The sequence below is a fragment of the Paracoccus seriniphilus genome (assembly GCF_028553745.1).
Lineage (GTDB): Bacteria > Pseudomonadota > Alphaproteobacteria > Rhodobacterales > Rhodobacteraceae > Paracoccus > Paracoccus seriniphilus.
In genome coordinates, this window is sequence record NZ_CP067132.1 from 288,357 (window position 1) to 346,027 (window position 57,671).

Annotated in this window: 50 protein-coding genes (1 of these 50 only partly in view); 21 read left to right on the plus strand and 29 right to left on the minus strand. The window is 61.2% G+C overall.

Features of this window, described 5'->3' with window-relative positions:
* The 4 genes from JHW44_RS19745 to JHW44_RS19760 form a co-directional block, all read right to left on the minus strand.
* Positions 1–1,064, minus strand: the beginning of a protein-coding gene (locus JHW44_RS19745; RefSeq protein ID WP_089345288.1) for an adenosylcobalamin-dependent ribonucleoside-diphosphate reductase. 1,204 nt of this gene lie to the left of the window's left edge; the window shows 1,064 of its 2,268 coding nt (coding positions 1–1,064); it begins with the start codon at positions 1,062–1,064; its stop codon lies beyond the left edge, outside the window.
* Between the two features lie 75 nt (positions 1,065–1,139).
* On the minus strand, positions 1,140–2,009 hold the full coding sequence (gene olsA / locus JHW44_RS19750; RefSeq protein WP_089345287.1) for a lyso-ornithine lipid O-acyltransferase: 870 nt from the start codon (positions 2,007–2,009) through the stop codon (positions 1,140–1,142).
* Positions 2,006–2,788, minus strand: a complete 783-nt coding sequence (gene olsB / locus JHW44_RS19755) for an L-ornithine N(alpha)-acyltransferase (protein ID WP_089345286.1) — start codon at positions 2,786–2,788, stop codon at positions 2,006–2,008. Before olsB ends, olsA begins: the two co-directional genes overlap by 4 nt.
* A gap of 154 nt (positions 2,789–2,942) precedes the next feature.
* Entirely contained in the window at positions 2,943–3,122 is a 180-nt protein-coding gene (locus JHW44_RS19760; protein ID WP_089345285.1) for a DUF3553 domain-containing protein, read from the minus strand.
* 38 nt (positions 3,123–3,160) lie between these two features.
* Here JHW44_RS19760 and JHW44_RS19765 point away from each other — a divergent pair, with 38 nt between their 5' ends.
* The 3 genes from JHW44_RS19765 (at position 3,161) to JHW44_RS19775 (ending at position 8,663) form a co-directional block, all read left to right on the plus strand.
* The gene (locus JHW44_RS19765) at positions 3,161–3,793 is read left to right on the plus strand and encodes a histidine phosphotransferase family protein (RefSeq protein ID WP_089345284.1); all 633 of its coding nucleotides are present in this window, start codon (positions 3,161–3,163) and stop codon (positions 3,791–3,793) included.
* Positions 3,794–3,975: 182 nt separating this feature from the next.
* Positions 3,976–5,214 carry a metallophosphoesterase family protein gene (locus JHW44_RS19770; RefSeq protein WP_089345283.1) on the plus strand — a complete coding sequence of 413 codons (1,239 nt, stop codon included), beginning with the start codon at positions 3,976–3,978 and terminating at the stop codon, positions 5,212–5,214.
* Positions 5,211–8,663, plus strand: coding sequence for an AAA family ATPase (locus JHW44_RS19775; RefSeq protein ID WP_089345282.1), 3,453 nt, complete (start codon positions 5,211–5,213; stop codon positions 8,661–8,663). The genes JHW44_RS19770 and JHW44_RS19775 overlap by 4 nt, the downstream gene beginning before the upstream one ends.
* A gap of 159 nt (positions 8,664–8,822) precedes the next feature.
* Here JHW44_RS19775 and JHW44_RS19780 read toward each other — a convergent pair whose 3' ends face one another.
* The 7 genes from JHW44_RS19780 to JHW44_RS19810 form a co-directional block, all read right to left on the minus strand.
* On the minus strand, positions 8,823–9,191 hold the full coding sequence (locus JHW44_RS19780; RefSeq protein WP_089345281.1) for a RidA family protein: 369 nt from the start codon (positions 9,189–9,191) through the stop codon (positions 8,823–8,825).
* Between the two features lie 90 nt (positions 9,192–9,281).
* Positions 9,282–10,190: a DMT family transporter gene (locus JHW44_RS19785; RefSeq protein ID WP_089345280.1), complete on the minus strand. Its 909-nt coding sequence runs from the start codon at positions 10,188–10,190 to the stop codon at positions 9,282–9,284.
* A complete protein-coding gene (locus JHW44_RS19790; protein ID WP_089345279.1) occupies positions 10,180–10,815 on the minus strand; it encodes a cysteine hydrolase family protein in 636 nt (211 codons plus the stop codon). The genes JHW44_RS19785 and JHW44_RS19790 overlap by 11 nt, the downstream gene beginning before the upstream one ends.
* 61 nt (positions 10,816–10,876) lie before the next feature.
* Positions 10,877–11,662, minus strand: coding sequence for an ABC transporter permease (locus JHW44_RS19795; RefSeq protein WP_179217760.1), 786 nt, complete (start codon positions 11,660–11,662; stop codon positions 10,877–10,879).
* Positions 11,663–11,664: 2 nt separating this feature from the next.
* Positions 11,665–12,354, minus strand: coding sequence for an ABC transporter permease (locus tag JHW44_RS19800; protein ID WP_089345278.1), 690 nt, complete (start codon positions 12,352–12,354; stop codon positions 11,665–11,667).
* A gap of 80 nt (positions 12,355–12,434) precedes the next feature.
* Positions 12,435–13,199 (minus strand): transporter substrate-binding domain-containing protein, encoded by a 765-nt coding sequence (locus tag JHW44_RS19805; RefSeq protein WP_089345277.1) that lies wholly within the window; start codon positions 13,197–13,199, stop codon positions 12,435–12,437.
* Positions 13,200–13,262: 63 nt separating this feature from the next.
* Positions 13,263–14,057, minus strand: a complete 795-nt coding sequence (locus tag JHW44_RS19810; RefSeq protein ID WP_089345276.1) for an ABC transporter ATP-binding protein — start codon at positions 14,055–14,057, stop codon at positions 13,263–13,265.
* Between the two features lie 116 nt (positions 14,058–14,173).
* Between JHW44_RS19810 and JHW44_RS19815 the strand changes: the two genes are divergently transcribed.
* Positions 14,174–15,067, plus strand: a complete 894-nt coding sequence (locus JHW44_RS19815) for a LysR family transcriptional regulator (protein WP_089345275.1) — start codon at positions 14,174–14,176, stop codon at positions 15,065–15,067.
* Positions 15,068–15,125: 58 nt separating this feature from the next.
* Here the strand turns inward: JHW44_RS19815 and JHW44_RS19820 are convergent, their stop codons facing one another.
* Positions 15,126–16,055: a LysR family transcriptional regulator gene (locus JHW44_RS19820; protein ID WP_089345274.1), complete on the minus strand. Its 930-nt coding sequence runs from the start codon at positions 16,053–16,055 to the stop codon at positions 15,126–15,128.
* Between the two features lie 117 nt (positions 16,056–16,172).
* On the opposite strand from JHW44_RS19820, the gene JHW44_RS19825 reads away from it, so the two are divergent.
* Genes JHW44_RS19825 through JHW44_RS19845 form a run of 5 tightly spaced genes read left to right on the plus strand, consistent with a single transcriptional unit; the run spans position 16,173 to position 22,002 of the window.
* Positions 16,173–17,114 (plus strand): tripartite tricarboxylate transporter substrate-binding protein, encoded by a 942-nt coding sequence (locus JHW44_RS19825; RefSeq protein ID WP_089345273.1) that lies wholly within the window; start codon positions 16,173–16,175, stop codon positions 17,112–17,114.
* Positions 17,115–17,138: 24 nt separating this feature from the next.
* On the plus strand, positions 17,139–17,699 hold the full coding sequence (locus JHW44_RS19830; RefSeq protein ID WP_143811470.1) for a hypothetical protein: 561 nt from the start codon (positions 17,139–17,141) through the stop codon (positions 17,697–17,699).
* On the plus strand, positions 17,699–19,279 hold the full coding sequence (locus tag JHW44_RS19835; RefSeq protein WP_089345271.1) for a tripartite tricarboxylate transporter permease: 1,581 nt from the start codon (positions 17,699–17,701) through the stop codon (positions 19,277–19,279). Before JHW44_RS19830 ends, JHW44_RS19835 begins: the two co-directional genes overlap by 1 nt.
* Positions 19,280–19,333: 54 nt before the next feature.
* Positions 19,334–20,860: a sulfatase-like hydrolase/transferase gene (locus JHW44_RS19840; RefSeq protein ID WP_089345270.1), complete on the plus strand. Its 1,527-nt coding sequence runs from the start codon at positions 19,334–19,336 to the stop codon at positions 20,858–20,860.
* An 11-nt stretch (positions 20,861–20,871) separates the two neighbouring features.
* On the plus strand, positions 20,872–22,002 hold the full coding sequence (locus JHW44_RS19845; protein WP_089345269.1) for an alpha-hydroxy acid oxidase: 1,131 nt from the start codon (positions 20,872–20,874) through the stop codon (positions 22,000–22,002).
* A 72-nt stretch (positions 22,003–22,074) separates the two neighbouring features.
* On the opposite strand, the gene JHW44_RS19850 is transcribed toward JHW44_RS19845, so the two are convergent.
* From JHW44_RS19850 to JHW44_RS19860, 3 genes are read right to left on the minus strand one after another with little or no spacing between them, the layout of a single operon-like run.
* Entirely contained in the window at positions 22,075–23,469 is a 1,395-nt protein-coding gene (locus tag JHW44_RS19850) for a bifunctional enoyl-CoA hydratase/phosphate acetyltransferase (RefSeq protein ID WP_089345268.1), read from the minus strand.
* A 19-nt stretch (positions 23,470–23,488) separates the two neighbouring features.
* Positions 23,489–24,253: an enoyl-ACP reductase FabI gene (gene fabI, locus JHW44_RS19855; protein WP_089345267.1), complete on the minus strand. Its 765-nt coding sequence runs from the start codon at positions 24,251–24,253 to the stop codon at positions 23,489–23,491.
* 29 nt (positions 24,254–24,282) lie between these two features.
* A complete protein-coding gene (locus tag JHW44_RS19860) occupies positions 24,283–25,995 on the minus strand; it encodes a PHA/PHB synthase family protein (protein ID WP_089345299.1) in 1,713 nt (570 codons plus the stop codon).
* A 397-nt stretch (positions 25,996–26,392) separates the two neighbouring features.
* Between JHW44_RS19860 and JHW44_RS19865 the strand changes: the two genes are divergently transcribed.
* The 3 genes from JHW44_RS19865 to JHW44_RS19875 are packed head-to-tail and all read left to right on the plus strand — an operon-like array spanning position 26,393 to position 31,225.
* Entirely contained in the window at positions 26,393–27,376 is a 984-nt protein-coding gene (locus tag JHW44_RS19865) for an HlyD family secretion protein (RefSeq protein WP_089345266.1), read from the plus strand.
* Positions 27,373–30,096, plus strand: a complete 2,724-nt coding sequence (gene rbbA, locus JHW44_RS19870) for a ribosome-associated ATPase/putative transporter RbbA (RefSeq protein ID WP_089345265.1) — start codon at positions 27,373–27,375, stop codon at positions 30,094–30,096. Before JHW44_RS19865 ends, rbbA begins: the two co-directional genes overlap by 4 nt.
* Position 30,097: 1 nt before the next feature.
* Complete coding sequence (locus JHW44_RS19875; protein WP_089345264.1) at positions 30,098–31,225, plus strand: ABC transporter permease; 1,128 nt, start codon at positions 30,098–30,100, stop codon at positions 31,223–31,225.
* 30 nt (positions 31,226–31,255) lie between these two features.
* Here JHW44_RS19875 and JHW44_RS19880 read toward each other — a convergent pair whose 3' ends face one another.
* Genes JHW44_RS19880 through JHW44_RS19895 form a run of 4 tightly spaced genes read right to left on the minus strand, consistent with a single transcriptional unit; the run spans position 31,256 to position 34,841 of the window.
* On the minus strand, positions 31,256–32,743 hold the full coding sequence (locus JHW44_RS19880; RefSeq protein ID WP_089345263.1) for a tripartite tricarboxylate transporter permease: 1,488 nt from the start codon (positions 32,741–32,743) through the stop codon (positions 31,256–31,258).
* 1 nt (position 32,744) lies between these two features.
* Positions 32,745–33,176, minus strand: coding sequence for a tripartite tricarboxylate transporter TctB family protein (locus tag JHW44_RS19885; protein ID WP_089345262.1), 432 nt, complete (start codon positions 33,174–33,176; stop codon positions 32,745–32,747).
* Positions 33,173–34,126 (minus strand): Bug family tripartite tricarboxylate transporter substrate binding protein, encoded by a 954-nt coding sequence (locus tag JHW44_RS19890; RefSeq protein ID WP_089345298.1) that lies wholly within the window; start codon positions 34,124–34,126, stop codon positions 33,173–33,175. Before JHW44_RS19890 ends, JHW44_RS19885 begins: the two co-directional genes overlap by 4 nt.
* Positions 34,127–34,160: 34 nt before the next feature.
* Positions 34,161–34,841: a GntR family transcriptional regulator gene (locus JHW44_RS19895; protein ID WP_179217759.1), complete on the minus strand. Its 681-nt coding sequence runs from the start codon at positions 34,839–34,841 to the stop codon at positions 34,161–34,163.
* A gap of 73 nt (positions 34,842–34,914) precedes the next feature.
* On the opposite strand from JHW44_RS19895, the gene JHW44_RS19900 reads away from it, so the two are divergent.
* The 8 genes from JHW44_RS19900 to JHW44_RS19935 all read left to right on the plus strand — a co-directional run bounded on the left by JHW44_RS19900 (position 34,915) and on the right by JHW44_RS19935 (position 43,800).
* On the plus strand, positions 34,915–35,868 hold the full coding sequence (locus JHW44_RS19900) for a hydroxymethylglutaryl-CoA lyase (RefSeq protein WP_089345260.1): 954 nt from the start codon (positions 34,915–34,917) through the stop codon (positions 35,866–35,868).
* On the plus strand, positions 35,861–37,063 hold the full coding sequence (locus JHW44_RS19905) for a CaiB/BaiF CoA transferase family protein (RefSeq protein ID WP_089345259.1): 1,203 nt from the start codon (positions 35,861–35,863) through the stop codon (positions 37,061–37,063). The genes JHW44_RS19900 and JHW44_RS19905 overlap by 8 nt, the downstream gene beginning before the upstream one ends.
* 97 nt (positions 37,064–37,160) lie before the next feature.
* Positions 37,161–38,357: a M24 family metallopeptidase gene (locus JHW44_RS19910; RefSeq protein WP_089345258.1), complete on the plus strand. Its 1,197-nt coding sequence runs from the start codon at positions 37,161–37,163 to the stop codon at positions 38,355–38,357.
* A gap of 172 nt (positions 38,358–38,529) precedes the next feature.
* On the plus strand, positions 38,530–40,131 hold the full coding sequence (locus tag JHW44_RS19915) for an ABC transporter substrate-binding protein (RefSeq protein WP_089345257.1): 1,602 nt from the start codon (positions 38,530–38,532) through the stop codon (positions 40,129–40,131).
* A gap of 74 nt (positions 40,132–40,205) precedes the next feature.
* Positions 40,206–41,213, plus strand: coding sequence for an ABC transporter permease subunit (locus JHW44_RS19920; RefSeq protein ID WP_089345256.1), 1,008 nt, complete (start codon positions 40,206–40,208; stop codon positions 41,211–41,213).
* Complete coding sequence (locus tag JHW44_RS19925) at positions 41,210–42,109, plus strand: ABC transporter permease subunit (RefSeq protein WP_089345255.1); 900 nt, start codon at positions 41,210–41,212, stop codon at positions 42,107–42,109. Before JHW44_RS19920 ends, JHW44_RS19925 begins: the two co-directional genes overlap by 4 nt.
* Positions 42,110–42,112: 3 nt before the next feature.
* On the plus strand, positions 42,113–42,952 hold the full coding sequence (locus tag JHW44_RS19930; protein ID WP_089345254.1) for an ABC transporter ATP-binding protein: 840 nt from the start codon (positions 42,113–42,115) through the stop codon (positions 42,950–42,952).
* Positions 42,949–43,800, plus strand: a complete 852-nt coding sequence (locus JHW44_RS19935; protein WP_089345253.1) for an ATP-binding cassette domain-containing protein — start codon at positions 42,949–42,951, stop codon at positions 43,798–43,800. Before JHW44_RS19930 ends, JHW44_RS19935 begins: the two co-directional genes overlap by 4 nt.
* Positions 43,801–43,940: 140 nt before the next feature.
* Here the strand turns inward: JHW44_RS19935 and JHW44_RS19940 are convergent, their stop codons facing one another.
* From JHW44_RS19940 to JHW44_RS19985, 10 genes are all read right to left on the minus strand, one after another.
* Positions 43,941–44,618: a type 1 glutamine amidotransferase domain-containing protein gene (locus tag JHW44_RS19940; RefSeq protein ID WP_089345252.1), complete on the minus strand. Its 678-nt coding sequence runs from the start codon at positions 44,616–44,618 to the stop codon at positions 43,941–43,943.
* Positions 44,619–44,647: 29 nt separating this feature from the next.
* Complete coding sequence (locus JHW44_RS19945; protein ID WP_089345251.1) at positions 44,648–45,679, minus strand: NADP-dependent oxidoreductase; 1,032 nt, start codon at positions 45,677–45,679, stop codon at positions 44,648–44,650.
* A gap of 164 nt (positions 45,680–45,843) precedes the next feature.
* Positions 45,844–46,494 (minus strand): CDP-alcohol phosphatidyltransferase family protein, encoded by a 651-nt coding sequence (locus JHW44_RS19950; RefSeq protein WP_089345250.1) that lies wholly within the window; start codon positions 46,492–46,494, stop codon positions 45,844–45,846.
* Entirely contained in the window at positions 46,494–47,444 is a 951-nt protein-coding gene (locus JHW44_RS19955; protein WP_089345297.1) for a phosphatidate cytidylyltransferase, read from the minus strand. Before JHW44_RS19955 ends, JHW44_RS19950 begins: the two co-directional genes overlap by 1 nt.
* Positions 47,444–48,136, minus strand: coding sequence for a lysophospholipid acyltransferase family protein (locus JHW44_RS19960; protein ID WP_089345249.1), 693 nt, complete (start codon positions 48,134–48,136; stop codon positions 47,444–47,446). The genes JHW44_RS19955 and JHW44_RS19960 overlap by 1 nt, the downstream gene beginning before the upstream one ends.
* Positions 48,137–48,278: 142 nt before the next feature.
* Positions 48,279–49,547, minus strand: a complete 1,269-nt coding sequence (locus JHW44_RS19965; RefSeq protein ID WP_089345248.1) for a c-type cytochrome — start codon at positions 49,545–49,547, stop codon at positions 48,279–48,281.
* Positions 49,544–50,125 carry a (2Fe-2S)-binding protein gene (locus tag JHW44_RS19970; RefSeq protein ID WP_089345247.1) on the minus strand — a complete coding sequence of 194 codons (582 nt, stop codon included), beginning with the start codon at positions 50,123–50,125 and terminating at the stop codon, positions 49,544–49,546. The genes JHW44_RS19965 and JHW44_RS19970 overlap by 4 nt, the downstream gene beginning before the upstream one ends.
* Positions 50,125–52,926, minus strand: a complete 2,802-nt coding sequence (locus JHW44_RS19975; protein ID WP_218822595.1) for a xanthine dehydrogenase family protein molybdopterin-binding subunit — start codon at positions 52,924–52,926, stop codon at positions 50,125–50,127. Before JHW44_RS19975 ends, JHW44_RS19970 begins: the two co-directional genes overlap by 1 nt.
* A 439-nt stretch (positions 52,927–53,365) precedes the next feature.
* Positions 53,366–54,475, minus strand: a complete 1,110-nt coding sequence (locus JHW44_RS19980; RefSeq protein ID WP_089345245.1) for a ParB/RepB/Spo0J family partition protein — start codon at positions 54,473–54,475, stop codon at positions 53,366–53,368.
* A complete protein-coding gene (locus tag JHW44_RS19985) occupies positions 54,468–55,868 on the minus strand; it encodes an AAA family ATPase (RefSeq protein WP_089345244.1) in 1,401 nt (466 codons plus the stop codon). The genes JHW44_RS19980 and JHW44_RS19985 overlap by 8 nt, the downstream gene beginning before the upstream one ends.
* Positions 55,869–56,388: 520 nt before the next feature.
* Between JHW44_RS19985 and JHW44_RS19990 the strand changes: the two genes are divergently transcribed.
* Positions 56,389–57,582 carry a replication initiation protein gene (locus JHW44_RS19990; protein ID WP_089345243.1) on the plus strand — a complete coding sequence of 398 codons (1,194 nt, stop codon included), beginning with the start codon at positions 56,389–56,391 and terminating at the stop codon, positions 57,580–57,582.
* Positions 57,583–57,671: the final 89 nt, after the last annotated feature.

Genomic DNA, 57,671 nt, shown 5'->3' on the forward strand with positions numbered 1-57,671 from the left:
CCCAGCATCAGCAGCGCATCGGCCAGACCGGTCACACCCAGACCGATGCGGCGCTTGGCCTGCGCCTCGGCCGCCTGGGCTTCCAGCGGGAATTTCGAGGCATCGACGACATTGTCCATCATCCGCACGGCCGTACGCACCAGATCATCAAGAGCGGCCTCATCCAGCCGGGCAGAACCGGTAAAGGGTTCGGTGACCAGCCGCGCCAGATTGATCGAGCCCAGAAGACATGCGCCATATGGTGGCAGCGGCTGTTCCCCGCAGGGATTGGTCGCGGCGATGGTCTCGACATAGTTCAGATTGTTGGCTTTGTTGATCCGGTCGATGAAAATGACGCCCGGCTCTGCGTAATCATAGGTGGCCCGCATGATCCGGTTCCACAGATCGCGCGCCTGAACGGTCTGATAGACCCTGTCCTTGAATTTCAGATCCCACGGGCCGTCCGCCTTGACCGCATCCATGAAGTCATCGGTGACCAGAACCGACAGGTTGAACATGCGCAGCCGTGCGCTGTCCTGCTTGGCCTCGATGAACTGCTCGATATCGGGATGGTCGCAGCGCATGGTCGCCATCATCGCGCCACGGCGCGAGCCGGCCGACATGATCGTGCGGCACATCGCGTCCCAGACATCCATGAAGGACAACGGCCCCGAAGCATCGGCAGCAACGCCTTTGACTTCGGCGCCACGCGGGCGGATGGTGGAAAAATCGTAACCGATGCCGCCGCCCTGCTGCATGGTCAGCGCCGCTTCCTTGAGCATGTCGAAGATGCCCGCCATGCTGTCGGGAATGGTGCCCATGACAAAGCAGTTGAACAGCGTCACCGAGCGCCCGGTGCCCGCCCCCGCCAGAATCCGGCCTGCGGGCAGGAACTTGAAATCTTCAAGGGCGGCGTTGAAGCGCTCTTCCCATTTCGCCGGGTCCTTTTCGACACGGGCCAGATCACGCGCAACACGGCGCCAGCTATCCTCGACCGAACCGTCGACCGGCTGCCCTTCGGCGTCTTTCATCCGGTATTTCATATCCCAGATTTGTTCGGCGATGGGGGCAGCAAAGCGGGTCATCGATACTTCCTTTAGTGTTGATGGCAGCATAACACCCCAGATATTGATCCGAAGTGGCCTTAGCAAGTGATTATATTAAGACGTTTTCGACCCAAAGTCGAAACCTTCCCGCACAAGTTTTTCGGCGGCGGCAGAGAGCGTCTTACGCGTATGACCTGAAACGGAAATCGGTGCTGACAGCCGCACGGTCACATCGCCCTGCACCGGTGCAGACAGCACCGCAAGCAGGTGATCGGCCAGCGCCATATCGTCCCACCAGCCATAGAATCGCGGATCGGTCCCCGCCGGAGCGCGGTAGATCACGCTCATCGGCTGGATGGCCAGGGAATCGGGCAGATCGGGATCGAGAAAGCCCTGGAACAGCGTCGGCTTGAAGGGCAGCACCCGCTGGCCATCGGTCGAAGTGCCCTCGGGAAAGAACAACAGCCTGTGCCCGGCGCGAATCCGGGCCGCGAATTGGGCCGCCTGTTCGCGCGCCAGCTTGGGGTCACGGGTGACGAAATGGGTATTTGTCACCGCCGTCAGAATATTGATCCCGGGCCAGCTGCGCACCTCGGACTTGCTGACGAAAAACACCGGCATCGCGGCATTCATGGTCAGTATATCCAGCCAGCTTGAATGATTGGCCACCACCGCCCCCGGCCCGCGCATCGGTTTTCCGACGCGGTGCCAGCGCAAACCGATGCAGCGCAGCACCAGCCGGCAGACGCCCTGCACATAGGGACCCGTCCATGGCCTGCGGGGGCCGTGGAACATCCGTTCCGTCAGGCGCAGCGGCAATATCAGGATCACCCCGATCAGCAGCACGACAACCGCCGGAACACCTCGGCGCAACACCCGCCACCAGCCACGCACACCCTGCGGTGCCGGCAGGACAGGAGTGTCGCCATCACGCCATGTCGCCGCCCCGCGGCCCGGATCGACGCGCCCTTGCCTCTCGCTCATTGGGACTGCCAACGGCTTTCATAGAACTTGCGGTGCTTGTCGGACATGGCCTTGGTATCCATCAGCAGGAATACGTCGGTCGTATTGAAAGCGCGATCGACAAAGGCCCCCTCGCCGACCATGCCACCCAGCCGCAGATAGGCCTTGATCAGCGCCGGCATCCCGATCAGTGCCTGACGCCGGTCCAGTTGGTCGGGCGGGATCAGATCCATCGGCTGAAAACCCTCGGCCCGTGCCACCGGGCGCAGGCCCTCGGGCGCAAGATGGTTGTGATGCAGCCAGCTGAGCGAGGGCGCCAGCACCTGAATATCAGTGCCGTGAAAGCTGGCGACGCCAAACAGAACCTCGATCCCCAGATCAAGGACATAATCCGCCAGGGCGTTCCACAACAGGAACATGGCCGTCCCGCCGCGAAAGGCAGGATCGACACAGGAACGGCCCAGTTCCAGAACCGGACGATCCGATTGCCGCAGGGGTGTCAGGTCATATTCGCTGTCACAATAGAAGCGACCAAAGCTGCGGGCGCGATCGCCGGGCAACAGACGATAGACCCCGACCACATGGTCCAGATCCTCGACCGACCGGCGCCGGTCGATCAGGCAGAGGTGATCGACGATATCGTCGAATTCATCGCGCTCGAGACGCGCGTCGTGGTCGACCAGCGGGCCGGTTCCGCCCAGTTCCTCGACAAAGACACGATAGCGCAGCCGTTGGGCGGCGCGCAGGTCACTGTCGGAACGGGCAATGCGAATGTCGAAATATGATGGATCAGACTTCATGCGGCCTTCGATCGAAGGAGGGAAAGACGCCGATCTGTCTAGGGTCAGGGAGACCTCATTGCAACACAAGCTGCAAATCAAGCCGCGTCACAAAAGGGTAATGGTTGCGAAAAACAACCTGTGGCTGCAATCTTCGGTCCAAGCCCAAACCGGATCAGCCGTCGTTGCCAATGATGATTTCCAGTTGCACTCGCTTTCCGTCCAGAACCTGCTTGCCGGCCTCGGCAAAATTCACGGTGATCCGGTCTCCGATGCGCGACTGGACCTGTCCCGGCCCCCACTCGGGCGCCCCGGGGTGACGGACGCGCATACCCGGTTCAAGCATCTCGTTCACAACAAGCTCTCCTGCTTCAATGCGAATGGTAACGGTTCATGACTGTCGACACAACGCGGATGTTACCCGAAGATCTGGCCACGCTGGTGGGATCACGCCTGTGCCATGATCTTGTTTCTCCCCTTGGTGCCATCGGAAATGGCATCGAACTGCTGGAAATGTCACCGGATTTCCCCGGTCTGGCAACCAGCCCCGAAATGTCCCTGATCGCGCAATCGGTCAAGGCCGCGCGCGACCGGATTCATGCCTTCCGAATGGCCTTTGGCCAGGCCCGATCAGACCAGCGGGTTGCGGATCGCGAATTGCGCGACCTGCTGCTTGGCGCGTCGGCACAGGGCCGGCTGCAGATCGAACTGGACGCGCAGGGAGATTTTCCCCGCAGCGAGGTCAGAATGCTGATGCTGGCGGTGATGTGCCTTGATACCGCAATGCCATGGGGCGGACGGCTCTCTGCGCAGCATGACTCTGCGGGCTGGAAGTTGCGGGCCGAGGCCGAGCGCGTGAAACAGGATGACGCCCTGTGGGCATGGCTGGACGAAGCGGCGGAATGCGAAGGCCGCAGAATTGCCCCTGCGGAGGTGCAGTTTCCATTGCTTGCGCGGGCGGTGCACAATGCGGGACGCAGGCTGACATGGCATCTGGATGAGACCGGCGGCGACATCAGTTTCTGAGCGCCTCTGGCCCGGATCATCCCGACATCACACCGACGGACAACGCCCCCTGATCATGGGGCTGCTCGACACGGGTGACATGACAGCAGACGCCATGATCGAATTTTCCGCAAATGTGTCCTGTGCAAAACCCCCATGGCGTGCTTACTTGCCGCGACATTCAATGCCTTCGGAACGACGCAATGACCAGAATCCTGCATACCGCCGATATTCATCTGGATTCCCCGCTCAGATCGCTTGCCATGCGGGATGAAGGTCTGCGCGAAGTGGTCCGCACCGCGACACGGACGGCTTTCACGCGGATCGTCGATGCAGCCCTGTCCCATGAAGTCGCCGCCCTGCTGATTTCCGGCGACCTGTTCGACGGGGCCGAGCGCAGCGCCAAGACCGGCGCATTTCTGACAGGTCAACTGGACCGGCTGCGCGAGGCCGGGATCGCGGTGTTCTACATCAAGGGCAATCACGACGCGGAAAACCCGATCACGGGAGAGGTCAAACTGCCCGAGAATGTCCATGTCTTTGACGGGCGCGGCGGCAAGAAGCGATTGGGTGATCGCGACATCTGGATCCATGGGGTCAGTTTCAGCGGGCGTCACGCCCCCGACAGCCTGCTGCCGAAATTCCACGCGCCCGAACCGGATGCCATCAATATCGCCATGCTGCATACCTCACTCGCGGGGGCCGAGGGCCATGACACCTATGCGCCCTGCGCGCTTGCCGATCTGACGGCCGCGGGATTTGACTATTGGGCTCTGGGTCATGTGCACAAGCGCCAGATACACAGCAGCGCACCCTGGGTGGTAATGCCCGGCATTCCGCAGGGCCGCGACATTGGCGAGGCCGGCCCGAAATCGGCCACGCTGCTGCATCTGTCCGATGACGGCATCACCATCGAGGAAATCCCGACTTCGGCCGCCGAATTTATGGAACACCGACTTGATGTCAGCCCCTGCTCCGGCGACGATGAATTGCGCAGCCATCTGCGCGCCACCATGCAGGATATCGCGGGCAGGCTGAACTCCGATGCCGGATTGCTTCGCCTGCGCTTTACAGGTCGCAGCGAAAGGCGCTGGCAGATCCTGCGCGACGCCGATCAATGGGCCGAAACCGCACGTGACATGGCTGCCGAGACCGGTGCGATCTGGCTGGACAAGATCAGCTTTGATCTCGACACGACCGAAGAAGGCACCGACACCGCGTCCGCCGTCAGCGAGCTTGCAGCCCTGATGGATGACATCCGCAGCGAGCCGGGCTTCGCGGCCGAGATCACCGCCACCCTGTCCGCGATGCTGTCGGAACTGCCCGCGCATCGGCGTGCTCATGTTGCCGCCGATGAGGCCACGGCCGAACGTCTGGGGCAGGAGCTGGCCGGCGACGGGGCACTTCATGTCATCGCAGCCATGCGGGGTGCCTCGGAATGATGCGGCTTCGCCAGCTTTCGCTTGACCTCTTCGGCCAGTTCTCCGGCAAGACCTATGACTTCGGCGCGGCCACGCCCGGCAAGCCGGATTTCCACATCATCTACGGCCCCAATGAGGCCGGGAAGACCACCACGATGGAGGCCTTTCTGCGCCTTCTTTACGGATTCCCCCATCGCGACGGCTATGATTTCCTGCATCAACGAAAGAACCTGCGGGTTTCGGGTGTTCTGGATATCGACGGGCAAAGCCACGATCTGGTCCGCCTGCCCAAACGCGATGGCTCATTGGTGGATGGCTCTGGCAATGCCCTGCCGGAAATGATCCTGCAGAACGCGCTGGGGCGGCTGAGTCTTGATGACTATCGCACCCTGCTGTGCCTTGATGACGAGACCATCGAAAAGGGCGGCGAGGAAATCGTCAAAAGTCGCGGCGATATCGGCAAGCTGCTCTTTTCGGCGGCGGCCGGGGTCAGCGATCTGACCAGGGTTCTGGACGGCATTCGCGAACAGGCCGATCTGCTGTATCGCAAACGCGCCAGCAGCACCGAACTGGCGCGACTCAAGAAGGAACTGGCCGAAACCGACAAGCGCATCAAGGAGTTGGACATCCCGGCCAGCGCCTATCGCAAGCTGCGCCAGGGCTTTGATCTTGCCCGCACAGAGGAAGACGCCACCAGACAGGAACGCAGCCGGCTGCGCCGGAAACATGCCCGTACCGAAGCACAAAGCAAGGCCCTGCCCCTGATTGCACGGATCGACGCGCTGGACGCCAGCCTGACCTCATGTGCCCATTATCCTGAACGACTGGATTTCAATCCCGAAGATCTGGTCGAACTGCTGACCCAGCAAACCAGCGCTCAAGGCGAAACCGACAGGCTGAAGGCGCTTTTGCAGGATCTGAAGGCACAGCGCGACGCCATCACACGCCGCCCCGATCTGCTGAGCCTGGGTCAGGCTCTGGAAGAGCTGGATATCCTGCGCAGCCGCGATGCAACCGCCCGGCTTGACCTGCAGCGGCGACAGGAAGAACTGCGACAGGTGTTGGCGGATATGCAGCTGGCCGCGCGTAACATGCAGGCTGCGCCCGACATGAACCTTCAGGATCTGGTGCCGACCGAGCCTGAGCTGGCCGAACTGGAGGCGGCACGCTCTGCGCTGCACAGCGCAGAGCAACAGCTGGACGCCGAACAGAAGGAAGTCGCCCGTCTGAAGACCCGTCTGGACAGGGCAGAGGCCGCCCGTGACGCATTGGGTCAGGGCGATGAGACCGGCGCAAAGGTCGGGCAAATCCTCGAGCGGTTTTCGCTGGACAGCCTGGCCCCGCAACATGCCGCCGCACAGCAGGCCGTCGCCGATGCCAGGACCCGAATGCAGGACGCGCTGCATGCGCTGACCATTCAGGGCCGGACATTCGACCCGCTGCCCGCCTGCCGGATCAATGCAGATGAGGCCGAGGAACTGGCCCGGCAGTTCCGCAGGCTGGAAGAGCGGCTGGAAAAGGCGCAGGAGGAAGACAGGCGCCTTGCGAAAGAGGAAGACACCCATCGGCTGCAGATCGAGGGATTGATCGAAAGCCACGGGCTGATCAGCGATGAAACCGCGCAGGCCCAGCTTGATGCACGTGACAAGGCCTGGGCGCAGCATCGCGCAACCCTGGACGAAGACAGCGCCAATCATTTCGAAGCCGCCATGCGACAGGTCGACGCCAGCGCGCAGGCCCGGCTGACCCATGTCCGAGATCAGGAACGTCTGCGTCATGCGCAACAGGAATTGGCCAGCCTGCGGGTTCAGCGCGAACATCAGGCCCGCATCATTCAGGACCTGCGGGACCAATGCGATGCCCTGCGCGCGCCCTTGGTCGAGGCGGCTGCGGACTTGGGCCTCGATCCGGACATCTCGCCTGCGGTCTTTGCCAATTGGGCCATCAAGCGCGACGCGGCCAGCGCCGCCAATCAGAAACTGGTCCAGGTCACGGCCCAACATCAGCCAAGCTTTGACAAAGCCGCGCGCCTGGTGGCGGCGCTGTCAGCGGAAATGGATCTGGACGCGCCCGATTTCGACACGCTGGTCGCCAAGGCGCGGCAGTTGCAACAGCAAGAGCAGACACGGCGTGAACAAAGCGCGCAGGCCCGCAAGAGCTGCGATGATCTGCAGGCCGAACTGACATCGCGCCAAAATAATCTGGACGAGATCGCCAAGGCCGCGCAAGCCGCGCGGCAGCGATGGCATGATCTGGTTCAGAACAGTTTCAAGGGCCAGTTGTCGCCAGATAGCTTGATTCACAGCCTGGCACCCCTTGGCAAGTTGCGCGAGTTCTCGGTCCGGCGGGACAATATCCAACGTCAGATCAACGGCATGGAGCGGGATCAAAAGGCCTATGCCGCCCGGCTGGCCGATCTGGCGGAGAAACATGGGGTTGCCGCAGATGCCGGTCCCGAGGATCTCTATGACACCTTGCGCGAACTGGCACGACAGGCCGCCGAATCCGAAAGCCGATATGTTGCGCTTTGCGGACAGATCGAAAAGGCCGAGCATGCGCTGGTACCACAGCAGCAAATCCTGACCCGCATCGCGCAGCGGGTCGAACAACTGGCAGCGCTCTTCCCGCCCGATCTGCCAACTGCGACCCTGCCCCAGTTGCGCCAGACTGCCCTGCAGGCCCAGAAGGTGATCGAGGACCGTCAGCGGCGCAGAGATCTGGTCGATGAAGCCTGCGCGGTACTGGGGGCATCCTCTCTGGAAGAGGCGCGCAAGGAACTGGAAGGTTGCGACCCCAATGCGCTTGCAGCCGCCCTGGCCGATCTGGATGCCGACCTGCAGCGTATCGATACGGCGCTGGATGAGGCCATCGCGACCCGCAGCGCCAAAGAGCGCGATCTTGCCGCCGTCACGGGGGATTCAGATATCGCGGAACTGACCGAGACCAGGGCCACGCTGGAAGCCCAGATCGAAGAAACGGTGATGCGCTACCTGACGCTGGATCTGGGACATCGTCTGGCAGACGAGGCCATCCGCCGCTATCGCGACAGCCATCGCAGCACCATGATGGAGGCAACCGAGCGGGCATTCCGCGACCTGACCAATGGTGCCTACGGCAGATTGACCACCCAGCCTTCGGGGAACGGTGAAACGCTGCTCGCGCTGGATCAGGCAGGCATGGCCAAACAGGCGCAGGACATGTCCAAGGGAACACGCTTCCAGCTGTTTCTGGCGCTGCGGGCAGCCGCCTATGAACAATTGGTGGCGCAGGGCACCTGTCTGCCATTCTTCTGCGACGATATCTTCGAAACTTTCGATGAAGAGCGGACACGCTCGGCCTGTCGGCTGATGGGCCGCATCGGGCAGACGGGGCAGGCCATCTATCTGACCCATCATCGCCATGTCGTCGACATCGCCCGGCAGGAATTCGGCGAGGATCTGACTCTGCACGCAATTCATTCGGCTCGATAACGGTCCGGACCAACCGCCTGCAAGAGCGGTCCGCGCATATCCGAACCGGATCGGGTGATCAGCCGCCGCTGTCGCCCTCACCTGCCCGCGCCGCGATCTTCAGGCCTGCCGACCACGCTGTTCTGTCCCGACATCGTGGCTGGCAAGCCTGTCGGCAGCTCAGGCCGCTGTCCCATTGCTGCGGGCGGCAGTCAGGATGATCTCGACCTTGTAATCGGGCGTGGCAAGGCGCGCTTCACCACAGGCACGGGTCGGTGCGTGCCCTTCCGGCACCCATTTGTCCCAGACGGAATTCATTTCATCAAAATCGTCCATAGAGGCCAGCCAGATGGTCGCCTGAAGCATATGTTCCTTGTCGGAACCGGCCTCTTCCAGAAGTTTTTCGATCGACGCAAGGCAGTCCTGCGTCTGCTCGGCGACGCTTCCCCCCGGGCGACCGACCTGACCGGCCAGATAGATCGTGTCCCCATGGATGACGATCTGAGACATGCGTTGACCGGTGTGATGCCGGACGATGGTATTTTCCATGACTTCCTCGTGATTTGTCAGGTGAGTAAAACAAGTTTCGGATGGTCCCCGACCGCAACTGCGCAGGGGCTTGCCGTGACCACAGGCCGGTCAATTTGCAACGGCATTCCTGCCCCTGCCTTTCCGGCTTTGCGCCATCAGCATACCCGAGGTCAGGATGAGCGCGATCCCGGCCCAGGCCAGCGCATTCGTGCCACTGCCCCAAAGCAGAAAGGCCCAGAGGCTGGCAAAGACCAGGAAGGAATATTCGAACACGGCGACGACGGCGGGCGTCCCGATCCGATAGGCCTGTGCGATCAGGGTCACCGCGCAGATCGACCCGACCGCCTGAAGCAATGTCAGCCAGATGAAACGCGTGCTGGGAGCAACCCATGGCACCGAAATGAAGGCATCTCCGGGCCAGATCGTCACCACACAAAGCATGATCACTGCTGCCAGACCGATGGTGATGAAAATCCCCAGGGCCAGCGCGATCGCGCTTTCCTCAGCGCAAAGATGTCGTGTCAGCATCATGCCAAGCCCATAGAAAAATCCGGCCGCCAGAGGCAAGAGCGACAGCGTGGTCAGATTCGCCAGATCAGGCTGCAACAGCATCAGCGCCCCGACGAAGCCAAGCAGAACCGCGCCCGTGCCGATGAGGCCGATGTTCTGACGGAACAGGACAACCGACAGCAGGGCAACCCAAAGCGGGGCGCTGAACAGTCCAGCACCCGCCTGAGACACCGGCAGGCTGCCAAGGGCCGCGAAATAGATCAGCAGACCGACGGATACCGCAAGGCTGCGCAGGGCCAGTCGGGGCAGGTTCACCGGACGGATCCCCTGCCCCGAAATTCTTGCGGCAAGGATCAACAGGGGCAGGGCAAACAATGTTCGAAAGACCTGAAACTGCCACAGCCCGGCTTCCTGACTGACCGCCGCAACGAAATTGTCTATGAAACTCAGCACCGCCGAAGCAGCCAGGGCCAGCCCGGCCGCTTTCAGCCCCTGATCAGGCTGCATGGCTTTCCGCCTGGGCCTGCATTGCGGACAGGACCTCGTCCAGACTGCGCACCGCGCCATGCTGCAGATATTCCATCGCCTTCAGAGATGCCTGATGGGCTTCGAGACTGGAACCCGCCACGCAATCCTCGATCACACGGCAGAAATAGTCACCCTGATGGGCGTCCACGAATGTGTAATGCACGCAGACATCCGTCAGACCACCGACAAGGATAAGTGTATCGGCCTTCAGCCCCTTCAGCAGGATCTCCAGATCCGTCCCGTAAAAGGCGGAATAGCGCCGTTTCGCAATGCGGTAGTCATCGGGCAGCATGCCCAGTTCCTCTTCGGCAAATTCGGTCAGCGGATTGTTGTCGAGGCAATGAATATCCTCGTCACCATCGGTTTCACGGCCCATGTCGATCAGATCGGCGCGGTGGACCTCCTTGATGAAGACAATCGGGATCCCGGCTTCGCGCGCCTTGTCGATGGCCAGCTTCGACCGCGCCATGCGTTCGGCATAGTCCGGCATGTGGGCAATCGCACGCTTGTCATCGGGAATGGGCGCGAAAGCCGATTTCATGATGTCGATGACGACAAGCGCGGCACGCCCTTCGATCAGGTCACGTTTCTTCGTGGTGGTCATGGAAATACCTTTCAGCAGCAAGCAACTAGAAGCATGGGGAGGAGTCTCCGCGTGTCGGCGCTCAGGCCAGCGCGGGGGCGGTCTTGGGTTTGGGGGTCTCGCGCGGGCGCAGATGGCCAAGGAATTTCCTTTCGGCCAGCCGGAACGCGAAGGAGATCAGGAAGACGATGGCCATGTAGAACAGCATCGCGGTCAGGAAACCTTCATAGGCCAGATAATAGCGCCCATTCAGCCAGCGCCCGACGCCCAGCAGATCCTGCAGGGTGACCGTGCTGGCGATGACCGAGCCATGCAGCGTGAAGATGACCTCATTCGAATAGGCCGGCAGGGCGCGCCGGAACGCATTGGGCAGCACGACGATCCGCATCCGCGTGACGGGGGACATGCCGCAGGCCTTGGCGGCCTCGATCTCTCCGTGCGGTGTGGTTTCGATCGCGCCACGCAGGAATTCGGTGGTATAGGCCGCCGTATTCAGCGTGAAGGCGATCAGAACGCACCACCAGGGGCTGCTGAGAACCCGGTCCCAGAGAAAGCTTTCCTGCACCGACTGGAACTGGCCCAGACCGAAATAGAACAGATAGACCTGCACCAGCAGCGGCGTTCCGCAGAAGACATAGGTATAGGCGCGGATGATCGGGTTCAGAAATGGCTTGCGATAAGCCCTTGCGATGGCCAGCGGAACGGCGATCAGACCGCCGACAAGCAAGGCCAGGAAGGTCAGTTGCAGGGTGACCAGAGCGCCATCGAAAAAGCGATCCAGATTGTCATAGATCAGCATGAAGTTGATCGGAGAGCGGGTCTCGCTGAAGCTGTGCAGATATTCCAGGAAGCTGCGTTCGGTTTCCATTTCTAGGCTCTCCTCACGCCGGCCGAATATTTCCGGTCGATCCTGCGCAAGAGCAGATCGGAAATGCCGGTGATGACCAGATAGATGACCATGACGGTGATCATGAAGCTGAACAGCTGATGTGTTGACCGGCCTGCGGAAAAGGCATTCCAGACCAGATCATGCAGGCCGATGACCGAAACGAGGGCCGTCGACTTTACCAGCACCAGCCAGTTGTTGGTGAAACTTGGCAGGGCAAAACGCACCATTTGCGGCCATGTCACGATGCGAAAGATCTGCCAGGGTGCCATGCCCACCGCCATGGCCGCCTCGATCTGCCCGCGCGGGATTGCGAGGATCGCGCCACGAAATGTCTCGGACATATAGGCGCCAAAGATGAACCCCAGCGTCACCACCCCGGCGACGAACTGGTTGATCTCGACATAGCCCCAAAGACCGGTGACCGCGCCGATCTGCGTCACGAATGTCTGACCGCCAAAGAAGATCAGCATCATCAGCACAAGATCAGGCACGCTGCGCACAAAGGTGGTATAGGCATTGCCCGCCCGCCGAATTGCACGCGACGGCGACAGTTTGGCAAAGGCACCTATCAGCCCCAGCACAACGGATAACAGCAGAGACAGGATCGCCAGCGAGATCGTGACCAGCGTGCCCTCGATCAATATCTGTCTGTACTCGAAAATCACATCCATGCGCATTGGTCCGTCAGTGAAGGGGATGAAGGGCGGTTCCGACCCGAAGGGCCGGTCCCGCTGCAAATCATGTCAGGGGATCACTTGCCGTAGATATCGACGTCGAAATACTTGTCGTTGATCCCGGCATAGGTGCCATCTTCGCGAATGGCCCTGATCGCGGCGCTGAACTCATCGGCCAGCGGATCACCCTTGCGCACGGCGATGCCCATGCCTTCGCCAAGACATTCCGGATCATCCACATCATCGCCATAGAAGGCGAAACCCTCGCCCTGTTCGGTGTTCAGGAAACCGTCCATCGCGCCAAGCGTGTTGTTCAGCTGCAGATCCAGCCGCCCGGTGGCAAGGTCGGCAAAGACATCCTCTTGCGTGTTGTAAAGGCGCAGATCCGCATCGGGAAAAGCCTTTTCGACATGGCATTGCAGAGTGGTACCGCGCAACACGCCGATCTTCAGCCCCTTGGTTCCCTCGGGCGTCAATTCGAAGTCCGCACCTTCCTTCGCGATGAAGCGCGAGGGGGTAAAGTAGTATTTCTCGGAAAAATCGACCTGCTTCTTGCGGTCCTCGGTGATCGACAGGGACGCCACGATGGCATCATATTTCCGGGCGATCAGCGCCGGGATCATCCCGTCCCATTCCTGCTCGACCAATTCGCATTCGCGATCCATCTGGGCGCAGAGCGCCAGGGCGATATCAATGTCAAAGCCCGTCAGCGTTCCATCGGCCTCCTTCTGTGAAAAGGGCGGATAGGCGCCCTCGACGCCGATGCGCAGGACCTCGGCCGAAGCCATGCCCCCCATCAGCGTCATGGCGGCAAAGGCGGTTGCAACGATTTTCTGTTTCATCTTGTTCTCCCTTGTCCGGACCTGAGTTGTCTGAACTTGTTGCAGATTTCTGACCGGGCGCGGTCACTGGCGCGTGTTCGACAGGAACTCCCGGAAGCGGGTCGTTTCCGGCGCGGTGAACATGCGGTCGGGGTCGCCCTGCTCTTCGATCAGCCCCTGGTGCAGAAAGATCACCTCGGAAGAAACATCGCGCGCAAAACCCATTTCATGGGTCACCACGATCATCGTCCGGCCTTCCTCGGCCAGCGAGCGGATCACCTTGAGAACCTCGCCGACAAGTTCGGGGTCCAGCGCCGAGGTCGGCTCGTCAAACAGCATGACCTCCGGCTTCATCGCCAGCGCACGGGCGATTGCCGCGCGCTGCTGCTGGCCGCCCGAAATATGTGTGGGATAATAGTCGCGGCGCTCATACATGCCGACCCGCGCCAGCATTTCCTTGGCATGTTCGATCGCCTCGGCGCGCGGCTGTTTCAGAACATGTATCGGCCCCGCGATGACATTTTCCAGTACGGTCATATGCGACCACAGGTTGAAGGACTGGAACACCATGGCCAGACGCGCGCGGATCCGCTCGACCTGGCGTGGATCCGCAGGGCTGGAATCACCATGGCGATCCTTCTTCATCCTGATCTCTTCGCCATGCACCAGGATCTGGCCCGATGTCGGCGTCTCAAGCAGGTTGATGCAACGCAGAAAGGTGCTTTTCCCCGAACCCGACGACCCCAGCAATGAGATCACATCGCCTTCCCGCGCCTTCAGCGAGACCCCTTTCAGCACTTCCACCGTCCCGAATGACTTGTGCAAATCCGTCACGCTAAGCGACGCGTTCGGGTCGGCGGAGAACGTGATCTGGGCCATGAGGATTCCTGTTCGTCAGTAGATTCCATTGTTCTGATCTGACGCTAGCTGGCGTGAACCGTTCTGAAAAACGCGTTTAACTTGCTCTCAGCGAAGGTTTTGCCTACGCTGGATCAATGAAGAACCCCCTTCGCCATCTGAACGCCCTGCGTGTTTTCGAAGCCGCCGCACGCCATTGCAGCTTTGCCAAGGCCGCGAGTGAGCTGAACGTCAGTCACAGCGTCGTCAGCCAGCATATTCGCAATCTGGAAGCATGGTTCGGCACCGATCTGTTCATCAGATATGGCAATCGCGTCGAGTTGAGCGAAGACGGGCGTGACCTGCTGCCCCAGATCGCCAGCGGGCTGCAAATCCTGACCGATGCCAGCGAGACCCTGCTGCGCAAGACCCGGTCGGGGACGCTGGTGGTCAGCGCCGAGCCCGCGCTGGCCTCGCTGTGGCTGCGCAAACGCATCACCGAATTCTGCGACCTTTTCCCGCGCATCGAGGTCGATCTGCGCCCTGCATGGACCCCCGCCCAGATCGGAGAGGGCCAGGCCGATATGCTCATTCATTTCGAAACCCGCATCCCCCGCAGCGGCGTGACGAAGGACCGGCTGTTCGCGATAGATGGCTATCCGGCCGCAGCACCTGATCTGCGCGACAGTCTGGCATCCCGTGATGATCAGATTGACTGGGACCGCGCCCTTCTGATCCATGACAATGGCAAGGAGACCTGGCACAAATGGTATCTGGCCCATGAACCCGACAGCGCCGGCTGGCGCAGCGGGAAAGTCCATTCCGACCTGTCACTGGCCATTGATGCCGCCATCGATGGCGAGGGTATCATTCTTGCCGATGACATCCTTTGCCAGCGCGAGATATCATCGGGCCAACTGGTCCGGCTGGATCCGCGTTCGGTCAGATGCGTCTGGTACGAAATCGCCCTGCCCAGGGAAGCATCCAGGTCAAGCGCTTCGACGCTGTTCAAGAACTGGCTTCTGGAACAGAGCCAAACTCTTCGCGAATAGGATCATCGATCGCGACGCCGGTTTCCCGACATGCCCTGTCGATCTGACATGTGAAGTTCTATTGAAACGATGGCGCCCCGGACAGCTTGCCCACGGCCAGCATCGCCGCGACCTCGCTGCGGATCAACTCACGCATGGTCGAAACAGCCGGAGAAATCGCCGTGTCCGCCATCCAGCATAGTGAATGCACGCGGCTGATTCCCGGCGATGTCAGCTGCTGCGCCGCAATCAATCCCGCACCGATCTTGTCCAGCCAGAAGGTCGTCGGCACGATACTGCAGGCCAGCCCCTCTTCGACCAGTCTTCCGATGACATTGATGCTGCTGGTTTCATATTTGACGTTCAGGGTGACACCGGTCGCACGCGCGGTTTCCTCGATGCGGCGGCGCAAGTCGTGGCTATGAAAGGGCAGGACCAGCGGTTGGGCCGCGGCTTCGGCAAGTGTCAGCGATCTGGGCCGCGCGAAGGAACTGGCACGAGAGATGAACTGAAAGCTCTCCTCGAACAATGGGATTGACGCGGCCTTGGGCAGATCGGTTGCGACATTGGGAATGATGGCCAGATCGACCTCATGTCGCAGCAATGCGTCACGCGCGCCATCCGATGTGCGATCGACGATATGCAGTGACAGCCTGGGATGGCGTCTTTCTACGCGCGGATAAAGCTCGACCGCCAGCGCCGCCGCCAAAGACGTGATCACGGCCAGGGTGACGCTGCCCGCAACCTCGTTGTCGGCATCATGGATCGCGTGTTTGATCGAATCAAGACGGCGGATCAGATCGGCCGCCTCCTCGCGCAGCTTCTCTCCGGCCTTGGTCGGCGCCACCCCGCGTGAGTGGCGTTCGAAGAGTTTCGCCTGCAACTCGTGTTCCAGCTGGGAAATCTGCTTGCTCAGCGCCGGCTGCGCTATGCCCAACTCCTTGGCCGCGGCGGACATCGAACCAAGTCGACAGACCGCAAGGAACTGGATCAACTGACGTGGTCGCATGGCATTTCCCTATAACCAAACAGGTATAGCTTCCATATCAGCTTTCTATTTCTGCATCTATCTCTCGACGCATATGATGTAAGCGGGGCGACCAGGTTGTCCCTTGGGGAGGAAAAGATGAAAACACTTTACGTTGCCGCCGTCGCGGCACTGTTCTCGGGGTCCGTGGCCCATGCAGAGTGGACACCCGCAGGTCCGATCAAGGTGCTGATCGCCTTCAAGGCGGGCGGTGGGTCGGACACCATGGCCCGGATGATCATCGAGGATGTGCAGGCCGAGCGCGGCTGGAATCTGATCCCGGAGAACGTTCCGGGCGCAGGCGGCGGCGTGATGGCTCGCGAGTTGAAGAACGCGCCGGCGGATGGGCTGACCATCGGCTTTGGCATTACCGACACTTTCGCCTATGGAATCCTGGCTGCCCGCAACCCCGGCTATACTCCGGATGACTTCGATTTCCTGGCGACGCTTGCCGGCACCCAGATGGCGGTGGTCGCGAAAGCGGAGCGCGGCTGGACCACATTTTCAGATGTCATCGAGGCAGCCAGGGCCGGCGAAGAGATATCATTCGGAACCATGACCCCGCGCCTGGCGGATGGCGCCTATTATCTGGGCAAGGTGAATGACGTCGATTTCAATATCGTCACCAATTACAACGGCGGGCAGGATGTCCTGAATGCCATCAATGCCGAGGATGTCGATATCGGTTGGGTCGCGGGACCGCAGAAATCCGGTGTCCTGTCCGGGGACCTGATCGATCTGGTCAATGGCGAGGATGTACCGCTGATTGCCTCTCCGAACGCACAGGAGCTTTCGGATATCGGCGTCGATTTTCATTTCGGCGCGACTTTCCTGGCGGTGGCTCCGGCGGGTCTGGACGAAGAGATCGCCACGGCCCTGACCGATGCCATCACGACGGCTGTTCAAAAAGAGGGCAGCAAGGCCAACACCTTCATCAACAAACTGTTCGTCGAGAAAATCAAGGCTGGCGCCGATGCCCGCGCCTATGTCGAACGTGAAGCCGCCGATGCCGAAGCGCTCTTGTCGGCCACGGCGGACTGACCTGCAAGACAAGAGGCAGATGACATGGGCAGAGTAAAGAACACCCACGACATGGCATTGGGTGCAACCGGGGTAATCCTGTCGCTTGCCATCCTGTGGCTGTGGATTCCCGCCGACATAGATACCGGCGTCATCGATGTCTGGCGGCGTGTCACCCGCATTGGCGATGCAATGTTGCCGACATTTTCCTGCATCGCCATCCTGCTGGCCAGCCTGATCATTGCCCTTCGCGGATGGGCCGGCCGGCAGGCGGACAGGATGCCGAATCTCGATCCGGCATTTCTTTTGCTGACGATGATGATCCTGACGATCGGCATCGCCCTGATGTTCGTCACCGGGCCTGTCTTGGTGCGGATCTTTCTTGGCGCAGACCGATCCTATCCCCTTCTGCGCGATGAATTCCCGTGGAAATATACTGGCTTCGTCACCGGTGGAACTTTCCTTGTCTTCTCCTTCCACGCTCTGGTCTGTCATCGCTTCTCGCGGCGGGCCGCAGCCATCGCCCTTCTGGCAACCGTCGCAATCGCAGCCATCTATGGTCTGCCTTTTGACGACCTGTTGCTGCCGCCCAATGGTGACGTCTGATGGGCGCGCTTGACTATGTGCTGGCCGGAGTCATCGAGGCCCTGACCGGCAACCCTGCCCTGACATTGGGTCCGCTTGTCCTGTCCTGGCCTGTGCTCATGGTCAGCGCGGGGTTCTTTACCGGTGTGCTGATCGGCGCCACGCCCGGATTGTCCGGCCCCTTTGCAATGGCGCTTGCCTTGCCGCTGCTGATCTCCAGCTTCGGCTTTTCCCATGATGCCCTGCTGCCGGTCATCGGCTTTCTGATCGGCATCATGAAGGGTGCGACGGTCGGTGGCGCGGTTCCGGCCATTCTCTTCAATACGCCGGGAACGCCGGATGCATTCATGACCACGCTTGACGGATACCCCATGGCCCAAAAGGGACAGGGCGGCAAGGCCCTGCGCGTGGCGCAGTTTGCCTCGGTCACGGGGGACACCTTCTCGGACATCGTGCTGTTTCTCTGCGCCCCCTTTCTGGCCATTTCTATCGAGTTGTTCCTCGGCCTGTCCGAAAAGGCGTCGCTGATGATCCTGTCGCTGTCCTTCGTGGCGGTCGTCGTGGGCAGCGATGCCTTCAAGGGATTGCTGGCGGCCAGCCTTGGTCTTCTGGTGGCCTCGGTGGGGTCGGGAACCGATCCCTATCCGCGCCTGTCATTGGGTATGGATTTCCTTGCCTCCGGGCTTCCCACCATTGCCGTGATCATCGGCATCCTTGTGGTCGGAGAGATTTTCGGCAGCCTTGCCGAGATGCGCCGCCATGCCCGCGCCACCGGCCAGGCCGAAATCATCCGCGATACCGGCGACAACAGTCTCGGCCTCGCCGAAAGAATCCGGCTACTGCCCTTCATCGGCATGTCGATGACCATTGGCACCCTGATCGGCGCCCTGCCCGGCATCGGATCAACCCTGGCTGCCGCCATGGGCTATACCGCCGGACGCAAGATCCACAAGGGAGCCGTGCCCTTTGGTGAAGGCGCGCCAGAAGGCATCGCCTCTTGCGAGGCTGCAAATTCCGCGGTCTCCGGCGCGAATCTGATCCCCGCCCTCAGCCTTGGGATTCCGGGCAATGTCTCGGCCGTTTTCATTATTCTGGCCGCGAACAGCATCGGGGGCTTCAACCCCGGCCCATCGGTCTTCCGCTTTACCCAGGACCAGGTGAACCCCGAACTGGTGATCGCCTTTGGCCTGTTTACGCTGATGGTCGTGGGCAATCTGCTGAACTGGACGACAGGAGCCTGGTTCATGCGGCTTCTGGGTGGCCTGATCCGGGTGCCGCGCCAGATACTGTTGCCGGTCGTGCTGCTGCTGACGATCACTTCGGTCTATGTCGAGGGCGGCAGCATGGTGGATGTCTATATCCTGCTGGTCTTCGGATTCATCGGATACCTGATGCGTTGGGCACATGTTCCGATCCTGCCTTTCGTCATCGCCTATATCTTGGCGCTGCCGCTGGAATCCACCATCCGCAATGCCTTCGAGGCTTCGGGCGGCGACCCTTACTTCCTGTTTCACGGCGTGGTTTCGCCCGCGCTGCTGTTCCTCTCTGTCGTGATCTTCGCCGCCTCGGGCTGGCTGAGACGCGGCAAGCCCTCCGACTGAACCAAAACAAAATGCCGATTCCGGGCCCTGCCCGCCGTAACATGGAGATTTCAGTTGAAAGAATCCGCTTCCAGGCCGAACATCCTGTTCATCACCGCCGATCAGCAACGCAGCGACTGCTATGGGTTTCGCGGCCGCAATGTCCAGACCCCGCATCTTGACATGCTGGCACGCGAGGGCACCAGCCTTGAAACTGTGATCACCCCCTGCGTGGTCTGCCAGCCGGCGCGCGCCTCTATCCTGACCGGACTGTTGCCACGCACCCACGGCGTGCATGACAACGGCATCGATCTGGACCCGGAAATCGGCGAGAAGGGCTTTGCCGGATCGCTGTCAGCCGCAGGCTATCACACCGCCAAGATCGGCAAGGCGCATTTCTCGACCTATCATGTCTTCGAGGAAACCGGCCGCCCCGAGAGCATTCCCGGCTCGGCGGAAGTCCCGGCCGACTGGCGCGGCCCCTATATGGGCTTTGACCATGCCGAGCTGGTGCTGGTGGGGCACAACTGGTGGCTGCCCGAACAGCCGCCGCGCGGGCTGGCCTATGAGGAATGGTATTATTCCGATGGCCGTGGCGAGGAAAAGAACAAGCTGCTCTGGGAAAGCTCTCGTGATCACAAGGGGGCGCCCCAGGTCTGGTCGTCGAAACTGCCGGTGGCCTGGCATAATTCGACCTGGATTGCCGATCGCGCCATCGATTATCTCAGACGTGATCACACCCAGCCCTTCTGTCTCTGGGTGTCCTTCCCCGACCCTCACCATCCTTTCGACGCGCCCGAGCCATGGGCCTCGTTGCACCGCCCCGAAGAGGTCGACCTGCCCCGGCATCGCCGCCGGGATTTCACCGGGCGTCCATGGTGGCACAAGGCAGCCGTCGAAACCGAGATTCCCAGCGAGCACAAGGAAATCCGCGAGAAATACTCAAGGATGCCCGAGGTCTCGGACGAGCATCTGCGCGAGATCATCGCCAATACCTATGGCCAGATCGCGCTGATCGACCATTCGGTCGGCCGGATCCTCATCGAGTTGGAGCGACAGGGTTTGGCCGACAACACCTATATCGTCTACACGGCCGATCACGGCGACTGGCTGGGAGATCACGGGCTTGTCCTGAAGGGGCCGATGCCCTTCGAAGGACTTCTCAACGTCGGCGCCATCGTCAAAGGGCCGGATATCCCGGCGGGCAAGACCTGTCACGAACCCCTGTCGACACTGGACCTGGGGGCGACCTTCATGGACTGGGCCGGTGCCGAAAGCCTGATGCCGATCCATGGCCGGTCCATGCGCGACGTGCTGTCGGGCGATGGCACGCGCGAAGCCGCGCTCAGCGAATGGGAATTGCTGCCCGGTCGGGTGGGCGTCGGACTGTCGCTGCGCACGGTTCGCAGCAAGACGGCAAAGCTGACGATGGATCTGAAATCCGGAGCCGGCGAAATGTATGATCTGGCCAGGGATCCAGACGAGTTGACGAATCTGTTCGACGATCCCGCCCATGCCGAATTGCGCCAACAGTTGACCGAAATCCTGATGTCCCGCCCAGACGACATGCGGCCCAATCAGGTTCAGGTCGGAATGGCATAAGGAGAGGGCGAATGACCACCGTAACCTGTGTCGAGGACATGCGTCAGCTTTACCGACGCCGTGTGCCGCGGATGTTCTATGATTACGCGGAATCAGGGTCTTACACGGAAAGCACCTTTCGCCGGAACGAGACGGATTTTCAAAGCATCCAGATCCGCCAGCGGGTCGGCATCGACATTTCGGATATCGATACATCGACCCGAATGGCCGGCGCCGCCGCCGCCATCCCCGCCGGATTCGCGCCGGTGGGCATGCTGGGTATCCAGAATGCCGGGGGCGAAATCAAGGTAGCCCGCGCCGCGCGGGATTTTGGTGTCCCCTTTACCCTGTCCACCATGTCGATCTGCTCGATGGAGCAGGTCGCCGAGGCGACCGGGGCACCATTCTGGTTTCAGCTCTATGTCGTCAAGGACCGCGAATTCGTTCGTGACCTGATCCAGCGCGCCAAGGCCGCGAAATGCTCGGCGCTGGTCGTGACCATGGATCTGTCGATGCTGGGACAGCGCCACAAGGATATCAAGAACCAGCTGTCCATTCGCCCCAACCTTCGCAACCTGCTGAACATCGCCACGAAACCGGGCTGGGCCTATGAGATGGCCAGAACCCCCTATCGCAGCTTTGGAAATGTCATCGGCCATGCGAAAGGCGTCGACGACCTCAGCAGCCTGCTGGTCTGGGCCGCAGAAATGGTGGACCCGGCACTGGACTGGAAGGACATTGAATGGATCCGCAAGGAATGGGGAGGGCCGATCATCCTCAAGGGCATCATGGATGTCGAGGACGCCCGGATCGCCGCGGAACTGGATATCAGGACCATCGTGGTGTCCAATCACGGCGGTCGTCAGCTGGACGGCGCGGGCAGCTCGATCCGGTGGTTGCCCCGTATCGCGGATGCCGTGGGTGAGCGCGTCGAACTGATGCTGGATTCAGGGGTGCGCAGCGGAATGGACATTTTCCGGGCGCGTGCACTTGGCGCCTCGGGCGTCCTTCTGGGGCGCGCCATGGTTTATGCTCTGGGTGCCCAGGGACAGGCAGGTGTCACGACACTGCTGAACATCCTGCAAAAGGAACTGCGCACCACGATGGGCCTGGCGGGCAAGGTGAATACACAGTCGATCGGGCGGGACGACGTCATCCTCTGAGCTGTTCCGGTTGCAGGGCGGAACGCCCCCGGCAAAGGCGCTGGTCCGTCGCAACTTCGGATCTGACGTCGCCTATGTGGCGACGTCGCGGCTGTGATGGATGAAAAGCTGCGCCATGGCGGCCGAGGCCAGCCGCGACATCACGCCATCGGCGCGACTGGTCAGCATGATCGGAACACGCGCACCAAGAACGATCCCCGCCGACTCGGCCCCGGCCAGATGAATCAACTGCTTGGCCAGCATGTTGCCCGCTTCCAGATCGGGCACGACCAGAATATCGGCATCACCCGCGACCTCCGAGACAATGCCCTTGGCCTCGGCAGCCGATTTCGACACGGCGTTGTCAAAGGCCAGCGGACCGTCCAGCACGCCGCCAGTGATCTGGCCGCGATCCCACATCTTGCAAAGGGCGGCAGCATCCAGTGTCGAGGGAATCTTGGGATAGACCGTCTCGACCGCCGAGAGGATCGCCACCTTGGGCCGTTCGACACCCAATGCCTGTGCCAGTTCTATGGCGTTCTGCACAATGTCGCGCTTGGTATCCAGATCGGGCGAGATATTGATCGCCGCATCGGTGATGAAAAGCGGCTTGGGATAATGTGGCACGTCCAGCGCGAAGACATGGCTCATCCGCCGTTCGGTGCGCAGCCCATGGGCGCGATCGACAACCGGCGTGATCAATTCATCCGTATGCAGTTTGCCCTTCATCAGGCAGTCGACCTCGCCCCTGCGGGCCATCTCGACCGCATGTTCGGCGGCGGCATGGCTGTGGGGCACATCAATGATCTCGATCCCCTCAAGACTGCGCTGCGCATCCCGCGCGGCGGCCTCGATCTTCGCGCGCGGCCCGATCAGGACCGGCACGATCAACCCCTGCGAGCCGGCTTCCAGAGCGCCTGTCAACGAGATGTCATCGCAAGGATGCACCACGGCAGTGCGCACCGGCGCAAGCTCATGTGTCGCTGCAATCAGTTCGCGATAGCGTGCGCCGCTCTCGTGAAGATGGACCTCGGGCAGGACGACGCGCGGGCGGCGGACCTTTTCGGTTGGCGCAATGACCTCGGCCTGACCCGTGATGACCGCCTCGCCGTCCTGATTGGAGCAAAGGCAATCCAGGATCATGCGATGGGTTTCGGGATCCTTTGAGGCGACGGTGACGCGGATTGTCACCGTATCGCCAAGGCCAACCGGACGACGGAAACTGAGGTTCTGGTTGAGATAGATCGTACCCGGGCCCGGCAGTTCGGTGCCCAGAACCGCCGAAATCAGCGCCCCGCCCCACATGCCATGGGCGATGATTTCATGAAACATGTCCGAGCGCGCATAGTCCTCGTCGACATGAGCGGGGTTCACATCGCCCGACATCACCGCGAACAGCTCGATATCCTCGGCCTTCAGCTTGCGGGTCAGCTCGGCGCTGTCACCGACCTGAATTTCGTCGAAGGTCCTGTTCTCTATATATTGCATCGGGTCGACCTTTCCGGTTTCAGGACATGACGTGATAGCCCGCATCGACATAAGCGATATTGCCGGTCACATTGCGCGCCGAGGAACTGACCAGACCCGCAGCCATATTCCCGACATCTTCTATCGTGACCAGACGATGCTGCGGCGCACGGTCTCGCGCCTCATCGATCAGCCTGTCGAAATGCGCAATGCCCGAGGCCGCGCGGGTCATCACCGGACCCGGAGAAACGGCATTGACGCGAATGCCCTCGGGGCCCAGTTCGGCCGCCATGTATTTGACGGTGGATTCCAGCGCGGCCTTGACCGGCCCCATCACGTTGTAATGATCGACGACTTTCTCGGCACCGTAATAGCTGACAGTCAGCAGGCAGCCGCCATTCTTCATCAGCGGTCGCGCCCTGCGTGCCAGCCGAATGAAGGAATGCACCGACACATCCATCGCCACGCCAAATCCTTCACGCGAACAGTCAACCACGCTGCCATGCAGATCCTTTTGGGGACAATAGGCGACCGCATGCAGCAGAAAGTCCAACTGCCCCCATTGGGCGTCAATCGCCTTGAACAGCGCATCCATCTGCGTGTCGGATGTGACATCCAGCGGCATCAGCAGCCGGGCGTTCAAATCCGTGGCAACCGGCTCGACATGGGGCCTTGCCTTGTCGTTGAGATAGGTCACCGCCAACTCGGCCCCGTCGCGTACAAAGGCCTGCGCGCATCCGGCGGCAATCGAATGTTCATTGGCGATCCCGACGACGAGACCGCGTTTTCCTTCAAGCAATCTCATGGTTCAGCCTTTCGTTGCGACCAGGACGTTTATTTCTGGAAGACATATGTTCCGGGCGCATCGGCCAGCGCCTTGCCCATGGCCGGGGGGGCAACCGGTGCCCCCGACCGTTCGCCAAGCCATGACACCCAATCAAGCCACCACGAGCCGTCTTTCTTCGGCGTCTGTTCGGCCCATGTTTCGGGATCGACATAGTGATCATCATGTCTGACCGTGGCAATCTGATAGCTGCGCCCCTCGTGGCCCGGCTCGGACACGATGCCCGCGTTATGTCCCTTGCTGGTCAGGACGAAGGTCAGTTCCGTGTCCAGATAGAGATGCATCTTGTAGACCGACCGCCATGGCGCGACATGATCCTTGACCGTGCCCACCGAGAACACCGGAACGCGGATATCGGTGACCGAGATCGGACGCCCGTTCACCGTGAATCGCCCCTCTGTCAGATCGTTGTTCATATAGAGCGAGCGCAGATACTCGGAATGCATCCGATAGGGCATCCGTGTGCCATCGGCGTTCCAGGCCAGCAGGTCGAACATCACCGGAGCCTCGCCCATCAGATAGTTGTGCAGGATCCGTGACCAGATCAGATCCGCCGATCCGATCATCTGGAAGGCACCGGACATCTGCGTCGTGTCCAGATAGCCTTGCTCCCACATCATGTCCTCAAGGAAAGCCAACTGACTTTCGTTGATGAACAACTGCAATTCACCCGGTTCGGTGAAATCGATCTGCGAGGCGAAGAAACTGAGCGATGCAAGGAAATCATCCCCGTCGCGGGCCATGGTCGCCGCGGCAATCGACAGCAATGTGCCCCCAAGACAATAGCCGACCCCGTGGATCTTCTGATCCGGCACGATGCCCTGTACCGCAGAGATCGCGTCCATGACGCCCATCCTGCGATAATCATCCATTCCCAGATCGCGGTCCTCGACGCCCGGATTGCGCCATGAGATCATGAAGACGGTATATCCCTGCCCGACCAGGAATTTCACCATCGAGTTTTCCGGCGAGAGGTCGAGGATATAGTATTTCATGATCCACGCCGGCACGATCAGAACCGGCTCCGGCCTGACCGTCTTGGTCGTCGGCGTGTATTGGATCAGCTCGATCAGATGGTTGCGGTAGACGACCTTTCCCGGTGTCACGGCAAGCTCATGCCCCGGACGGAAGGCTTCTGCACCCGCCGGCGGTTCGCCGCTTTGCTGGCGCTTCAGATCTTCCAGCCAGTTCTGGAAGCCGCGCAGGAAATTGCGCCCGCCTTCTTCAAGGGTCCGCTTCTGCAGCTCGGGGTTGGTCGCAAGAAAATTGGTCGGCGAAAACATGTCGAGGGTCTGCCGCGAGGCAAACTCCATGACATTTTCATGCTGCTTGGTCACGCCACGCACGCCGGTGGTGATGTTGTGCCACCATTGCTGGTTCAGCAGAAAGGACTGATAGATGTAGTTATAGGGCCATTTCTGCCAGGCCTCGCCCCTGAACCTGCGGTCCTGCGGCAGCGGGTCGATACATGGTTCGCCCTTGCCGCCGGTCGCGGCGCAAGTGGTGCCATAGCATGAAAGCCGCAGCCATTTCTGGAATGCCTTTTCCGTGATGTCGATCTGCTTGCCCGGAGAAATCGCCAGATGGGCCAGCCAATCCAGATAGGCCCCGGCCAGCGCCGCCGGAGAAAGCCCCTTGGTCAAGCGTGCAATCCTTGCCTTCAGGGCGCGATCCAGGAATTCCGACATATCTGCCTGCCCCATATAGGTGTTCAGCGGCAGTCCCTCGGCCAGCTTCTCGGCCAGAACGCTTGGCGGCAAGGCCACCCTGTTCAGCGCCTTTACGTCGGTAGACTCTTTGGGGGTAGGCTCATCGGGCGCATTTGCGGCTTTTGATATCGCATGGCTCATCGCTCCGACTCCTTTCGAGTGTTTATGCCTGTTTATCCGATCCCAATGAAGAATCATTGATCCTGATCAAATCGCCAAGATGCCGACCGGAATAGACAGGAAGCCGTTCTGGGAAACCTAGGAATGAAATCCAGTCAATGCATCCGACAACCCCACAGATCGGCCATGGGCATGCCTGTCCCCGGCAATGTCTTGCTGTCGGAATCGTGGAACATGCGTGTTCACTCACCCCGAGATCCGGAGAAAGCCAATGCAATGGAAGCGCTATGGCGCCATCGCTGCCGCCCTCATCATTCTGGCGGGCGCGGCATACGCCATCTGGTTGAATGTCCAATCCAGCGAACTTCCGGCGGGGATCGCCGGTTCGAACGGCCGGATCGAGGCCGAGCGCATCGATGTCGCATCCAAGATGGCCGGGCGCATCGCCGAGGTCAATGTTGACGAAGGCCAATGGGTCAAGGCAGGTGATCTGGTCGCGCGTCTGGACACGGCCGAGATCGACGCGCAATTGCATCAGGCCGAAGCCGCCGTCCATCAGGCCGAGCAGCAAAAGATTCAGGCCGAAGCGCTGCTGAACCAGCGCCGTTCGGAATTGCAGTTTGCCCAATCCGAATTTGCCCGGGCCGAGAGGCTTGCCGAGAAGGGTCATGTTTCCCAGGAACAGGTCGATCAGGCCCGAACCGCGCTGACGACGGCCGAGGCTGGTGTGGCCGCAGCCGAAGCCGGAATCGATCTGGCCCAGGCCACCATTGCCGCGGCCGAGGCGACAGTCGAACAGCTTCAAAGTGTGCGCGCCGACGCCAATCTGGTGGCACCCCATGATGGCCGCGTCCAATATATCCTTGCCAAGGCCGGCGAAGTCGTCAGCGCAGGCGGCAAGGTCGTGACCCTGACCGATCTGACCGATATCTACATGACGATCTTCCTGCCCGCCCATGATGCCGGATTGCTGGCCATTGGCTCCGAGGCACGCATCATCCTTGACCCGATCCCGGACTACGTGATCCCCGCAACCGTCACCTTTGTCTCCAGCACGGCCCAGTTCACGCCCAAATCCGTCGAAACGTCGGATGAGCGTGATCAGCTGATGTTCCGGGTCAAGCTGACCATCCCCGAAGATCTGCTGAAGGAATATCAGGAGAAAGCCAAGGCAGGTGTTGCCGGAATGGGCTATGTGCGCACGGACAGCGCCACCCCCTGGCCCGAGATGCTGACAGTGAAGTTGCCGAAATGATCTCTGTTCCGGTCGCCAGCCTCTCTGCAGTCACCCATCTGTATGGCGCCACCAAGGCGCTGTCAGAGGTAACGCTGGATATTCCGGCAGGCTGCATGGCCGGGCTGATCGGCCCTGACGGGGTCGGGAAATCGTCGCTGCTGGCGCTGATTTCGGGTGTCAGAAAGCTGCAAAGTGGCAAGTTGACGGTGCTGGGCGGCGATATCACCGCGCGCGATCACCTGAAGGCCTGCAATCATCGTATCGCCTATATGCCGCAGGGGCTGGGCAGGAACCTCTATCCCACGCTGACGGTCACGGAAAACCTCGACTTCTTCGGACGCCTTTTCGGACAACCCGAGGCCGAGCGCCGCGCGCGCATCCAGAACCTGCTGACCGCCACCGGGCTTGATCCCTTCCCCGACCGGCCAGCGGGCAAGCTGTCGGGAGGCATGAAGCAGAAACTCTCGCTCTGCTCGGCCCTGATCCATGATCCCGACCTGATGATCCTTGACGAGCCGACCACCGGCGTCGATCCGCTGTCCCGCCAGCAGTTCTGGGATCTGATCAGCCATATCCGCGATGCGCGACCTGCAATGAGCGTGATCGTCGCCACTGCCTATATGGAAGAGGCCGCGCGCTTTGACTGGCTGGCCGCCATGAACGCGGGCGAGGTGATTTCAACCGGATCGCCCGCCGAGATCCTGGCCGCCTCGGGCCAGCCTACGCTGGAAAAGGCCTTCATCTCGATGCTGCCCGAAAAGCAGCGGCAGGGGCATCGCGCCGTCGTCGTGCCGCCACGCCCCCCCGCCAGCGGCCCGCCCGCGATCGAGGCCCGGGGCCTGACCTGTCGTTTCGGCGATTTCACCGCTGTCGATCACGTCGATTTCCAGATCGAACCCGGCGAGATCTTTGGATTCCTTGGCTCGAACGGTTGCGGCAAGACCACGACCATGAAGATGCTGACCGGCTTGCAGAAAGCCACCGAAGGCAAGGCGCTGCTGTTTGGTCAGCCGCTGAACGCCGACGACATGGCCACCCGTCAGCGCGTCGGCTACATGTCGCAGGCCTTCTCGCTTTATGGCGAGTTGACGGTTCGCCAGAACCTCGAGCTCCATGCCCAGCTCTACCAGCTGCCCGTCGAGACCCGTGCCGGTCGGGTTGCGGAAATGCTGCGCAGCTTCGATCTGGCCAGTGATGCCGACAAGCGCCCCGACGGCCTGCCGCTTGGAATCCGCCAGCGACTTCAGCTTGCCGTTGCCGTGCTGCATGCGCCCGAAGTCCTGATCCTCGACGAACCCACCTCGGGCGTCGATCCGGTCGCACGGGACGGGTTCTGGCAACATCTGATCAAGCTGTCGCGCGACGAAGGCGTAACAATCTTTGTCTCGACCCATTTCATGAATGAGGCCGAACGCTGTGACCGCATTTCGTTGATGCATGCGGGAAAGGTTCTGGCCATCGGAACGCCCGCCGAACTTGCCGCCAACAAGGGCACCGACGATCTGGAGACCGCTTTCGTCGGCTATCTGCGCGACGCGGCGGGCGATGCAGGCCGCGCCTCATCCCAAACCGGGACCGCCCAGCCGCAACCGCGGCAAAAGCGCAACCGCAGTTTTGACCCGGACAGGCTTTGGGCCTTCACGCGGCGCGAGACGCTGGAAATCCTGCGAGATCCGATGCGATTGGCCTTCGCCTTCCTGGGCCCGATCATCCTGATGCTGACCTTCGGCTATGGCATTTCGTTCGATGTGCAACACCTGCCCTATGCGGTCTATGACCGCGACCAGAGTCTGGAAAGCCGCGAGTTGCTGGAAAGCTTTGCTGGCTCGCGATATTTCACCGAACAGCCCCCCGCAGAAAGTGCGGCGGAACTGGATTCCCGGATGAAAAGCGCCGAGCTTGTCCTTGGGATCGAAGTGCCCCCCGGCTTCGGGAAATCCCTGCTGAGCGGGGACCGGCCAGAGGTCCGTATTGCCGTCGATGGGGCCATGCCTTTCCGGGCCGAAACGACCCGTGGCTATCTGGAAGGTCTGGCATTGTCCTATATGTCCGATCAGACCGAACGGAACTATGGCGAAACCATCGCCCTGTCGGCGGCCTCGGTCGAAAGCCGTTTCCGCTACAACCAAGCCTTCAAAAGCGTCTTCGCGATGATCCCCTCGGTGATCATGCTGATGCTGGTCCTGATCCCCGCGATGATGGCGGCCATGGGTGTCGTGCGGGAAAAGGAGACGGGATCAATCGCGAATTTCCGCTCGACCCCGGTGACACGAGGCGAGTTCATTCTGGGCAAGCAATTGCCCTATGTCGTCATCGCCATGCTCAGCTTTGTGAGCTTGATCCTGATTTCATACGGCGTGTTCGGCGTGACGGTCAAAGGCTCGGTCGCGGCGCTGTTCAGCGGAACCCTGCTGTATGTTCTGGCCACCACCGGATTTGGCGTGCTGGTCTCGACCTTCACCCGCACGCAGGTTGCCGCAACCTTTGCCACGGCGGTCGTGTCGATCATTCCGGCGGTGAATTTCTCGGGTCTGCTGGTTCCGGTTTCATCGCTGTCGGGTGGTGGGCGGCTGATCGGCCTGGCCTTTCCGTCGGCCTGGTATCAGCAGATCAGCACCGGCGCTTTCACCAAGGGTCTTGGGTTCCAGCAGCTCTGGCACAATCATCTGGCCCTGGCGGGCTTTGCCGTGCTGTTCATCGCGATGGCCGTTCTGGCACTGGACAAGCAGGAGAAATGACATGAAGCAGTGGCTTGGCAATGTCTTCCGGCTTGGCATGAAAGAGCTTGGCAGCCTGCGCGCCGACCCGGTGCTGATCTTGCTGATCGTCTATGTGTTCAGCTTTGCCGTCTATTCGGTCGCCACCGGAGCCAAGCTCGAGGTCGCGAATGCTTCGGTCGCATATGTCGATCAGGACCGTTCGGCGCTGACCGGCCGCATCCTGAGCGCAATCCTGCCCCCAGAGTTCAATCCGCCGCAGGAAATCGCCCTGGACGAGATTGCAGCCGTCATGGACAGTGGAGAGTTCGTTTTCGTGCTGTCTTTCCCGCCATCCTTCGAGGCCGACGTTCTGACCGGCAGAACGCCCGAGATTCAGCTGAATGTCGATGCGACCGCGATGGCGCAGGCCGGAAACGGTCTGGTGTTCCTGCAGCAGATCATCAGTGCCGAGGTCGCCAAGTTCCTGTCCGGCGAAGATAGCGCGACCACGCTGCCGATCGATCTGGTGGTCACCTCGAAGTTCAATCCGAACCTGAATTCCGTCTGGTTCTCATCGGTGATGCAGATCATCAACAACATCACCATCCTCTCGGTGCTGTTGACCGGTGCCGCGCTGATCCGCGAACGTGAACACGGCACCATCGAACATCTGCTGGTGATGCCCGTCACCCCATCTGAAATCATGGTCGCCAAGATATGGGCCAACGGCCTGGCCATTGTTGTCGGCGTGATCCTGTCGCTGTGGATCGTCGTTCAGGTCATCCTTGCCGTGCCCATCGCCGGATCGATCCCGCTGTTCGTTCTGGGGGCAGTGATCTATCTTGTCTCGGTCACGGGGCTTGGCATCCTTCTGGCCACCTTCACCACCTCGATGCCCCAGTTCGGGCTGCTGGCGATGCCGGTTCTGGTGGTGATGAACCTCTTGTCCGGCAGCACGACCCCGATGGAAAGCATGCCCGAATGGCTGCAAGCCGTCATGCAACTGGCCCCCTCGACGCATTTCGTCGCCTTTTCCCAGGCCATTCTCTATCGCGGGGCCGGCATCGAGATCGTCTGGCCCGACATGGTCATCATGGCCGCACTGGGTGCGGTGTTCTTCCTTGTCGCGCTCAGGCGGTTCAGGGTCACCATGGCCACGGCGCATTGACATTGCGCCGCGTGACCAGTCGGGGCCGTTTCATGCCCTGCTGTCGCGGCGCGACAACACCAGCGACAGGATCAGGAATCCCGCCGTCACGCCATAGATCACCAGCGCAATCGGGCTTTGAAACAGAATGGTGAAGTCACCGCCCGAGATCGACAACGCCCGTCTGAGGTTGTTTTCCATATCCATCCCCAGAAGCAGTCCCAGAACCACCGGCACAAGCGAGAAATCCAGCTTGCGCAGGACGAAGCCAAGGATGCCGAACCCGACCATGACCATCAGATCAAAAGCGGCATGGGTAATGGCGTAGACGCCCAGATAGCTGATCGCCACCACCAGCGGCATCAGCCCCCAGACCGGCAGGCCCAGAACCCGCGTGAACATCCCTATCAACGGCAGGTTAAGCACCAGCAGCACGACATTCGCCAGATAAAGCGCCGCCACCAGCCCCCAGACCAGATCGGGGCTGCGCTGGAACAACAACGGTCCGGGCTGGATATTCAACGAGATCAGCATCGCCAGCATCACCGCCGTCGTTCCCGACCCCGGCACACCCAGTGTCAGCATCGGGATCAGGGCTCCGCCACTGGCAGCGTTGTTTCCGGCCTCGGGGGCGGCTACGCCGCGCGGATCGCCCTGACCGAATGTGCCGGTCTTGTCGCTGACCCTCTTTTCGGCGCTATAGGCCATGACAGCCCCCAGAGAAGCCCCGGCCCCGGGCAGAATCCCCGCCACGAAGCCGATCAGAGAACCCCGGAAACTGGCACCCAGCCCCTCTTTGACGCGCGACAGGCGCGGAAAGACGCTGCCGGGCGGGACCAGACCGCTGGCCTGCGCCCTGTCCTCCAGAAAGAAGAGGATCTCGGAAATCGCGAACAGGCCGACCAGCGCCACGATGGCATCGAACCCGTCGTAAAGATGGAAACTGCCAAAGGTATAGCGCGCCACACCCGTCGAAGGGTCCAGCCCGACGGTGCCCAGCATCAATCCCAGCAACGCCGCCAGCAAGGTCTTGCGCGGGTCGGTGCCGGTGATCCCGCCAATGGTGGCAAAGGCCATCACATACAGCGCGAAATAATCCGCCGGACCGAAATAGATCGCGGCCTTGGCCAGCATCGGTGCAAACAGCGTCAGCCCGATGGTCGCCAGCGTCGCCCCGATGAATGAGGCCACGCCCGAAATCGCCAGCGCATCGGCCGCCTGACCGTTCCGGGCCATCGGATGGCCGTCCAGCGTGGTCATGATCGCCGGCTCGTCGCCCGGAATGTTCAGCAGGATCGCCGAAATCCGCCCGCCATACATGCAGCCGTAATAGACCGCTGCCAGCAGGATCATGGACGAGGTGGCGTCCAGTCCAAAGGCGAAGGTCAGCGGGATCAGGATCGCCACGCCGTTGACCGGCCCAAGCCCCGGCAGCGCCCCGATCAATGTTCCGACGAAACAACCTCCGACGATCAGCGCCAGATTGATCGGCAGAGCCGCAACGGCAAAGCCCGACCAGAGTGAAGACAGTATTTCCATGTCAGCCAAACCACGTCCCGATCAGCGGCAGGGGCAGCCCCATGATCCGATCGAACAGAAGATACAGCCCCGGCGCGGCAATGGCTGCGGTCAGCAGCCCCTTGACCGGCGGCGCCCCCATCATCAGCGACAACCCGAGGATCGCCCCGAAACTTGCCGGCACAAAGCCAAGCGGCTCCAGAAGCAGCGCATAGCCCAGCAACAGCGCAACGGCCGCGCCCTGGCGCAACAGGCCTGCGCCATCGGCCCAACGTGCGTTGTGGCGCGGCCAGACGGCCAGCGACACCCCCAGGATCATCGCCGGAATCCCGATCACACGGGGAAAGATTGCAGGCCCCAGCGGATCGCCAAAGCCCGCAGTATATCCTGCTGACAGCCAGACATATCCGGCTGCCAACAGGAAAAATACACATCCGGCCAACCGGTCGGTCACTGAATGACCCCGATCTGGCGCGAGATGTCTGCCATCTGTTCTTCCTGCTGTGCGACATAGGTTGCGAAATCATCGCCGCCGCGCCAGATGGGTTCAAGGCCGCTGTTCGTGGCAACCTCTTTCCATTCATCCGAGTCATACAGGTTCTGCAGACGTTCGACCCAGGCGGCATAGTCTTCGTCGCTGACATCGCCGCCAGTGTAGAAACCGCGCCAGTTGTAACCGGTCACGTCATATCCCTGGGACACGGCCGTGGGCAGATCAGGGAACGCCGAGATCGGCTCATCCGCGAGAACCGCCAGAACACGGATATCGCCGGATTCGATGAAGCCCTTGATCTCGCCCAGATCGGTCGAGACAACGCCGACCTGACCGCCCATCATCTGGGTCACGGCAGGGCTGCCGCCGTCAAACTGGACCCAGCGGATGGCCGAAATATCCTCGATCCCCGCAGCCTGTGCCAGCATCATCAGGCGGATATGGTCCCATCCGCCCGCTCCGGTCGAACCGGCAGTTGCAACCGAGGTCACATCCTCTTTCAGCGCCGCCATCAGATCGTCCAGCGTCTGATAGGGGCTGTCGGAATCCACCGCGATCACGCCGACATCGGCACCCAGCATGCCCACCCAGCGCATCGTGTCGATACCGGCGGGATATTTCCCCTGGGCGATCTGGGTGATCCCCACGGTCGAGGTGGCGACCAGCAGATCGGCGTCATCGGCACGCTTGCCGGCCACATTGGCGAAAGCCACCGCGCCGACGCCGCCGGGCATGTTGGTCACCTGAACATTGCCATCCACCAGCTCAAGCTGGGTCAGCAAACGTCCGACTTCGCGGCAGGTGAAATCCCAGCCGCCACCGGGATCCGCCGGGGCGATGCATTCGGTCGCCATGGCGGGCACGGCGAACAACAAGGCCGAGGCCAGCCCCGCTGCCTTCAGTCCGGTCATTTTCCAGATCATTGTCTTCCTCCCTTGGTAAAAGTTAACTATCGACGACTCCGCGTCGCCCGACAAACTGCCGCGCGGATTCGATCGCCGCGCAGACCTCTTCCCGGACCGCCGCCGAATGGGCCAACACCGCCTTGGCGGCACCTTCGCCATCGCCTGCGGCGATCAGATCCAGAATATGACTGTGTTCGCGATGGGTCTTGTTGCGCCCTTCCTCAGAGGCAAAGCTGAGCCAGCGCGCCCGCAATGTGCGCAGGGTGACATCCTGCATGGCGGCCTCGAGGCATCTGTTGCGTGACAGCGCCGCGCAACGAACGTGAAAATCCAGCCCCATGTTCAGCCAGCGTTCCGGCGTGAACTCATCATGGCTGAAATTGATGCTGTCGCGGATCGCCTTGATCTCCTCGGGGGTAGCCAGCCGCGTTGCCAGACGGATCGCAGCCGGCTCGACGATGTCGCGAAAGGTGAAAACTTCCTCGACTTCGGCAATATCGAAAGGCGCGACGATATAGCTGCGCCCTTCACGCTGGACCAGACCGTCGCGAACCAGATGAAACAGCGCCTCGCGGATCGGCGTGCGCGAGACCTTGAACTGCGCCTCCAGCGCACGTTCGCTGACAGGCTCTCCGGGCACCAGCTCCAGCGACAGAATCGCGAAACGCAGGCGCGACAACAGGCCTTGCTGATCCTGGTTTTTGCCCTCGAATCCGGTCATTGACGTCTCCCTTGTCGTTGGTATACCACTTCGGCATTCTGATGCAACGGCATTTCGATGGGAGGAAATCCGCATGCTGACCCCGATCAAGGGATTCCCCGAGCGCGCCATCCTGACCGAGGTCGGCCCCCGCGATGGCCTGCAATCCGAGCCGGTTTTCGTGCCGACAGAACGCAAGATCGAACTGGTTCACGCCCTGATCGGTGCGGGCCTGCGCCGGTTCGAGATCACCTCATTCGTTTCCCCCCGCGCGGTACCGCAGATGCGGGACGCGGCGCAGGTTCTGGCGGCATTTCGCGGGCGTGACGACCTGCATCTGACCGCCCTGGTTCCCAATGTCCGCGGCGCCGAAGCCGCCATCGAGGCCGGCGCAGATGCGCTGGTGCTGTTCGCCTCGGCCTCGGAAAGCCACAATCTCAAGAACGTCAACCGCAGCCGTGCGGACTCGCTGGCCGGATTTGCCGAGATCGCACGCCTGGCCGAGGGCAGCGGCACCGCCCTGCAGGGTGCGATCGCGACCGCCTTCGGCTGCCCCTTCGAAGGCAATGTAGCCATCGAAGCCGTCGTCGATCAGGCCAAGGCCTATCGCGATCTGGGCATGGGTTATATCACCCTTGGCGACACCACCGGCATGGCAACACCAGCAAATGTCATCGAGCTCGTGCAGGCCCTGCGTCCGGTTCTGGAGGGCGTCGATCTGGCCCTGCATTTTCACAATACCCGTGGCGTCGGACTGGCCTGCGCCTATGCCGGATTGTCGCTTGGGGTGACGCATTTCGAATCCAGCATCGGCGGCCTGGGCGGCTGCCCCTTTGTTCCGCGGGCCACCGGCAATATCGCGACCGAAGATCTGGCCTACATGCTGGAGGAAAGCGGCGTGCAGACCGATCTGGACCTGGAGCGTCTGATCAGCGCGGCCGAACTGGCAGAAGAACTGGTGGGGCGTGAATTGCCCGGACAGGTGATGAAAGCGGGGCCGCGACTGAAGACCGCGGCAATGGACAGCGTGAGGACAGCAAATGGCTGAAGCAATCAAGGGGCCGCTGGACGGGCTGCGCGTGATCGACCTGACGCGCGTGCTGTCAGGGCCATTCTGCACGATGATCCTGGGGGACCTGGGCGCAGATGTCATCAAGATCGAGCCGCCAAAGGGCGATCCGGTGCGAGCACAAGGCACCATGACCGAAGGCCATTCGGGATATTTCGCCGGGTTCAACCGCAACAAGCGCTCGGTCGTGCTGGATCTTTACAGCGATGCAGGCAAGGCAGTGCTGCGCCGCCTGCTGGCCGAGGCAGACGTGCTGGTCGAGAACTTCCGCCCCGGCACGCTGGACAAGCTGGGCCTAGGCGAAGCCGCCGTGAAAGAACTGAACCCGCGCCTGATCGTGGCCAGCATCAATGGCTATGGCAGCACCGGCCCCTACAAGGATCGTCCCGCCTTTGATTTCATTGCTCAGGCAATGAGCGGCTTCATGGGCGTGAATGGCGAAGCCGACGGCCCGCCGATGCGCGCGGCCCCCCCGGTCAGCGATCTGGTTGCGGGCATCTATGCGGCCCTGGGAATTCTTGCCTCGGTCATCGGGCGCGAAAGGACCGGGCAGGGCCAGACGGTCGAAGTGGCCATGGTGAACGGTTTGCTCAGCCTGATGGCCTATCTGTCCTCGGAATATTTCGCGACGCACAAGGTGCCCGCCCGCACCGGCAATGATCACCCGCTGGTCTATCCCTATGGGCTATTCACCTGTTCGGACGGCCAGATCGCCGTGGCGAATTCGCATGACCAGATCCTGACGCGTTTTCTGGACACGCTGGATCTGGGCTGGGTGATGAGCGACCCCCGCTATGACAGCAACCCCAAGCGCATGGCCGCACGCGAGGAATTGCGCGACCTGATCAATGGTCGCATGGCCGGAAAGAGCCAGGAGCATTGGCTGGGCATATTGAACAAGGCCGGCGTGCCCTGCGGCATCGTTCAGGATCTGGCGCAGGTTTTCTCGGATCCGCAGATCAAGGCGCAAGAAATGGTTCTTCAGGCCCCCTGGCAGGACGGGCCATCCCAGCCGGTTCTGGGTTTTCCGGTCAAGCTGGGCTCGACCCCCTGCGCCATCCACCAGCCCGTGCCGCAACTGGGCGGAGGCACCGAGCAGGTTCTGGCAGAATTCGGCTTTGGCAGCGAAGAAATCCGGCAGTTGGTTGAACAGGGTGTCGCGGGCAGTCGCTGATCTCGGTGCAGGCGGGCAAAAGGCCGCAGCGTGACAACTCGACAGGCTTCGCGCGCACGGCGTAAAGCTGGGGCAAACGTCAGCAAAAGGACGCGCCATGCCCATCAGCCCCGCCGCCCCTGCCGCCACCGATCTGGATCGCGCATTGGCGACATTTCATCCCGTCTCGGTCCAGCCCTTCGCCATCACCGCCTATCGGGACCGGCTGACCTCACTGCAGGGTCTGATCCGCAACGCGGGACTGGCAGCGGTCTGGCTGGATGCCTCCAGTTCGCTGACCTATTTCACCGGCCTGAAGCTGGGCCAGTCCGAACGCATCCACGGCGCGCTGATCTGCGCTGATGGCCCGCCCGTCTATCTGACCCCGGTCTTCGAAGCGCCGAAACTGGAAAGCCTGCTGCGCATTCCCGGCCCGATGCTGATGTGGGAAGAGGACGAGGATCCCTATGCCCTCGTGGCGCGCCATCTGGCCGATCTGCCGGGGCGCGGCCTTGCGCTGGACCCGGCGACGCCGTTCCGCTTTGCATCCGGGATGATGTCGGCACTGGAGGGACAGGTCGCTTCCGCGGGGGACCATATCGCGGCGTTGCGACAGGTCAAATCCGCGGTAGAGATCGCCATCATCCAGGCTGCGATGGATGTCAGTTGGCAGGTTCAGCGCGCGGTTCATCGCGGGCTGCGTATTGGCATCAGCACGTCCGAGGTCGGACAATTCATCGATGCCGCCCATCGCGCTGCCGGTCTGAAGCCGCTGTTCCATGCCGTGCAGTTCGGAGAGGCCACGGCCTATCCCCATGGTGTGCCCCATCCCCAGATTTTGCAGGATGGCGACATGGTGCTGGTGGATATGGGCGGCACCCTGCAGGGTTATCAATCCGACATCACCCGCAGCTATGTCTTTGGCAGCCCGACGGCGCGGCAAAGGCACCTGTGGCACATCGAACATGCCGCCCACCGCGCGGCTTTCGCCGCCGCCCGTCCCGGCGCCGCCTGCGAAGAGGTTGACGCCGCCGCGCGCGCGGTCATCACCAAGGCGGGCTTCGGACCCGGCTATCAGGTGCCCGGCCTGCCCCATCGCACCGGACACGGGCTGGGGCTGGATATCCACGAAGAACCCTGGATCGTGAAGGGGAACCGCACACCCCTGCAGCCGGGCATGGTTTTTTCCATAGAGCCGATGCTTTGCGTCTATGGAGAATGCGGTATCCGTCTGGAAGATATTGTTTACATGACTCAGGACGGACCGCGCTGGTTCAGCCCGCCCTCGCCCGAACTGGACCGCCCCTTCGGCTAGATCGGGATGACCCTGCGTCGCACTTGCAGTTCCTGCAGGAAAATTATCTCTAATATGTGAAGGCAGTAGAAAACCCGCCTCTTCCGGGTATATGCCTATGAAATAAGCACTGCGAATCCTTCCGGGGATAACGCGGTCACCCGTTCAACAGTGAGCGAAAAGGAACATTCGCATGAGATTTCTGTCCCGCAGCCTTCTTGCCGTTTCGGCGCTGGCCCTGACCACCGCCGTCGCCGAAGCAAAAACCTTTGTCTATTGCTCGGAAGCGTCGCCCGAAGGTTTCGATCCCTCGCCCTATACATCCGGCACGACATTCGACGCATCGGCGCACCCGATCTATAACCGTCTGACCGAATTCAAGAAAGGCACGACCGAGGTCGAACCGGGTCTGGCCGAAAGCTGGGAAGTCTCTGCCGACGGCACCGAATATACCTTCAAGTTGCGTCAGGGCGTGAAATGGCAGTCCAATGACGTCTTCACGCCCAGCCGCGATTTCAACGCCGATGATGTGATCTTCTCGTTCCTGCGCCAGGGCGACACCGAACATCCGTGGCATCAGTATATTCCGGGGCTGACCTATGAATATTACACCGCGATGGACATGCCCAATCTGGTCAAATCCATCGAGAAGATCGACGACTATACCGTCAAGATCACGCTGACCCATCCCGAAGCGCCCTTCCTGGCCAATATCGCGATGCCCTTCGCCTCGATCCTGTCCAAGGAATATGCCGACACGCTTGAGGCAGCCGGCACGAAGGAAGACCTCAACAACAAGCCCATCGGCACGGGGCCGTTCAAATTCGTGGCCTATCAGAAGGACGCGGTGATCCGTTACCAGAAGAACGACGATTACTGGGGCGAGGTGCCCAAGATCGACGATCTGGTCTTCGCCATCACCCCGGATTCCGCCGTGCGCCTGCAAAAGCTGAAGGCCGGCGAATGCCACCTGATGCCCTATCCCTCGCCCGCCGATCTGGACTCGATCCGGGCGGATGAGAACCTGAAGCTGGACGAACAGCCCGGTCTGAATGTCGGCTATCTCGCCTATAACACCACGCAGGCACCCTTTGACAATCCAAAGGTGCGCAAGGCGCTGAACATGGCCATCAACAAGCAGGCCATCATCGACGCGGTATTCCAGGGCGCGGCCGAACCGGCCAAGAACCCCATCCCGCCGACCATGTGGTCCTATAATGACAGCATCGAGGATGATCCCTATGATCCCGAAGCCGCCAAGGCGATGCTGGAGGCCGAGGGCGTCACCGATCTGTCGATGAAGATCTGGGCAATGCCGGTTCAACGGCCCTATATGCCCAATGCCCGCCGCACGGCGGAACTGATGCAGGAAGACCTGTCCAAGGTCGGCGTCAAGGCCGAGATCGTCTCTTATGAATGGGGCGAATATCTGTCCAAATCCATGGAAGCCGGTCGCGATGGGGCGGTCATCCTGGGCTGGACGGGCGACAATGGCGATCCTGACAACTTCCTGTCGGTGCTGCTATCCTGCGATTCCGCCAAGGAAGGCGGCGCGAACCGTGCCTTCTGGTGCAACGAGGAGTTCTCGGATCTGCTGCAGCAGGCCAAGGTCACCGCTGACCCTGCCGAGCGCACAGGCCTGTATGAACAGGCTCAGGTCATCTTCAAGGAACAGGCCCCCTGGTTCACCATCGCGCATTCGACGCAATATGTGCCGATGTCGACCAGGGTTTCGGGCTTCCAGATGAGCCCGCTTGGCGATTTCACCTTCGAGGACGTTGATCTGGCCGAGTAAGCCAACCACGTCATTACTGGCACCAGACGGACGCGCGGGGCGGATACCCCGCGCGTTCCTTCAGGAAAGAGGCCATGGTCCGTTTCATCCTCTCCAAACTGCTGTATCTGATCCCCACCTTTCTCGGGATCACCATCATTGCCTTCGGCTTTGTCCGCATCCTGCCCGGCGATCCGGTGCTGTTGATGGCGGGCGAGCGAGGCGTGTCGCCCGAGCGTCATGCCGAACTCAGCGCGCAACTGGGTTATGACAAGCCGCTGGTGATGCAGTATTTCGACTTTCTCGAACGGTTGCTGCATGGCGATCTGGGCAATTCCCTGGTCACCAAGAAGCCTGTTCTGACCGAATTTCTGGCCCTGTTCCCGGCGACGGTCGAACTGGGCCTTTGCGCGATCCTGCTGGCAACGCTGATCGGCGTGCCGGTTGGGGTGCTGGCCGCGATCAAGCGAGGCAGCTGGTTTGACCAGCTTTCCATGACCACCGCGCTGGTCGGCTTTTCCATGCCGATCTTCTGGTGGGGGCTTTTGCTGATCATCTTCTTTTCCGGCATTCTGGGCTGGACGCCGGTCTCGGGGCGGATCAGCCTGATGTTCTATTTCCCGCAGGTGACGGGCTTCATGCTGATCGACAGCCTGCTGTCGGGGCAGGCCGGTGCATTCAAATCCGCGCTCAGCCATCTTGTCCTGCCCTCGGTCGTGCTGGCCACGATCCCGCTGGCCGTGATCGCGCGCCAGACCCGATCGGCCATGCTGGAAGTCATGGGCGAGGACTACGTGCGCACCGCCCGCGCCAAGGGCATGCCCTCGCGCCGGGTGATCGGCGTGCACGCGCTGCGCAATGCGATGATCCCGGTGGTCACCACCATCGGCCTGCAGGTCGGTGTATTGATGGCCGGAGCCATCCTGACCGAAACCATCTTCAGTTGGCCGGGCATCGGCAAATGGATGATCGATTCCATCTCTCGCCGCGACTATCCGGTGGTGCAATCCGGCCTGCTGCTGATTGCGGGTCTGGTCATGGTCGTCAACCTTCTGGTCGATCTGACCTATGGTCTTATCAATCCAAGGATCCGCGCATCATGAGCAATACCGAACAGGTTTCGACCCTCGCGATCCGCCGCCAGATGCTGGCCGAATTCTGGTTCTATTTCCGCCAGAACCGCGGCGCAGTTGCGGGATTGTTCATCTTTGTCCTGCTGGTGCTGACAGCAGTCCTTGCGCCGCTTCTGGCCCCCCATGACCCGACAGCGCAATTTCGTGATGCCCTGCTTGTGCCGCCCTTCTGGCAAGAGGGCGGGCAGACATCATTCCTTCTGGGCACCGATGCCGTCGGCAGGGACATGCTGTCGCGGCTGATCTTTGGCGCACAATATTCATTGTTCATCGGTATTGTCGTCGTATCCATCGCCCTTTTCGGCGGGATATTCATCGGTCTGCTTGCCGGATTTTTCGGCGGCTGGGTCGATGCGCTGATCATGCGGGTAATGGATGTCATCCTGGCCTTTCCCTCGCTGCTGCTGGCGCTTGTGCTGGTCGCGGTCCTGGGGCCGGGGCTGACCAATGCGATGATCGCCATCGCCATCGTCTATCAGCCCCATTTTGCCCGGCTGACCCGCGCCGCCGTCATGGGCGAGATGCGGCGCGAATATGTCACCGCCGCGCGTGTCGCCGGGGCGGGAAACCTGCGCCTGATGTTCAGGACCATCCTGCCCAACTGCCTTGCTCCGCTGATCGTGCAGGCCACGCTGTCCTTTTCCTCGGCAGTGCTGGATTCCGCCGCATTGGGATTCCTGGGCATGGGCGCACAGCCCCCCGCTCCGGAATGGGGGACGATGCTGGCCGAGGCGCGCGAGTTCATCCTGCGCGCATGGTGGGTGGTGACCTTCCCGGGTCTGGCCATCCTGATCTCGGTTCTGGCGATCAACATGATGGGCGACGGTCTGCGTGACGCGCTTGACCCAAAACTGAAGCGGAGCTGAGCCATGTCATTGCTGAACATCCGTAACCTGACCGTCAAATTCGCCACTGCCACCGGCAGTTTCACTGCCGTGGACGGAATCGACGTCTCGGTCGAACGCAGCGAGGTTCTGGCCATCGTCGGGGAATCCGGCTCGGGTAAATCGGTGTCGATGCTGGCGGTGATGGGTCTTTTGCCCGACACCGCCACCGTCACCGCTGACGAGATGAGCTATGACGGTCAGGACATGTTGACCATGAGCCCGGCGCAGCGGCGCAAGCTGATCGGACGGGAGATCACGATGATCTTTCAGGAACCGGTGGCCTCGCTGAATCCGTCCTTTACGGTTGGTTTCCAGATCGAGGAGGTGCTGCGCCTCAATCTGGGCATGTCCGGCAAGGCGGCGCGCGCCCGCGCGCTGGAACTGTTCGAGGCCGTCGGCATTCCCGAGCCCGCAGAAAAGCTGAAATCCTATCCCCACCAGATGTCGGGCGGACAATGCCAACGGGTCATGATCGCCATTGCCATCGCCAGCAACCCGCGTCTGCTGATCGCAGATGAGCCCACGACCGCGCTGGATGTGACCATCCAGAAACAGATCCTCGATCTGCTGATGAGCCTGCAAGAGGATTACGGCATGGGGCTGATCCTGATCACCCATGACATGGGCGTGGTCGCGGAAACCGCGGATCGCGTGGTGGTGCAATACAAGGGTCGCAAGATGGAAGAGGCTGACGTTCTCAGCCTGTTTGAATCACCGCAAAGCCCCTATACGCGCGCCCTGCTTTCGGCTCTGCCCGAACATGCCACCGGCGACCGCCTGCCCACCGTGGCCGAGTTTTTCCAAGAGGAGACCCTGCGATGACCCCTGTCGTTGAAGGACGCGCCATCGTTCAGGATTATCACATGCCCGGCAGCATGATGCGCCGCGCCAGCACCGTGCGGGCCGTCAACGGCATCGATTTTGCCGTGCAAAAGGGCAAGACGCTGGCAATCGTGGGTGAATCCGGGTCAGGAAAATCGACACTGGCGCGGATCATTGCGCTGATCGACGCGCCTTCCGAGGGCGAATTGCTGATCGAGGGCAAACGCGTCGATATTGCTGCCCGACGGCCCGGCCCTCAGTTGCGCTCGAAGGTGCAGATGGTGTTCCAGAACCCCTATGGCAGCCTGAACCCGCGCCAGAAGATCGGCGATGTCCTGACCGAACCGCTGGTCATCAACACTGATGTCCCCGCCGCCGAACGTCGCGAGCGCGCCAAGGCGATGCTGCAAAAGGTCGGGCTGCTGCCCGAGCATTACAACCGCTATCCGCATATGTTCTCGGGCGGTCAGCGGCAGCGGATCGCCATTGCACGGGCGCTGATGCTGAACCCATCGCTTCTGGTGCTGGATGAACCTGTCTCGGCGCTGGACCTGTCGGTGCAGGCGCAGGTGCTGAACCTGTTGGCGGATCTGCAGGATGAACTGGGTCTGACCTATGTCTTTGTCAGCCACGACCTGTCTGTGGTGCGTTATATCGCCGATGATGTCATGGTGATTTCAAAGGGTGTGGCGGTCGAACAGGCCAGCCGCGAAGAAATCTTCGCCAATCCGACCCATCCCTACACCCGGCAGCTGTTCGCGGCGACGCCCGTCACCGATATCGAGGCCATTCGCGCCCGCGTCGCCCGGCGCAGGGCCGCGGGTCTGGGCAGCACTGTCCAGACCTGAAAGGCCGCATGGCTGAAACGCCCGATCACCTACGGTCAGGGCCTTTGTGTTTCGGCAGGACCAGGACCGGCCGAGACAGCCGGACGCTCCCGTTGCAGGTGGCTTCGCACCGGCCTGCCGATGCGAAGCGTGATCTGGCTCTAGGCCAGCAGTTTCAGGACCGCCTCGGCTGCCTCTTCGGATGAAGCCGGGTTCTGACCGGTCACCAGTTTGCCATCGATCAGCACGAAAGAGGCCCAGTCCGCACCCTTTTCATATTGGCCGCCATTCGTCTTCAGCATGTCCTCGACAAGGAAGGGCACCACATCGGTCAGGCCGACCGCTTCTTCCTCGCTATTGGTAAAGCCGGTCACCCGCCTGCCGGCAACCAATGGCTTGCCATCGGCTGCCATGGCGTGACGGAACACTGCCGGCGCGTGACAGACCGCCCCGATCACGCGATCCGTGGCGGCGAAACGTTCGATCAGTTTGCGGCTGTCCCTATCCTCGGCCAGATCCCACAGCGGACCATGCCCCCCCGGATAGAAGACCGCGTCGAAACCGTCAGCATCGACCTGCGACAGAACTTGGGTCGAGGCCAGTTGCTCTTGCGCGGCGGCATCATCCTTGAATCGCCGCGTCGCATCGGTCTGTGCTTCGGGATCGTCGCTTTTCGGATCCAGCGGAGGTTGACCGCCCCTGGGTGAGGCCAGAACAACCTCGGCACCCGCGTCGCGAAAGACGTAATAGGGTGCCGCGAATTCCTCGAGCCAGAATCCGGTCTTGTGCCCCGTCTGGCCCAGTTGGTCATGCGAGGTCAGTACCATGAGAATTTTCATAGCGGTTTTCCTTTCTTGTCCGGAACGGCCTATTTGGCCAGCCGGATCACGCGCTTGCCGAATGCTTCGCCTCTCAGCAGTCCAACGAATGCCGAAGGCGCCTGTTCCAGCCCGTCGATCATTTCCTCGCGATACTTGATCTTTCCTTCGTCGACCCAACCTGACATCTGCTGGGCGAATTCAGGGTAGAGATGCCCGAAATCGTCAAAGACGATGAAGCCACGCATGGTCATGCGCTTTTTCAGAATGTGCCCCATCAGCAGCCCCATGCGGTCGGGACCATCGGGCAACGATGTGGCGTTATACTGCGAGATCAGGCCACATAGCGGAATCCGTGCCCTGGCGTTCAGCAACGGCAGCACCGCGTCAAAGACCGCGCCACCGACGTTCTCGAAGTAGATGTCGATGCCATCGGGCACGGCAACTTTCAGTGCCTCGGCAAAGCCTTCTGACTTGTAGTCGATACACTCATCAAATCCCAGCACATCGGTGACATGCCGGCATTTCTCGGCACCGCCGGCGATGCCGACAACGCGGCAGCCAAGGATCTTGCCGATCTGCCCCACGGTGGCGCCCACCGGACCGCTTGCCGCGGCCACGACCAGCGTTTCGCCCGCCTTGGGCTGGCCGATCTGGGTCAGACCCGCCCATGCCGTCAGGCCGGGCATCCCCAGGACACCAAGCGCCCATGAGGGGTTTTCGGGATCGCGGCCCATATTGATCACACCGGTCCCATCGGACAGCGCATAATCCTGCCAGCCGCCAAAGGCGACGACCCAATCACCGGGCGCGAAGCCCTCGACATCCGAGGAAACAACCTGCGCGACCGTGCCGCCCACCATCACCTCGCCCAGTGCCACTGGCGGCGCATAGGAGGGCGCGTCGCTCATGCGGCCGCGCATGTAGGGGTCAAGTGACAGAAAGACGTTGCGCAGCAGCATCTGGCCCTTGGCCGGAACGGGGATATCAACCGTTTCAAGGCGCAGCGTATCGGCATCGGGTTCGCCCTTGGGGCGCTGCGCCAGAACAAAGCGACGGTTTCTGCTATCTGATTGTTCCATTGTAAAATGTCCTTTGGACCCTGGAATTTCCTTGCCACATGGGTGGCCTGTCATCGCGGCAACACCCGCGGTCAGAGCGACGAACTATGCATGCGATGGCCGATTGCAAGGCTTCAGTCGCGATCAAGTCGGGACAGCCGCCCCCAGGGCAAGGTCGCGCGGCATCACCGGTCATCAAGACCGTGCAGTTTCCGCACCAGGCGCACTCCCCGGCGCAGCGCGGTCAGCCCCGCACCCAGAACCACCACCCACAGGGCTGCCGCCAGAATCTGTGTGGTCAGCCCGGCCAGCGGGGCAAACACCGACAGCAGCGCCGCCGCCGTGATCAACGCCATACGGTGAGGTTTGGCCATGGGACCGCTGTAATCCGCCCCTGCCCCGCAACGCATTCCCAATTCGCGCACATAGGCGGTCAGGAACGACATGCTGACGGCCGCCCAACCCAGCGCAGGCTGCCCAATGGCCAGGGCCACCCCCATCAGGATCAGCAGATCTGCGACGCGGTCGGGAAACTCGTTCCAGAAGGCACCATCGGGCGCCTGCCGGCCTGCCTCGATTGCAACCATGCCATCCAGCAGATTGCACAGCAGACGCAGCTGCACGAAAAGGGCCCCTGCCAGCAGCAGGGCGATCCGTGCCGCACCATGCGCCCCATCAGTCTGCCAGAAACACAGCCCCGCGATCAGCGCCGCCAGCATGCCCAGACAAGAGATCTGGTTCGGCGTGATCGGCGTGGCGGCCAGAGCGCGCGTCAGGGCGGCGGCCCAGCCGGTCTGGCGACTGGCAAGGGGACGACGATCAAGAGGGGTCACCATCAGCCGATACTCCAGTAATAACGGGTCAGATGGAAAAAGAACGGAGCGGCAAAGACGACGGAATCAAGCCGGTCGATGAACCCGCCATGCCCGGCGATCATATGGCCCCAATCCTTCACCCCTCGGTCCCGCTTGATCGCGGACATGACCAGACCACCAAAGAACCCCATCATCGTGATCACACCGGCCATCAGCGCCGCCTGGAGGGGTGCAAAGGGTGTCATCCACCAAAGCGCAGCACCGATCGCAATGGCCGTCAGCGTGCCGCCCAGGAAGCCCTCGACCGTTTTCGAGGGCGAGAGTGCCGGGGCGATCTTGCGCCGTCCCAACAGCTTGCCCCAGACATATTGCAGCACGTCGCTGAGTTGCACGACAATCACCAGAAAGGCGATCAACAGGACATTGCGGCCTTCATAGCCGGGGATCTTCAGCGTCAGCAGCGCCGGCACATGCGAGGCGCAGAACACGCAGATCATCAGCGCCCATTGCATCTCGGCCACCCGGATCAGGAAATTCCGCGTTTCGCCCCGCAAGGCCGACACGATGGGCAGCAGCAGAAAGACGTAGACCGGGATGAATATCGAAAACAGCCCGTACCATTCGATCCAGATCAGGTAATATTGCAGCGGCAGCACCACGAAGAACGCACCCACCAGCGTCCAGTGATCGGCGCGCGTGGCATTGGTCAGTGTCATGAATTCGCGCAGCGCCGCGAAAGAGCAGAATCCGAACAGCAGAAGAACGCCGGTCTTGCCGCCGACAAAGGCCAGTGACATCGCCAGAACCATCACCCACCATGACCGGATGCGGTCGTTCAGGTTTTCAATCGCGGCATTCTCGCCGTTGGGCGACAGGCGGATTTGCAGCAACCAGCCTGCCAGGGACGCGATGATCAGAAGCCCGCCAATACCCGCGATCACCGTCAACAGATCGGAACGTGCCTGCTCCATCATGCCCGCTCTTCCCCCTTGTCATTGGCGTCCTGCCGCAGGTCCAGCATCGCCTGCCGGGCGCGATCCAGGAACGCCGTTTTCGTTTCATCCGGCTGCAGGCGCATCGGCGCGCCATATAGCACCTTGCACATCAGCGGCACCGGGATCACCGCGCCCTTGGGCAGCACCCGGTTCAGATTGTCGATCCAGACCGGTACCAGATCCACTTCGGGCCGTGCAGAGGCCAGATGGAACAGCCCGGATTTCAACGGCAACAGGATTTCATCGGTGGTATTGCGTGTGCCTTCGGGAAACAGGATCAGCGAGGAACCCCGATCAAGCGCCGCGGCCATCTGGCCAACCGGATCGGTCCGCACGGCTTCATTGCGTTGCCTGTCGATCAGCAGGCTGTGAAAGACATCGCGGCCGATAAAGCTGCGCAGCCCCCCCTTGCCCCAGTAATCCGCGCCGGCGACCGGACGGGTCGCGCGCCGCTGGCGTTCAGGCAGGGTCGACCAGATCAGGATGAAATCCCCGTGGCTGGCATGATTGGCAAAATAGATGCGCTGTCCGCCTTGGGCGGGATCGATTCCTTGCCAGACCGGACGCACCGCTGTGACCAGCCGGGCAAACAGCCGGATCGCGTGACCGCAGACCCCGGCTGCAAGGCGACGCGGAAAAGAAGATTTTGGCCGTTCAGACAAAATCATGGCAATAACGTTCCAAACATTAACTTGCGACACATTCACGCGACGTTTTCCAACACCTGCCTGATCTTACCTCAAATTGCCAGCCACTGATCTTTTGACAGGTGACCGGCAATCTGATTTCGGATTTCTGCGGTGATGCGGCCTAATGGGCCTGTTTCAAGGCATCCGCGACCTGCGCGGCGCTCACCTCCGCAGATTGACCGCCCCAACGCTTGCGCAGATAGGTGACCAGTTCAGCCATTTCGGTGTCGCTGAGCATATCGCCAAAGGCCGGCATCGCCTGCATCCGCTCTCCATGCGCAAGGTCGCGTTCGGGAATGCCCTCGGCAATCACGCGGACCAGGTTGATCGGATTGTCGAACATGGCCGTGGTGTTGACATCAAGGCGCACCGAGGAATGCGGCTGGCCGCGCCCGTCTTCGCCATGGCAACCCGCGCAGAGCCCGGTATAGAGCGCGTGCCCCTCGGCCGAGAGAGCACCGGCCGGTGGCCGCGCCAGAAGCTCGGTCTCGGGCTGCTGTGGCATCAGATAGGCCGAGATCGCATCCAGATCGTCGAATGACAAATGGCTGGTGCTGTGGGACAGAACCGGGAACATGCGGAACGTCATCACCCCCTGAGGCGACAGCCCACGGTGCAGGAACTGGCTCAGATCATCGCGGTTCCAGCCACGTCTGACCAATGCATCCGCGCGCAGATCCGGCGCATAGGCCCCCTCGATCACGTTGCCAGCCAGATGATCGTCGGTCAGCGCATAGGCCAGATTGCGCGGCGTGTGGCATTCACCGCAATGGCCCAGCACATCGACCAGATACTCGCCCTGCGCATTTTGCGGATCGCGCGCGACAAAAGGCTCGGGGTCGGGACGGAACAGGGCGTTCCAGAAGGTCACGGCCGGCCGCAGATTGAAGGGGAAGATCAGGTCATTCCTGCGATTGGGCTTGTCGACCGGCGGCTGCTGCATCAGCCACAGATACAGCGCATCGGAATCCTCGCGGGTGATGCGGTGATAGCTGGGATAGGGCATCGCCGGATACAGGTTGCGCCCACCCGGTGCGATGCCCATGGCAACAGCGCGATACAGGTCGTCGGCATCCCATTCACCAATGCCATAGGTCCTGGACGGGGTGATATTGGTGCCATAGATCGCGCCCATTGGCGTGACCATGGGCAAACCACCAGCAAGATCCGAGCCGCCCGAGGGATCCGTGTGGCAGGCCGCGCAATCCGCGGCATGGGCGACCCATTCGCCCCGCTCGACCAGCCTGTCATGCTCGGAGGGCGACAGGCTGGCAAAATCCACCGAAGCCGGCGGGATCTGCACATCGCGACTGGACGTCCAGAACAGCAAGCCCGAGGCGATGATGCCCAGCAGCACCAGCACCCCAAGAATACGCAAGGCAGTGATCATTGGCCTGCCTCCTGCATGGCTGTGACATCAGTTCCGGGGCCGTCCGTCGTCAGCCCCGGCGTGGACAGGATCACATCGCGCACCGCCTCGTAATAGCGGACATAACCGGTGCAGCGGCAGATGTGGCGGTCAAGCGCCTCCAGCACCGCGGCCTCGACCTGATCCGAAGGGATCGGCTGGCGCTGAAGGCGTTCGATCAGCGCCGTGGCACCATTCACGAAACCCGGCGTGCAATAGCTGCACTGAAACGCGAAATGTTCCAGAAAGGCCATCTGAATCGGCGATGGCACCGGATTGCCCTGATCGTCGCGCCCGGCGATTCCTTCGATCGTGCGCACCGTCCTGCCGTTCACCCAGGTCACCCCCGTCACGCAGGCCGGGACCGTATAGCTGCCCTTGTCCGGGTCGTCGATGATGATCGTGCAGGCACTGCAGACACCCTGCCCGCAGGACAGGCGGGTGCCTGTCAGGTTGAGATATTCCTGCAGCAGTTCGACCATCATCAGATCCTGAGGCAGATCCATGGGCCCGATCTTCTGCCCGTTGATCGTCGCTGAAAAGCTGATCCTTTCGGCCATCACAACACCTCCTTGATGCGCGCCGCAGTGACCGGCATCTGATAGAAACGATGCCCCGTCGCATGAGCGATTGCATTGATGCTGGCGGCGACCACGGGGATCATCACCACCTCGGCCATGCCCTTGGGCGGATCATCTGCCGACAGTGCCGGCAGCACATGCCCGCTTTGCGACCAGACCGCCACTTCCGAAGCACGCGGCAGGTGATAGCGGCTGAAATTCCAGGTGCCATTGCCCGGCCCATCACCGTCGGTCGGCAGTTCTTCGAACAATGCGTGGCCAATGCCCATGGCCACCCCACCCTGCAACTGCCCCGAAACCAGCTCGGGCACGATCTGCGTGCCGCATTCCAGCCAGGTCTTGTGATTCAGCAATTCAACCTTGCCGGATCCGGTCGAGACCGCCAGTTCCACCAGCGAGGCACAGGGTGCGTAATAGACCGTGCCGGCATTGTTGCGTTGCACGGGCGGGTAATGGGCCTTGATGCGGGGCCGGAAGGCATAGCCGCCATCGGTCATTGCCGCCTTTTGCGCGGGATTGGCACCCTGCCCCCATTTCACCGACAGCGCGTCTATGGCCGCACGGAACTGCTGGCCATCAACCTCAAAATCCGCTTCGGCCCATGCCCAACGGTTGAAGGTGTGAACACAGACCCCGGTAATCCGCCCATCGCGATGGGCACGAGCCGAAAGGCGTTCGAGCGACAGCGGCTCCATCGAGCGTGCGACCAACATGCCATTGCGCCATTCGGCGTCTTCCAGGCTGACGGGCTCGGCACGCATCTGCCCGCCATCCGGCCCCTCACCCCAGATCGACAGAGCGGCAGGCCACAGTCCCAGCCGCAACAGCAACTGCGCCGCCTGTTGCGTGGCATGGGTAAAGTAATAGGCCGAATTCGACGCCGAGCGCGGCGAGGTGAAACGCGGCACCCATGTCGGGTCCTGCGCCAGTTGGTCTTCCTCCTCTTGCGAGGTCGTATAGGGTTCATCCTTGGTATGGACCGGCATCTGCGGCCAGTCCTGCACCGAGAACTCGACCTCATCGGCGGGACGACCAAGGAAGGGTTCGGCCACCAGCATCTGGGATGTCGTGGCCCCTGCCCCGATCTCGGCGGCGACATGGCGCATTTTCAGCCGCCCTTCGGGCGTGACCTCAAGCTGTACGACAGCGGCCTCGGCGCCAGTTCCGAAGTCCTTCTGAACGGCGGCGAAGCCGATCCCGTAGCGCTTGCCCGGGTTTTCAGCCTCGAACTCCTGCTTGCGCTGATCGCGACCGGTCCAAAGCGGATCCTGCGCTGCCAGTTCCAGAATCTCACCCGCGCGCAGATGGCCCGAAGGCACCGCGCCCTGCGTGTTCTTCATGCCACTCTCGATGACATTGCGCCGACGCAATTCGATCGGGTCGATCTTCATCTCGGCGGCGATTTCATCCACCAGCATTTCGGTGGACGCCATCGACTGCAGGGTGCCATAGCCGCGCATCGACCCCGAGGTGACAGAGGTGGATGGCAGAACCTCGACCGACAGATCGCTTTTGGGAAGGTAATAGATGGACTGCGCCGCCGTGACCGCGACCGTCCCGACCGAGGGGCTGAAATTCATCACGCCGCCGCCGTCACCGACTGCATCACAGGTCATGATCTGGAAATGCCCTTCGGAATCGACGGCAATGCCGGTGCGGATGTCAAATGGATGCCGCTTCAGCGCGAACTGGAAATGCTGCCAGCGGTCCAGCGCCACCCGGACCGGTCGCCCCTGTCCGTAAAGCGCCGCCATGGCCACGTAATAGGGAAAGGGCTGATGCTCTTTCTGGCCATAGCCGACAGTGTAGCCGGTAACGAAATCCAGATCGTTCAGAGCAAAGCTGCTGGCCGAGACCATGTCCATGATGTGATGCGCCGCAGCATAGGGCGATTGCGTTGCCCCGACCACATGCAGCTTGCCATCGGCATACCAGCCGAGACCATTTTCCGGTTCCATCGCAGCCGGATCGACAGACTGGCTTTTGAACTCTCGCGCGAAGACATGCCAGCCCTCCGGCGGTGTCTCCATCGTCGCGCGGATCTCGCGTGAATGGCGCATCGCCTCACCGAAGGCCGGATGGCTTGCATCCGGCCATTGCACGCCCCCCGTGGTCAGATCGGGCCAGACGGTCGTGTTCTGCATCGGCGAGAAACGATCCCTGCCGCGCGGATCATCGCCGCCGATACGCACGAAACGGGCCGCTCCATAGGGTGCGCGCGCAGGCTGATCGGCCTTTGCACCGAAACGGAAAACCCGGTCATTGAACTGCAGCTTCTTGCGGGCCGCGCGGAAGCGTTCGTAGTCATGCCAGATCCCCAGTGCGACAGGCTGGCCGATCATCGGCGGAACCTGACCTTCCGGCAGGAAGAAATCTCCATAGAAGGCAGAATCCGGCATTTCGACGCCATCCGCCTTCAGCCGCGCGGCATCCAGCAGCACATCGGGGGCCAGATCAGGTTCAAGCATCGAAAGGTCCAGGCCCAGATAGATGCGATCCGCACGCGGCACATGCAGGGTCAGCCCATGGGATTGCTCATCCGGCCAACCCGCCAGATCGCGCGCCCGAATGTCGATGGCGAATACCTTGCTGCCGGTGACCTTGGCCATGCCGTCGCGGCGATAGCGCAACTGCCCGTTCGCGAACCAGCCGGAATCCTGCCCGACCGGGGATGGCATCATCGCGGCCTGCGCCTGACCAAGCGGTCGAACCGCCGCCGTCACCCCCAGCGCGGCGGCTGCCGCCAGAAAACTTCTGCGGGAAATATCGAGATGTGGCACGGTCCCTCCGTCATTCCATTGCGTACTGGACGTGTATCCGGACTCAGCAATGCCAGAAATCAGATGGCGCTTCAATGTGATTGGCTGGGCGGCAGGCGCGGCAAGGCCCCTTCTCCAACCAGTCCGCTTCCCGGCCATCCCTTATCCTGGAGTCATTCACAGAGATGCCGGCTGTGCGAGCAAGCGATGCCAGTCGTTACAGGGTTAAGACACGAATTTATTTGAATAACCTTATTTATATCCGCATAAAAACATCAAAATGCGGATATATTTCGCCACACGCGCTACAGGATCGCCTTGCCACATTTCAATCCGGGAACCGCCCGTTCCAACAAAGGGCATAGCTGGCATACGAAGACCTCCGGTGGTTTCGCAACGAAACCACCGGGGGCTTGCATCGCTCAGGCTCGACGACGTCGCGCCCCCTGCCCTGAAACTCTCAGCGATCAAACATCTCGCGAATGTTCTTGACGATCTGTTCGATGATCTCATCCGACACGGCGTCACCTTCCAGCCGCAGCAGGTAAGCCTCGCCGTCACGGGCCTTGCGTATGGTGACCCCACCCGCTGCATGAACCACGCGTCCGGGTTCAGGTCGGGAAGCTTTCGGTTTGGAGCGTGGCCGACCACCGCGACTGATATCACGCGGTGCCAGTTCAAGATCGCGGATCAGGGGCTCCAGAATCGACCATTCCTCTTCCGCGTCATCAGCCCGATGTTCCGACAGCGCCCTGCGCAACTCATCCTCGGCACCGCGTCGCAACGCCGATGCAAGACGCAATCCGCGGCGCTCGGTCAAGGCTTCGGGAAACTGAAGCATGTCGCCGAGTTCCTCGAAGATCAGGGCAAAGGACCGGACCTTGGAACGCTTGGCCTTGGAACCCGTCGCGAACAGACGGTCGACCGCATCTTCAGTGCTGGAGAATGCCCCTTGATTGGCGGCGATGACCGCAATCCGTCCCCGTTCGAAATGGCTCAGTTCCTCGCGAACCTCGTTTTCCTCGATCATCGAGATAAACGCGCCATCCGCCTCGGTCCGGGGCCGGATCAAGGCCCGGATGACTGAATACTTCGATCCCTCTGTCATTTCCAGCAAACCGCGCATCGCGAGCAGTCGCCGGTAACCCGACAGCAGTCCATAGCGGCGCCCGTCCCTGCCCGGTTTCTCGAGTTCGAACACTTCGATTGGCAGCCGCAAACCATGCGCAGCAATCGATTGACGCAACTCGTTCATGTCGTCTTCGCTGATCGTCATCCGGTCACGGATCATCGCGCCTTCATCAATCTGATCAAGCGGCAATTCGACCATCAGAAGCCCCTGCTCCCGCGCGGAATGCAAGCGCGCGGAATCAGCTTCGAGCTTGGCGCGTTCGGCGCGGGCATCGGCGGTTTCCGTATTTGCGCGGGCCGCGGTCTCGGCGGCGACCTGCGCAATCGGGGCAATGCCACCCGCAAGACTTGGCCGCTCGCCGGTTTCGCTGCGAAACTGTCGTTCGATCCGATCCAGATCCGCGCTGCTTGGAGTTTCCAGACGTCGCCGCTTAACCATGTGCCAGATCCTCCTCGCCGGCTTCGAGTTGTTCCATCTGCAGATCGCGCCACCAGGTCCCCAGAATCAACTCCTTCACTTCCGCCCATGTGCGATCAAAGGTCTCGCGCCCGCGCACATAGGTATCGCGGTTGAACTCACGGTAATCAGCCTCATAGATGCCGTTCACCTGCTCTCCGGCCTGTCCGACCATCGCCGTCATTTCCTGCCGATAGGTGGTCATGAAATCCCCGAAATAGGCCTGGATGACATTGGCCAGATCGGTTTGCTGCGCGGCGTCGAAGCGGGTCACGATCGCCCGCACCGCATCCCATTCAAAACGCATCTCGGGCAGGCCATCACGGCGACGCGCTGCATTTTCGCCATCCTCGACGCTGGCAAAGGTCGAATAGAGCATGTCGAAAAAGCGCCCGGTGGAATCAAACTCCAGGAAAGTCGCGCCGAGCGGCACCAACAAGATGTCAGCTGCAGCCAGGGCGTTGATGGTCAGATAGCCGAGGGCAGGGGGGGTATCGAGGATGATGATATCATATTCATCAACGATGCGGTCATTGACCAAACTGTTGCTTAACGCATCCCAAAGCGGCCAGCCGCGCAACCCCATTCGCCAGACGGGCACCTGGAACTCGGCCCAATAGAGGTTCAACTGAGCTCCAACCAGATCGATGTTGGGCCAATGTGTCGACTGAATGACGTCGCGCGCCGAGAACTTCAAAGCCTCGGTCAGCGTCTCATCGAAGGGCAGGGGGGGCTGACCGGCTGCTTCCCGAACGCGGTTTTCGTCCTGCAGTGCCAGCGCATAATCCTTGGCCAACAAGGGAAAAGCAGTGGACCATTCGTCGGGAACCTGACCGCCCATGATCGATGTCATGCTGCCCTGGCTGTCCAGGTCGATCACCAATACCTTGTAACCGTCCAGCGCGGCAGACATCGCCAGATGCGCGGCTGTCGAAGTCTTGCCGACCCCACCCTTGAAATTGGCGACAGCGATCGTCTTGGCCGGCAGCCCCTCCGGACGCCAGGGCCGGTATTCTCGGTCGGCGGCACCTTCCGTTGCGAAATGGTTGCGCAAGCGCAGGACATCTTCAAGTGAAAACCACTTGGAATTTCCCTCGCCCATCCCTTGCGGAAGGTCTGGATATTTCCGCAGCACTCGTCTGAAATGGGCAGGGGCGACAGGGATCAGGTATTTGCAGACCTCCCAGGTTGAAAAACGCCGTAACCGTTTGCGGCCATCCGGGGCGTATCCCCGTTCGGCAAGATCCTGACGCCCGCGCGAGGCAAAGGCTGCCGCCTTGGCGAATCGTGCGGTGCCGATAGGTTCAGACAGCTTCTCTGCGGCCTTCGCTGGATCGATGTTGAAATACGGCGGAAGGGGTTCCTTGCCTGACATCTCATTTCCTTTGCGATGTACTGCTTCAATGTGTGTTTTGTTAGAACTATTGCACATCATTCCCCTCAAGTGGATCATTTCAAGGGGTTTCGCGGCGAAACTTGATGTTTCCTGATAGAAAAGCAGCCCTAACAAGCTTGTAGACTGTTTAATGACTTTAGAGTCTTTGCGTCTTGCTTATATCATACAAATCAATGGCTTATTCGAGATTTGGTACCCATATTCGGGATCATGGGCACCCATGAGCAGGATCATAGGTATCCGGATTCAGGGGGAAAGGCTCCGATTCGCAGGTTTACGGGTATTATTTTGCGGGAAGGCCATCTGGACGACGGTTTTCGCACGAAACCCCGGGAAAACTGGCTCTGCCCATCCCGAAAACAGGTGCCTTTGGAAGAGCCGAGTTCGAAAGGAACCCATTTGCGGGACGGGAAACTTGCTGAAAAGGGTGCCCGTGGTCACCTTGCCTGAGGGTACCTTTTGGGGCATAGTGGTGTCACAAAAATGACGAGCAGAAACGATGGATGAAATCCCGAAAGACCGGCTGAGTGGCGCCCTGCGCCGTGGGGCCGTCAAGAAACATGTGGCAGCGATCCATGTCTCGGGCAAGCTGACGCTGTTGCAGCGCAAACTGTCGAACGTCTTGCTGCTGAATGCCTATGACACGCTGATCAGTCGCAGCCGGCACCAGATCGATGCTCGCACGCTTTGCCTGATGATCGGCTATAACTCGAACGACATGGATACCCTGAAGCAGTCCCTGCGTGGTCTGGCAGAGACGGTTGCCGAATGGGACATGCTGGATGAAAAGGGCCAGCAGGAATGGGGCGTGTCCAGCCTGCTCAGCTATGCCAAGCTCAAGGGTGGTATCTGTGAATATGCCTATTCGCCGGCCTTGGCCGAGAAGCTGCATGATCCCAAGGTCTTTGCGCTGATCAACCTGAACATCCAGCGCCGTTTCACCTCGGGGCATGCGCTGGCGCTGTATGAGAACTGCTATCGCTTCGTGCGGACCGGATCCACGGGCTGGTGGCCGCTTGACCTGTTCCGTCGGCTGATGGGGATCGACGGGTCGAGCTATTACGAGACTTTCAAGCATCTGAATGCCAAGGTGATCAAACCCGCCGTGGCCGAGGTGAACAAGACCAGCAATATCCTGGTCTCGCCTGAAACCCGCAAGACGGGCAGGGTGGTGACCGAGATCCGCTTCCGCATCAAGGACAATCCCCAGCTTGCGATCCTGGATATCGATGACGGTGAGGCCATGCGGCACGGCCCGGTCTATGCACGGTTGCGTCATCTGGGAGTCAGCGATCGTCTGGCGCGACAATGGCTGAAGGCGCATGGCGAAGATCAGGTGACGGCCAAGCTGGACTATGTGGAGACCCGCAAGAACGTCAAAAGCAAGGTCGGCTACCTCAGCGCCGCTCTGGATGGTGATTTCGGCGCCGAGCAGCAGCGTGATGATGTTCCCGCGCCGACCAGCGCGCGTGCCGAACGGCTGCGGCGTATCCTCGAGGCGGTCAAGGCGCGCACGCCGACGCAGCGCGACGCGGACCGGCGGCTGTTCCTCAGCCAGTTGCAGGACAGCGCTGCACGCGATGATTTTTCGCGCCACGGCTGGATGTCGCCCCTGAACGCGGCGCGGATCGCCGAGTTCTGGCAAGAGATGTCTCCGGGGTTGTTTGACGGGATCGAGGTCGAAGCGGTCTGAGGCATCTCCGCTGTCGGGGCAGGGGCCCCGAAGTCTGATGGCGGGATTGCTCAATCCGGGCAAATGAACCGCGGAGCAAGCAATCACAG

Coding starts and splice junctions, on each gene's coding strand:
- olsA (WP_089345287.1), bottom strand. CDS start 2,009: ATGAGCGAGAGGCAAGGGCGCGTCGATCCGGGCCGCGGGGCGGCGACA.
- olsB (WP_089345286.1), bottom strand. CDS start 2,788: ATGAAGTCTGATCCATCATATTTCGACATTCGCATTGCCCGTTCCGAC.
- JHW44_RS19765 (WP_089345284.1), top strand. CDS start 3,161: ATGACTGTCGACACAACGCGGATGTTACCCGAAGATCTGGCCACGCTG.
- JHW44_RS19770 (WP_089345283.1), top strand. CDS start 3,976: ATGACCAGAATCCTGCATACCGCCGATATTCATCTGGATTCCCCGCTC.
- JHW44_RS19775 (WP_089345282.1), top strand. CDS start 5,211: ATGATGCGGCTTCGCCAGCTTTCGCTTGACCTCTTCGGCCAGTTCTCC.
- JHW44_RS19780 (WP_089345281.1), bottom strand. CDS start 9,191: ATGGAAAATACCATCGTCCGGCATCACACCGGTCAACGCATGTCTCAG.
- JHW44_RS19785 (WP_089345280.1), bottom strand. CDS start 10,190: ATGCAGCCTGATCAGGGGCTGAAAGCGGCCGGGCTGGCCCTGGCTGCT.
- JHW44_RS19790 (WP_089345279.1), bottom strand. CDS start 10,815: ATGACCACCACGAAGAAACGTGACCTGATCGAAGGGCGTGCCGCGCTT.
- JHW44_RS19795 (WP_179217760.1), bottom strand. CDS start 11,662: ATGGAAACCGAACGCAGCTTCCTGGAATATCTGCACAGCTTCAGCGAG.
- JHW44_RS19800 (WP_089345278.1), bottom strand. CDS start 12,354: ATGGATGTGATTTTCGAGTACAGACAGATATTGATCGAGGGCACGCTG.
- JHW44_RS19805 (WP_089345277.1), bottom strand. CDS start 13,199: ATGAAACAGAAAATCGTTGCAACCGCCTTTGCCGCCATGACGCTGATG.
- JHW44_RS19810 (WP_089345276.1), bottom strand. CDS start 14,057: ATGGCCCAGATCACGTTCTCCGCCGACCCGAACGCGTCGCTTAGCGTG.
- JHW44_RS19815 (WP_089345275.1), top strand. CDS start 14,174: ATGAAGAACCCCCTTCGCCATCTGAACGCCCTGCGTGTTTTCGAAGCC.
- JHW44_RS19820 (WP_089345274.1), bottom strand. CDS start 16,055: ATGCGACCACGTCAGTTGATCCAGTTCCTTGCGGTCTGTCGACTTGGT.
- JHW44_RS19825 (WP_089345273.1), top strand. CDS start 16,173: ATGAAAACACTTTACGTTGCCGCCGTCGCGGCACTGTTCTCGGGGTCC.
- JHW44_RS19830 (WP_143811470.1), top strand. CDS start 17,139: ATGGGCAGAGTAAAGAACACCCACGACATGGCATTGGGTGCAACCGGG.
- JHW44_RS19835 (WP_089345271.1), top strand. CDS start 17,699: ATGGGCGCGCTTGACTATGTGCTGGCCGGAGTCATCGAGGCCCTGACC.
- JHW44_RS19845 (WP_089345269.1), top strand. CDS start 20,872: ATGACCACCGTAACCTGTGTCGAGGACATGCGTCAGCTTTACCGACGC.
- JHW44_RS19850 (WP_089345268.1), bottom strand. CDS start 23,469: ATGCAATATATAGAGAACAGGACCTTCGACGAAATTCAGGTCGGTGAC.
- fabI (WP_089345267.1), bottom strand. CDS start 24,253: ATGAGATTGCTTGAAGGAAAACGCGGTCTCGTCGTCGGGATCGCCAAT.
- JHW44_RS19860 (WP_089345299.1), bottom strand. CDS start 25,995: ATGGGGCAGGCAGATATGTCGGAATTCCTGGATCGCGCCCTGAAGGCA.
- JHW44_RS19865 (WP_089345266.1), top strand. CDS start 26,393: ATGCAATGGAAGCGCTATGGCGCCATCGCTGCCGCCCTCATCATTCTG.
- rbbA (WP_089345265.1), top strand. CDS start 27,373: ATGATCTCTGTTCCGGTCGCCAGCCTCTCTGCAGTCACCCATCTGTAT.
- JHW44_RS19875 (WP_089345264.1), top strand. CDS start 30,098: ATGAAGCAGTGGCTTGGCAATGTCTTCCGGCTTGGCATGAAAGAGCTT.
- JHW44_RS19880 (WP_089345263.1), bottom strand. CDS start 32,743: ATGGAAATACTGTCTTCACTCTGGTCGGGCTTTGCCGTTGCGGCTCTG.
- JHW44_RS19890 (WP_089345298.1), bottom strand. CDS start 34,126: ATGACCGGACTGAAGGCAGCGGGGCTGGCCTCGGCCTTGTTGTTCGCC.
- JHW44_RS19895 (WP_179217759.1), bottom strand. CDS start 34,841: ATGACCGGATTCGAGGGCAAAAACCAGGATCAGCAAGGCCTGTTGTCG.
- JHW44_RS19900 (WP_089345260.1), top strand. CDS start 34,915: ATGCTGACCCCGATCAAGGGATTCCCCGAGCGCGCCATCCTGACCGAG.
- JHW44_RS19905 (WP_089345259.1), top strand. CDS start 35,861: ATGGCTGAAGCAATCAAGGGGCCGCTGGACGGGCTGCGCGTGATCGAC.
- JHW44_RS19910 (WP_089345258.1), top strand. CDS start 37,161: ATGCCCATCAGCCCCGCCGCCCCTGCCGCCACCGATCTGGATCGCGCA.
- JHW44_RS19915 (WP_089345257.1), top strand. CDS start 38,530: ATGAGATTTCTGTCCCGCAGCCTTCTTGCCGTTTCGGCGCTGGCCCTG.
- JHW44_RS19920 (WP_089345256.1), top strand. CDS start 40,206: ATGGTCCGTTTCATCCTCTCCAAACTGCTGTATCTGATCCCCACCTTT.
- JHW44_RS19925 (WP_089345255.1), top strand. CDS start 41,210: ATGAGCAATACCGAACAGGTTTCGACCCTCGCGATCCGCCGCCAGATG.
- JHW44_RS19930 (WP_089345254.1), top strand. CDS start 42,113: ATGTCATTGCTGAACATCCGTAACCTGACCGTCAAATTCGCCACTGCC.
- JHW44_RS19935 (WP_089345253.1), top strand. CDS start 42,949: ATGACCCCTGTCGTTGAAGGACGCGCCATCGTTCAGGATTATCACATG.
- JHW44_RS19940 (WP_089345252.1), bottom strand. CDS start 44,618: ATGAAAATTCTCATGGTACTGACCTCGCATGACCAACTGGGCCAGACG.
- JHW44_RS19945 (WP_089345251.1), bottom strand. CDS start 45,679: ATGGAACAATCAGATAGCAGAAACCGTCGCTTTGTTCTGGCGCAGCGC.
- JHW44_RS19950 (WP_089345250.1), bottom strand. CDS start 46,494: ATGGTGACCCCTCTTGATCGTCGTCCCCTTGCCAGTCGCCAGACCGGC.
- JHW44_RS19955 (WP_089345297.1), bottom strand. CDS start 47,444: ATGGAGCAGGCACGTTCCGATCTGTTGACGGTGATCGCGGGTATTGGC.
- JHW44_RS19960 (WP_089345249.1), bottom strand. CDS start 48,136: ATGATTTTGTCTGAACGGCCAAAATCTTCTTTTCCGCGTCGCCTTGCA.
- JHW44_RS19965 (WP_089345248.1), bottom strand. CDS start 49,547: ATGATCACTGCCTTGCGTATTCTTGGGGTGCTGGTGCTGCTGGGCATC.
- JHW44_RS19970 (WP_089345247.1), bottom strand. CDS start 50,125: ATGGCCGAAAGGATCAGCTTTTCAGCGACGATCAACGGGCAGAAGATC.
- JHW44_RS19980 (WP_089345245.1), bottom strand. CDS start 54,475: ATGGTTAAGCGGCGACGTCTGGAAACTCCAAGCAGCGCGGATCTGGAT.
- JHW44_RS19985 (WP_089345244.1), bottom strand. CDS start 55,868: ATGTCAGGCAAGGAACCCCTTCCGCCGTATTTCAACATCGATCCAGCG.
- JHW44_RS19990 (WP_089345243.1), top strand. CDS start 56,389: ATGGATGAAATCCCGAAAGACCGGCTGAGTGGCGCCCTGCGCCGTGGG.